Raw genomic sequence first — 56,457 nt, forward strand, 5'->3', positions numbered from 1 at the left:
GGTGGTCTCTGGGACTGGTCCTTAGCCTGTGGCTGCTTCTGGCCACCGTGTGGGGGGTGCTCCATTTCTGGATTGTGCCGCGAATCGAACAGTGGCGCCCCGAGCTGGAATCCCTGGCCTCACGCACCCTGGGTGTACCGGTTTCCATAGGCCGGCTGCATGCGTACCGATCGGGTCTGGTGCCGACTTTCGAGCTGGGCGACGTAGTCCTGCATGACCCCGCGAACAAGAGTGAGGCCTTGCTGCTGCCCAAGGTGGTGGTGGCGGTCTCCGCCCATTCGCTGATGACCCTGGGCGTCGAGCAGATATATCTGGAGGGGCCGGATCTGACGGTCCGCCGCGATGCCGACGGCCAGATCTTTGTCGCCGGTATTGCCGTGTCATCCGATCCGGGGCAGGGAACCGACTCTGACTGGATCTTCTCCCAGCCCGAAATCGCCATCCGCAGCGGCAAGCTGCAGTGGGTGGACGAGCTGCGCAATGCTGCGCCCTTGCAGCTGCAGGATGTGGATCTGGTGCTGCGCAACAAGCGCTGGCATCACTCCCTGCGGCTGGATGCCACGCCGCCGCAGGACTGGGGCCAGCGCTTTACGGTCATGGGCAACTTCAAGGAGCCTTTGCTGTCGGTGCATGAAGGGCGTCTGGAGCGCTGGAGCGGACAGGCTTATCTGGACTTCACGCATATCGACCTGTCCCATCTTGGCCAGTATCTGGGTCCGCAGGACTGGAAGCTGCAGCAGGGCAAGGGCTCGGTCAGGGCCTGGCTGGATGTGGAGCACGGACAGCCCGTGGGCGGGGTGGCCGATGTCGCCGTGCAGGCGCTGCAACTTCAATGGCGGGACAGACCTGAGCCCCTGGCCCTGCAGGCCTTGCGGGGGCGTCTGCGGGCCAAGAACCAGAACGGTTACCAGTTTTCCGTCCAGGGTTTGCAGTTCACGGCCGATGACGGCCTGAACTGGCCCAGAGGCGATTTCAGCCTGCGCTATGTGCCGACCGGCGCTTCCGAGCAGGGCAGCCAGGGCGAGCATGGCGACGTTCAGGCCGATGGCATCGACCTGGCCATTGCGGCGCAGATGCTGCAGCGTCTGCCCCTGCCGCAGGCTGTGCAGACCCAGCTCAAGGCGCTTGCGCCGGCAGGACTGCTGAGTGATCTCAAGCTGTCATGGCGCGGACCTCTGCAGCAGCTGGCGCAATACAAGGCTTCGGGGCGCTTCGAGCAGCTGGGCTTGCGTTCCCAGGCTTCGCAGGATGGCCCGCACAGCATAGGTATTCCAGGCGTGCGGGGCTTGAGCGGCAAGTTCAGCCTGGACCAGGACAGCGGCGAGGCAACGCTGACCAAGACAGCGGCCGCCAATCAGGCCATGCTGAGCTTCCCCGGAGTGTTTGAAGACCCCGATATTCCGTTCGACCAGTTCGACAGCCTGGTGCGCTGGCAGGTGCTGGACAAGGGCCAGTCCATCAAGGTGCAGGTGCCCCGGCTGCGTTTCGCCAATGAGGACACGGCAGGCCAGGCCCAGGCCAGCTGGCAGTCCGGTGCCGGGACCAAGGAGCAGCCGCGCTTTCCGGGGCTGCTGGATCTGCAGGGGCAGCTCAGCCGCGCCAAGGGGGAGCGCATTTATCGCTATCTGCCCCAGGATCTGGGCAGCGATGCGCTGCGCTATGTGCGCGAGGCCATCACCACGGGGCAGGCCAGCGCGGTGAACTTCCGCGTCAAGGGCGAGCTCGAGCATGTGCCGTTTGAAAAACCGGGCAAGGGCGAATTCCACATCAGTGCCCAGGTACATGACGTGAACTACCAGTTCGTGCCCGGCTATCTGCTTGGCCCCGGCGAAAAGCCCTGGCCGCCGCTGACCAGGCTTTCGGGCGAGCTGGTGTTCGACCGCAACTCCATGCAGGTGCGCAAAGCCAAGGGCTTTCTGGGGCATACCGCCATCGTGGTTGATGAAGCACAGGCCGGCGTGGCCGACTGGAACCTGACCGAGGTGGAGGTCAACGCCAAGGCTCATGGAGCCCTGGGCGATATGCTGAACCTGGTTCAAGGCTCTGCCCTGTCTGCGCTGACTGCCCATGCTCTGGATAGCAGCAAGGCCACGGGCAATGCCAAGCTCAGCCTCCGGTTGCATCTGCCCACCATGCATATGGAGCGCAGCAAGGTACAGGGTGAAGTGGCGCTGGCGGGCAATACGCTGCAGCTGATGCCCGATGTGCCCACACTCAGCCAACTTCGCGGCAATGTGCAGTTTTCGGAGACCGGCTTTCAGCTCTCGGGCGTGCAGGCCAAAGCGCTGGGCGGTGATGTGCGCATAGAGGGCGGCATGAAGCCTGCCGCCGATGCCGCCACGCCTCCGGTGCAAGTGCGTGTGGACGGTGTTGCCACGGCCCAGGGCCTGCGAGATGCCAAGGAGATGAGCGAACTGGCGGCTCTGGGCAAGCATCTGCAAGGCCAGGCTCGTTATGGCTTGCAGATCAAGGTGCTGCACAGCGTGCCGGAAATCAGTCTGCAGTCCGACCTGCAAGGCATGGCGGTCATGTTGCCAGCTCCTTTGGGCAAGGCGGCCGACAGCTCCCTGGCCTTGCGTGTCAACCGCACAGTGCCAGCCGTGGCCAAGCCGCTGACCGATCAGTTCGGCGTGCAATGGGGCAATCAGGTAGCAGCCTTGCTGGAGCGCGATATCAGCGGGGCGCAGGCTCGCATCACACGCGGCAGCCTGGAGCTGGTGGAGGCGGGCAAGGCGGAAGCCGCTTTGCCGCTTGCGGGCCTGCAGGCCAGGGTGCGGCTGCCGGTGCTTGATCTGGATGCCTGGAGTCGTTTGTGGCCCGATGGCACAGGGGGCGCTGCCGATGGTCCTGGTACCGGGGAAGAGAGCTGGCGCCAGTTTGTGCCGCAGCAGCTGGCGCTCAAGGCGCGCGAGGTCAAGCTCCATGGCCGCTCGCTCAATGATGTGTCGCTGCAGCTCAGCCACGCCAACAAGGTCTGGACCAGTCAGATCCAGTCACGCGAGCTGGCGGGGCGTGTGGAGTATCGCGAGTCATCTGCTCAGGAGCCGGGCGGCCTTGTCATCGCCAAGCTCTCGCGTCTGAGCATTCCCGATGGCCCGGACGAAGGGCTGGATGCTGCTGCGGAACAGACCGGCAATGTGCGCGAGCTACCGGCCTTGCAGGTCAGCGTGGACGACTTCCAACTGGGCAAGCGTTCGCTGGGCAAGCTGGATGTGGTGGCGCGCAATCACGGGCTGTCCGTCGGCGCGGGGCAGCGCGAATGGCAGCTGTCGCGCTTCAATATCAGCACGCCCGAGGCGACATTGACGGCCCAGGGTTCCTGGGGGCTGCGCTCCAGTGACAAAAAGCACCCGGGTCAGACCCAGCTGCAGTTCCAGCTCAATCTGCGCGATGTGGGCAAGCTGCTCAATCGCTTTGACATGCCTGGCGTGGTTGCCAATGGACAGGGTCAGCTGCAGGGTGAAATCAGCTGGACAGGAGCGCCCGTGACGCCGGAGTTCAAGACCATGTCCGGCGCCGTGCATCTGGAGGTGCAAAAGGGCCAGTTCCTCAAGGCAGATCCGGGACTGGCCAAGCTGCTGGGCGTGCTCAGCCTTCAGTCCTTGCCCAGGCGGCTGACGCTGGACTTCCGCGACGTGTTCCGCAACGGCTTCTCGTTCGACTTCATGCGGGGCGATGTCACCATAGAGCGCGGCATAGCCAAGACGAATAACATGCAGATGAAGGGTGTGAACGCGGCCGTGCTGATGGAGGGCTCTGCCGATATCGACAAGGAAACCCAGGACCTGCATGTGGTGGTGGTGCCGGAGATCAACGCCCTGTCCGCCTCCCTGGTCGCCACGGCCATCAACCCCGTGGTGGGACTGAGCAGCTTTCTGGCCCAGATGATTTTGCGTGGCCCGCTGATTGCGGCCACGACCAAGGAGTTCCATATCCACGGCAGCTGGGAAGACCCGCAGGTGACCGAGCTGCCCAGGCGCAGCGTGCCCAAGGCCGGTGCCGACGGTGTCGGCAAGCAGCCCGCTGCCGCCCCAGGCTCAGAGGAGAAGCCATGAAGATTGCCGCTCTACAAATGGTCTCGGGTCAGGATGTCGCCGCCAATCTGGCACAGGCGCGCAGCCTGATGCAGCAGGCCGCTGCCCTGGGCGCGGAGCTGGTGGTGCTGCCCGAGTATTTCTGTGCCATGGGAGCCAGGGACACCGACAAGCTGGCCTACCGCGAGGTGTTTGGTCAGGGGCCGATCCAGGACTTCATGGCCGCTGCCGCCAGGCAGCTGCAGCTATGGGTGGTGGCCGGCACGCTGCCGCTGCAGGCCGCTGACGACAACCATGTGCTCAACACCAGTCTGGTCTCTTCACCCGACGGCGAATGCGTGGCCCGCTACGACAAGATCCACCTGTTTCAGTTCGACAACGGGCGCGAGAGCTATACCGAGGCCGTCGTGGTGCAGGCGGGCAGTCAGCCCGTGGTCTGCGACGTACAGGCCAGGAATGGCGTGAGCTGGCGTCTGGGCCTGAGTGTCTGTTATGACCTTCGCTTTCCCGAGCTGTACCGCGCGCTCAGCGCACAGGGGGCCGATCTGCTGCTGGTGCCAAGTGCCTTTACCTACACCACGGGCCAGGCGCACTGGGAGGTGTTGCTGCGGGCGCGGGCAATAGAGAACCTGGCCTATGTGCTGGCACCGGGCCAGGGCGGCGTGCATGAAAACGGTCGTCGCACCTGGGGCCACAGTCTGCTGATCGATCCCTGGGGCGAGGTGCAGGGCCTGCAGGCCAGCGGCACCGGCGTGGTGGCGGGAGAGCTCAATCGTGACCGCTTGCTGCAAGTGCGCCAGCAATTGCCGGCCTTGAGCCATCGTGTGCTGTGACTGATCCGCTGAATACCGCTCTTGACGAGCTGCCCGAGGACCATCCTGCCCATTGGCCCTGGCGGCGCTGGCGCATGGCCTGGAAGCGCTGGTCGCTATGGACCTTGCTGGTGGCACTGGTGGTGAGCATGCTGGTCACCATGGTCTGGCTGGCCGGGCGCTATGAAGCATCGCAGGTGCAGGAAAAGCTGGAGCGCGATACCGCCAATGCCGTTGGCGATATCCGTGCAGCGCTGGGGCGCAATCTGCAGGACCTGCTGGCACTGAGCGCCTACAGCGGCAAGCACTCGGCCTGGCGTGAGCATGCGACCGAGTTGCTGCAGCAGCGCCGTGACCTGATGCGCATCGAGTGGCGGGGCGAAAACATGCGCCTCATCGAGCATGCAGAGACGCCTTATCGCACCCTGCTGGTCGAAGACGAAAGCCATTTGCCCGAGCTGCATTCGGGCGAGACACTGACCTGTACCCAGGCCAGACGCGTCAACGGGCCATCGTATTCCCCCAGCCGCTTCCAGCTGCTGGGCGAGGGCCTGGGCACGGAGACCATGCAGGTCTGCATGCCGCTGACGGAGAACGGCCATGTGGTGGGCTATGTGCTGGGCACCTACAGCCTGCAAGGCATTCTCATGGCCCAGGTGGGCAAGTCCCTGCCTCGCACCCAGGAGGTTTCGTTCACCGAGCCGGACGGCACGCGTCTGGCCATGGTGGGGGCGGCCTGGCGCGGCTCGCGCATGTTCACGGCCCAGCAACTGCTTGATTTGCCCGGCAACACCCTGGTGCTGCGCATGGACAGCTGGCATCACGCGCCCAGCGTCTTTCCGAATGTGATGACGGCGCTGGTGACCGGCATGTCGATCGCGCTGGTGTCCGTGGTGGTGGTGCTGGTGCGCGACAACCGCCGCCGCCTGCGGGCGGAGCGCGATCTGGGCGACGCGCTGGCCTTTCGCAAGGCCATGGAGGACTCCCTGGTCACGGGCATGCGTGCCCGCGATCTCCAGGGCCGCATCACCTATGTGAACCCGGCCTTTTGCAATATGGTGGGCTTCAGCGCACAGGAGCTGCTGGGCCTCAATGTGGCGCCTTACTGGCCGCCCGAGCTGGCCCAGGAATACGTGAGCCGGCGCGATCAGCGCCTTGCCGGCTTGCTGCCCACACCGCGCCAGGGTCACGAGAGCGTTTTCATGCGCAAGGACGGCTCGCGCTTTCCGGTGCTGATTTTCGAGGCGCCGCTGATCACCGCCCAGGGCCAGCACACGGGCTGGATGAGCGCCTTCATCGACATCAGCGAGCAGCGCCGCATGGAGGAGCTGTCGCGTGCCTCCCAGGAGCGCCTGCAGGCTACGGCACGCCTGGCGACGGTGGGCGAGATGGCCTCCATGCTCAGCCATGAGCTGACCCAGCCGCTGGCCGCCATTTCCAGCTATGCCACAGGCTCGCTCAATCTGCTGGAGCATGAGTCGACTGACCCTCAAGCTCCGCATCTCAAGGACTTGCGCATGGCTCTGGAGCGCATCAGTTTTCAGGCCGACCGCGCAGGCAAGGTCATCAAGAGCGTGCGCGATTTCGTGCGCCGGCGCGACAAGTCCAGAGAGACGGTGCAGCCCGTGGAGCTGATCGATGCCGTCATGCCTTTGGTCTATCTGCAGGCACACAAGCTCAATGCACATGTGCAGCTGGAGCTGGAGCCCGATCTGCCGGGGGTGCTGTGCGATGTCACCATGGTCGAGCAGGTGCTGCTCAATCTGGCGCGCAACGGCATGCAGGCCATGGACCTGCCCGAGCTCAAGGAAAGGGTGTTGACCATGGCTGTCAGGCGCAGTTCTGACGGTAATAACGCGCGTTGGGTAGAATTTTCCATCATGGACTGCGGCGCAGGCATTTCTGCGGAAGTCGCCGAGCAGCTGTTCACCCCCTTCTTCACCACGCGCACCGAAGGCATGGGCCTGGGCCTGAGCCTGTGCCGCACGGTGGTGGAGCAACATGGTGGTCATCTTGATTACCGCCCGCACCTCCCGCAGGGCACGGAGTTTGTCTTCACGCTGCCGGCCCACTGGGAACCCAGAGAGAACTAGGCTTCATGGAACCTGTAACCGACGCTACCGTCTACGTGGTGGACGACGATGCCGATGTCCGAGAGGCATTGGCATGGCTGCTGCGTTCGCGCCGATTGCTGAGCGAGTGCTATCGCAACGCCGAAGAATTCGAGCAGGCCGTGCTGCAGACCAGCCCCGTGACGCGCCGGCCCTGTTGCCTGCTGCTCGATATGCGCATGACGGGCATGAGCGGCCTGTCGCTGTTCAACCGCATGCTGGAGCGCGGCCAGATCGAGGCCATGCCCGTGATCTTTCTGACCGGACATGCCGATGTTCCGACGGCCGTGGATACGGTCAAGCGCGGTGCCTTCGATTTCTGCGAGAAGCCGTTTTCCGACAACGCGCTGGTGGACCGGGTGGAGCAGGCGCTGGCGCTGTCTGCCGAGCATCTGGCCGCCTTGCAGGCGCGCGAAGAGGTGCGCAGCCGCTTGGACGAGCTGACCGATCGGGAAAAGGACGTGATGAAACTGGTTGTCGAGGGTGTGCCGAACAAGTTGATTGCCGATCAGCTCGATATCAGCGTGCGCACCGTGGAAGTGCACCGGGCGCGTGTCTTCGACAAGATGCAGGTCAAGTCGGCGGTCGAGCTGGCCAATCTGCTGCGCAACGCCTGAGCGCAAACCTTCGCGGCATGAAAAAAGCCCCGCTTTGCGGGGCTTTTTGCTGGCTGGTGCCTGTCTTACTGAGGAGCGCGCTCACCCACGAAAATTTCCACGCGGCGGTTGCGCGCACGGCCTTCGTTGGTGGCATTGGACGCCACGGGCTGGTGCGAGCCCATGCCCTGCACCTGGATGCGGGCGCCATTGACGCCGCGCGATGTCAGATAGTTGCGGGTGCTCTCGGCGCGCTGCAGCGACAGAGGGTTGTTGATGGCATCGGAGCCTGTGCTGTCGGTGTGACCGATGATGCGCACTTCTGCGTTGGGGTTGTTGCGCAGACCTTCGGCAAAGCGATCGAGGATGGGAGCGAAGTTGCCCTTGATGTCGGCGCGGCCGGTGTCAAAGGAAATATCGCTGGGGATGTCCAGCTTGAGCTGGTTGTCCGCGGTCTGTGTCACGCCCACGCCTGTGCCCTGGGTCGCGGCTTCCATTTCGCGCTTTTGCTTCTCGAGGTTCTGCGACCAGATATAGGAGCCCAGGGCGCCGACACCGGCACCGATCAGTGCACCCTTGCCGGCATGGCCACCAGCAATGGCGCCGATGGCAGCGCCGCCCAGTGCGCCCACGCCTGCACCGGTGGCAGTACGACGCGTGGTGTCCGACATGCCGCCGGTATTGGCGCAGCCGGTGATCAACAATGCAGAGGCCAGAGCGGCCGTCACAGCCATTTGCTTGCGCATAGAAAACTCCTTAGTTTGATAAACGACCCGGAGGGTCTTGCAAACCAGCTTCGCGTAAAAGCTGCAAGGCCACGAGCGTACTGCCAAGAGAAGGCAAAAAAAGTAGGACGTGGGCCAGCGAGCGGTTTCTGATGCAAAAGATTGTCACATCCGGCCCGCGCTGCAGTGGCTGCAGCGCCATGGGCTAAGCTCGATTAGAGCGATCTTGTTCGGGGTCTGCAAGCACTTCTTTGTGCGGCGCCGGCTCGACCGGGGCCGGCAACTCACCCTTTTTTCGACCCGAGAACATGGTCCACCACACAATAGCGACCAAAATGGCCAACGCCAGCAGTGCTTCAAGCAAAATCAGACCCATGAATTTCCATCTCCTGCGCCGAGCTTCACTGGCGCTGATTGTAGGAACCCTGGTGGCATGCACCACCACCAAGCAGCAAAACGACCCGGCACCGGTGCCAGAGATGGCTCCGCATGGCGGGCCGGCTTCCGCAGCCAAGCCGCCGTTCACCGCCAATGTACCGACTAAAAGCCGCTGGGTGGCGGTGGACTGGGGCGAGTTGCCCGGCGTGCCCCAGGATTCTCTGAATGAGGCCTGGAATGCCTGGATCAAGAACTGCGAGCGTCCCAGCACCGTGTTTGCCAATCTGTGCGGCGAGGTGCGCCGCCTGAGCATTGCCTCGGAAGACGAGCAGCGCAGCTGGATGATGAACACGCTGCAGCCCTATCGCATCGAAGCGACCACGGGCAGCCCCGACGGCATGCTGACCGCTTATTACGAGCCCTTGTACGAGGCGCGCCGGGTGCAGGGCAACGGCTTCAATGTGCCCATCTATCAGGTCCCGCAGGGCTTTGGCAAGCGCAAGCCCTGGTTCACGCGCCAGCAGATCGACACCATCCCCGAGGCGCAGGCCGCCCTGGCCGGCCGCGCCATTGCCTGGCTGCGCGACCCGGTGGACATGCTGGTGCTGCATATCCAGGGCTCGGGCCGGCTGATGCTGACCGAGGCCGACGGTCGCCAGCGCATGATCCGCGTGGCCTATGCCGGCACCAACGATCAGCCCTACAAGAGCGTGGGCCGCTGGCTGCTCGACCAGAACCTGGTGCGCGATGCCACCTGGCCCGGCATCAGCGCCTGGATTGCTGCCAATCCCTCGCGTGTCAACGAGATGCTCTGGAGCAATCCGCGCTATGTGTTCTTCCGCGAGGAGGCGCTCAATGACTTCGATGCCCAGTTCGGCCCCAAGGGCGCGCAGGGCGTGGCGCTGACGCCGGGCCGCTCCATTGCCGTGGACCGCAACAGCATCCCTTACGGCACGCCGGTCTGGCTGTCCACGCCCGGCCCTACGGTCTCGCTCAACCGCCTGGTGTTTGCGCAGGATACGGGCAGTGCGATTCTGGGCGCCGTGCGCGCCGACTATTTCATGGGCTGGGGGGCCGAGGCCGGCGATGTGGCTGGCCGCATCAAGCAGCCGCTCAAGCTCTGGGCCTTCTGGCCCAAGGCCTTGGCCGGATCGGCTCCGCATCTGCGCTGAAACAAAAACAGGAGCTATCAGCGCTTGTCAGACAATGCATTTCAATGGATAACTATCTGAAATTGTTGTATTGATAGCGCTGACAGCTCTCTTTTAGAGAGCATCGGTGAAGTAGCGCTGCACCACGGGCGGCTCCTTGCCCTTGTGAAAGCTCAGCTTGCGGTCGCGCAGCGCCACATCGGCGGTCGTCACCCGCTCGAAGCGGCGCAGATGCTCGGTCCAGGACTCGTCGGTGATCTGCTCCACAAAGCGCTCGGGCTGGCTCATGCTGTGCAGCAGGCTCCAGGACAGCGCGCCCTGGCGCAGGCGGCTGCGCCGGCTCAGCTGCATCAGATCGCGGAAGGCGCCGGCCCTGGCCGGATCGATCAGGTACTCGATGGTCACCACCACGCGGCCGGCTTCGGGCGGCAGCGCGGCCGTCGGCGGCGTGAAGGCGCGCGAAGGGCTGAGGTCTTCCTCGATGTCGCGGTCCGGGTTCAGGCGCTGCACGATCAGCAGGGCCGTCAGCCCGCTGACGGCGGCCACGGCCATGCTGATCTGCACCGAGCTCAGGCTGGCGACCTTGCCCCAGATGGCGGCGCCAATGGCCGTGCTGCCCATGATGGACATCTGGTAGATGGACATGCCGCGTGCCCGCACCCAGTTGGGCAGGGCCATCTGCGCAGCCACGCCCAGCGTGTTGGCCGTGGCCAGCAGGGCCAGGCCCGAGAGCATCATGCCCGGCACGGCCACGGCGATATGGGGGGCGAAGGCCACGGTCAGCGTGGCCAGGCTTTGCGCGGCCACGCCGGCCAGCACCGTGCGCTCGCCCGACAGCATCTGGCGTATGCGCGGCAGCAGCATGGCGCCCAGGATGGCACCCGCGCCCATGGACGCCAGCAGCAGCGTGAAGGTGCCGGCGCTGCCGCTGCTGGCCGTGCCGTGGTCCAGGCGCTGGGCCGTCAGCGGCAGCAGCGCCATGATGGCGGCGGCCTGCAGAAAGTAGCAGACGGTGCGCAGCAGCACGGCATGCATGCGCGGCGACTCCTGGATGAACTGCAGGCCCACCCGCATGGCCGAGCCCAGGCGCTCGCGGCCCAGCGGGTTGGCGGGCTGCTGGCGCTTCCAGCGCAGCAGCACAAAGCCCGAGACGATGGACAGAGCTGCGTTGAGCACAAACACCCAGGCACTGCCCAGGCTGGCGATCAGGGCGCCCGCCACCAGCGGGCCGATGATGCGCGAGGCATTCATGGCCACGCCGTTGAGCGCCATGGCAAAGGGCAGGTGGTGCTTGGGCACCAGCTCGGGGATCAGCGCGGAGAACACCGGCCAGCGCATGGCCAGGCCGATGCCGTTGGCAAACACCAGGGCCAGCAGCAGATAGGGCGTCAGCTGGCCCGAGAGCACGGCCAGGCACAGCAGCAGCGCCACGGCAGCCACCCAGAACTGGGTGACGATGAAGTAGCGGCGCCGGTCCAGGATATCGGCCAGTGCCCCGCTGGGCAGGGCCAGCAGCAGCACCGGCAAGGTGGAGGCCGACTGCACCAGCGCCACCAGCACGGGCGAGGTGGTCAGCGATGTCATCAGCCAGGCGGCCGCCACATCGTTCATCCACATGCAGATATTGGCCGTCATCCAGATCATCCACAGCATGCGGAAGGTGGGTGTGGCCAGCGGCGTCCAGACGCCCGGGGCCGCGGCAGGCGGCGCGCCGCCGTCATGCATGGCCGAGGGATCTTCCAGCAGCTTGCCTGCAGGGACCTGGCCGGATTCTGAAATTATTGGATTTTGGGGAGCGCGTGCTGCGGAATCATCGTGGGCCATGGGACACGATTCTGTAGCAGGAAAGTTGTGCTGACAAATACGTAGTTTCTCAAACCTGCCCGGCTCGGCGCCCAGTGCTGCTCATGCGCTGACTGCTATTGATAAGTGAGCTTTCAGCGCTTGATGAACAAGGATTTCAATATGGATTGAGTCTGCATATCTGATGAATCAAGCGGTACATGCTTCACTTTTGAGTGCCGCCGGCCTGGCGCAGGCAACACTCAGGCGGCACTCAGGCGTGCGTCAGCGTGCTGGGCAGCGGCAGCGCGCTGCTGGACTTCACTTCGCCCAGCGAAAAAATCGTGTGCACGTCTTTGACGTTGGGCAGGCGCAGCAGCACATTGCGCACAAAACCGGAAAAGCTCTCCAGATCCCTGGCAACGACCTGCAGCTCGAAGGTACCCGCGCCGCTGATGTAGTGGCAGGTGGTGACCTCGGGCAGCAGGCGAATGGCTTCCTCCATGCGCAGCGTGATGTCGGCCGTGTTCTGTGCGGCATCCACGCGCACAAAGGCCAGCACGCCCAGGCCCAGCTTGTGGCGGTCCAGCGTGGCGTGATAGCCGGTGATGTAGCCCGACTCCTCCAGCGCGCGCACGCGCCGCCAGCAGGGCGCGGCGGACAGGCCCACGCGCTGGGCCAGCTCGGCATTGGTAAGGCGCCCATCCATCTGCAGCTCATTCAGGATGGCCCAGTCGAAGCGATCAAGTTGATTCATGATCCGCAATTTACAGCAAGATTCTTTCAAAAACTAGGTTAATCCCGGCAATAAAAAGAAAGCTCTATTCAGTGCGTTTTCCGTAAACTTTGCTCAAACAACTTGCGTTCCGTGCCTCTGGCGCAGGAATGCCCAAAGCAATATGCTGCTCTGGTAGCCATCAGCTGCCACGGGTGGTCACCCACATGGAGACAAGCCATGAATGCCCCTTTGCCCGATGAAGTCCGTCGTGCCCTGGAGTCTGTGACTCTGGACGACAAATATTCCCTGGCCCGCGGCCGCGCCTTTATGAGCGGCGTGCAGGCCCTGGTCCGGCTGCCCATGCTGCAGCGCCTGCGCGATGCGCAGGCCGGGCTCAATACCGCCGGCTTCATCAGCGGCTATCGCGGCTCGCCCCTGGGCACCTACGACCAGTCTCTGTGGGCCGCCAAAAAGCATATGGAGGCGAATCACATCGTCTTTCAGCCCGGTGTGAACGAAGAGCTGGGCGCCACGGCCGTCTGGGGCACGCAGCAGCTCGATCTCTACCCCGAAACCAAGAAGTTCGACGGTGTCTTCGGCATCTGGTATGGCAAGGGGCCGGGCGTGGACCGCTGCTCCGACGTGTTCAAGCACGCCAATATGGCGGGCACGGCCAGGCATGGCGGCGTGATTGCGATTGCGGGTGACGACCACATCAGCAAGTCCTCCACGGCCGCGCACCAGAGCGACCACATCTTCAAGGCCTGCGGCACGCCGGTGTTCTTCCCCAGCAATGTGCAGGACATCCTGGACATGGGCCTGCATGCCTTTGCCATGAGCCGTTTCTCGGGCCTGTGGTCGGGCATGAAGACGATCCAGGAGGTGGTGGAGTCCTCCTCCTCGGTCCTGGTGGACCCGGATCGCGTCAACATCATCCTGCCCGAAGACTTTCAGATGCCGGACGGCGGCCTGCATATCCGCTGGCCCGATCCGCCGCTGGAGCAGGAAGCGCGGCTGATGAACTACAAGTGGTATGCGGCCCTGGCCTATGTGCGCGCCAACAAGCTCAACCACAACGTGATCGAGGGCCCCAACGACCGCTTCGGCATCATCGCCAGCGGCAAGGCCTATAACGACACGCGCCAGGCCATGGCCGATCTGGGGCTGGACGAGGACACCTGCCGCCAGCTGGGCATCAGGCTGCATAAGGTCAACGTGGTCTGGCCGCTGGAGGCCACGATCACGCGCGATTTCGCACGCGGCCTGCAGGAGATTCTGGTGGTCGAGGAAAAGCGCCAGGTCATCGAATACCAGATCAAGGAAGAGCTCTACAACTGGCGCGACGACGTGCGCCCCAATGTGGTGGGCAAGTTCAGCGACGAGCATGGCGGCGAATGGTCGCTGCCCAACCCCAGCACCGACTGGCTGCTGCGCCCCACGGCCGATCTGACCCCCGCCATCATTGCGCGCGCCATTGCCCAGCGCCTCAAAAAGCTGGGCGTGCCCGAGCATGTGCAAACGCGCATGCAGCAGCGTCTGGCCGTGCTTGACGCCCGCGAAGCGGCGATCAAGGCCGCCAAGGAGGTCTCCACGGGCGACCGCACTCCCTGGTTCTGCAGCGGCTGCCCGCACAACACCTCGACACGCGTGCCCGAAGGCTCGCGCGCCGTGGCCGGCATCGGCTGCCATTACATGACCACCTGGATGCCCGATCGCCGCACCAGCACCTTCACGCAGATGGGCGGCGAGGGCGTGACCTGGGTGGGCCAGGCGCCTTTCACCAAGGAAGCCCATGTCTTCGCCAACCTGGGCGACGGCACCTACTTCCACAGCGGGCTGCTGGCGATACGCCAGAGCATTGCGGCCGGCACCAACATCACCTACAAGGTGCTCTACAACGACGCGGTGGCCATGACGGGCGGCCAGCGCGTGGGAGAGCGGCCTGAAGGCCATTCGGTGCTGCAGATCATGAACAGCCTGCTCTCCGAGGGCGTGGGCAAGCTGGTCATCGTCACCGACGAGCCCGAGAAATACGATGGCGTGAAGCTGGGCGAGGGCGTGACCGTGCACCACCGCGACGAGTTGGATGCGATCCAGCGCCAGTTCCGCGAGCTCAAGGGCTGCACGGCCATCATCTACGACCAGACCTGCGCCACCGAAAAGCGCCGCCGCCGCAAACGCGGCACGCTTTCCACGCCCGACAAGACCGTGGTCATCAACGAGCTGGTCTGCGAGGGCTGTGGCGATTGCTCGGTGCAATCCAACTGCCTGTCGGTGGAGCCCGTGGAAACCGAGTTCGGCCGCAAGCGCCGCATCAACCAGAACAGCTGCAACAAGGACTATTCCTGCGTCAAGGGCTTCTGTCCCAGCTTCGTCACCGTCGAAGGCGGTCAGCTCAAGAAGCCCAAGCAGGAGAAGAAGGGCACCCTGGAAGCCCTGCCCAACATTCCCGAGCCCGTGCTGCCCGTGGCCGAGCAGGCCTGGGGCATCGTGGTGGCCGGTGTCGGCGGCACGGGTGTGATCACCATCGGCTCGCTGCTGGGCATGGCCGCGCACCTGGAAGGCAAGGGCGTGGTCACCCAGGATGCGGCCGGTCTGGCGCAGAAGGGCGGCTCCACCTGGAGCCATATCCAGATCGCCAACCGCGCCGATGCCATCTACACCACCAAGGTGGACATGGCCAAGGCCGATCTGGTCATCGGCTGCGACCCCATCGTGGCGGCCACGCCCACCACCTTGTCCGTGATGCAGCCGGGACGCACCTATGTGGCGCTCAACAGCCATGCCGCGCCCACTGCCACCTTCGTGGGCAACCCCGACTGGCAGTCGCCGGCCGCACGCTGCGCCACGGCGCTGGCCGAGGCCGTGGGTCATGGCGCCCTGGGCAGCTTCGACGCCGAGAAGGCCTCCACGGCCCTGCTGGGCGACAGCATCTACGCCAACCCCATGATGCTGGGCTACGCCTGGCAAAAAGGCAGGGTGCCGCTGAGCCATGCCTCGCTGATGCGCGCCATGGAGCTCAACGGCGTGCAGGTGGCACGCAACCAGGAGGCTTTTGAATGGGGCCGCCGCTGCGCCCATGATCTGGAGGCTGTGCGCGCTCTGTATCAGGCATCGCAGGTGATCCAGTTCGTCAAGAAGCCGTCGCTGGAGGAAATGCTGGACAAGCGTGTGGAGTTCCTCACGGCCTACCAGAACGCGGCCTATGCCCAGCAGTACCGCGACTTCGTGGCCAAGGTGCGCGCGGCGGAAGAGCCGCTGGCCCAGGGCACGCGCCTGTCCCAGGCCGTGGCGCGCTATCTGTTCAAGCTGATGGCGTACAAGGACGAGTACGAGGTGGCGCGTCTGCACACCGAGGCGGCGTTCACTCAGAAGATCAGCGACATGTTCGAGGGCGACTACAAGCTCGTGCATCACCTGGCGCCCCCCGGTTTCGCCAAGAAGGACGAGCAGGGCCATCTGCTCAAAAAGTCCTATGGCCCCTGGATGCGCAAGGCCATGGGCTGGCTGGCCGGCATGAAGGGGTTGCGCGGCACGGCGCTGGATCCCTTCGGCCGCACCGAGGAGCGCCGCACCGAGCGTGCCTTGATCGTCGAATACCGCCAGTGCATCGAAACCCTGCTGAAGGGTTTGACGACCGATAAGCTGGCGCTGGCCGTGGAGATCGCCTCCATCCCCGAAGACATTCGAGGCTACGGCCATGTGAAGGAGCACCATCTGGCGGCCGCGCGCATCAAGTGGCAGACGCTGATGACTCGCTGGAATGGCTCGGCTGCACCCGCTGCGCCAGCGGTCAAGCTGATGGCAGTGAACTAATTGCGCCGAAGTGCATCACAACAAGGCCGGGGCAACCCGGCCTTTGTATTCATGGCCAGAGGCGCGACGCTGGCGGCACTATCTGATTGATAGCTGCAAACGCATGTATTTACTGATATTCAAATATAAAACAGTCAGAAAACAATGCAGGCAATGCGCTGATAGCTATGTTTTTTGTTGGCATTGTTGATGTGGGACGGGAGGTCCGCATCGCATCAGGGAATGCCTGTGCTGCGCGGCTGCCCATGCCAATCTTGGGTACAAGCCAGCCGAATACAATGTCCCGCTGACCTGGCGAGATCGTGCAAGTGCGCGCCTGCCGGGACCTATTCCTGACAAATTCACTCTTTCGGAGTCTTTTTCGTGTTCATTTCTTCTGCTTTCGCCCAGACCGCTCCTGCCGCCGCTGCTGAAGGCGGCTTCATGGGTTCGCTCACCGGCATGCTGCCTCTGGTGCTGATGTTCGTGGTGCTGTACTTCGTGATGATTCGTCCCCAGATGAAACGCCAGAAGGAACACCGCTCCATGATCGACGCGCTGGCCAAGGGTGATGAAGTGGCAACCGCCGGCGGCATCATCGGCACCGTGACCCGCATGGCCGAGCAATTCATCTACATCGAAGTGGCATCCGGCGTGGAAGTCCAGATCCAGCGCTCTGCTGTGGTGCAGGTGCTGCCCAAGGGCACGGCCAAGTAAGCCTGTCTGCTGTGGATTTTGAGGGGTACGGCGCTCGAACAGAGTGCGCGTACCCGTTGTGCGTTGCTGTAAAACAAAGAGCGCGATCATGAACCGATACCCGGTCTGGAAGTACGCGATCATCGTGATCGCGCTGCTGGTGGGGGTGCTCTACACCCTGCCCAATTTCTTTGGTGAAGCGCCTGCCGTGCAGGTGTCCTCGGCCAAGTCCACCGTCAAGGTGGACAACGCTGTGCTGCAAAAGGTGGAGTCCGCCTTGAGCGCGGCCAGCGTCAAAGCTACATCGATGTCGCTGGAAGGCACTTCGGTGCGCGCCCGCTTCGATACGCCCGATGAGCAGCTCAAGGCCAAGGACGTCATCCAGAAGGCCCTGATCTCCGACCCCACCGACCCCTCCTACATCGTGGCGCTGAACCTGGTGTCGCGCTCGCCCGACTGGCTCACGGCCATCGGCGCCAAGCCCATGTATCTGGGCCTGGACCTGCGCGGCGGCGTGCACTTCATGCTGCAGGTGGACATGGCAGCGGCCCTGACCAAGAAGGCCGAGAGCTATGCGGGCGATCTGCGCTCTTCGATGCGTGACAAGAACATCCGTCACGGCGGTGTCAGCCGCGACGGCAACAACGTCACCATCCGCGTGCGCGACGAAGCCACGCTGACGGCGGCGCGCAACCTGATCGCGGACCAGTTCCCCGATCTGGCGGCCACTTCCTCGCCCGATGGCACTGGCTTCAAGCTGGTGGCCTCGATCAAGCCCGAGGCCCTGCGCAAGGTGCAGGAGCAGGCGCTCAAGCAGAACATCGTCACGCTGCATAACCGTATCAACGAACTCGGCGTGGCCGAGCCCGTGATCCAGCAGCAGGGCCTGGACCGCATCGTGGTGCAACTGCCTGGCGTGCAGGACACGGCCAAGGCCAAGGACATTCTGGGCCGTACCGCCACACTGGAAGTGCGCATGGTGGACGAGTCCGCCGAAGCGCGTGCTGCCGAGATGGGCTCCGGCCCCGTGCCTTTCGGCTCCGAGAAATACCTGGACCGCAACGGCCAGAGCATCATCGTGCAAAAGCAGGTGACGCTGACCGGCGAGAACCTGACGGATGCCCAGCCCGGCTTTGACAGCCAGACCCAGGAGCCCACCGTCAACCTGACGCTGGACGCCAAGGGCGCGCGCATCTTCAAGGACGTGACGCGCGAAAACGTGGGCAAGCGCATGGCCATCATCCTGTTCGAAAAGGGCAAGGGCGAAGTGGTGACGGCTCCCGTGATTCGCGGTGAAATCGGCGGCGGCCGCGTGCAGATCTCGGGTCGCATGACTACGGCTGAAGCCAACGACACCTCGCTGCTGCTGCGCGCCGGTTCGCTGGCCGCGCCCATGGAGATCATCGAGGAATACACCATCGGTCCAAGCCTGGGCGCCGACAACATCGACCGCGGTATTCACTCCGTGGTCTGGGGCATGGTGGCTGTTGCTGCCTTCATGTGTGTCTATTACATGCTGTTCGGCGTGATCTCCACGATCTCTCTGGGCATCAACGTATTGCTGCTGCTGGCCATTCTGTCCATGCTGCAGGCCACGCTGACCCTGCCCGGCATTGCCGCCATGGCGCTGGCGCTGGGTGTGGCCATCGACTCGAACGTGCTGATCAACGAGCGCATTCGCGAAGAGCTGCGCGCCGGTGCTTCGCCCCAGGCGGCGATTCATGCCGGTTACGAGCATGCCTGGCACACCATCCTGGACTCGAACGTGACCACCCTGATTGTGGGTCTGGCACTGCTGGCCTTTGGTTCTGGTGTGGTGCGCGGCTTTGCCGTGGTGCACTGCATCGGCATTCTGACCAGCATGTTCTCGGCCGTGTTCTTCTCGCGTGGTCTGGTCAATCTCTGGTACGGCGGTCGCAAGAAGCTCAAGAGCCTCGCCATCGGTCAGGTCTGGAAGCCTGAGGGTGAGGGGCACCGTTCCGTGGCCGGCCGCGGCGGCAACAACTAAGGAGGAAGATCATGGAGTTCTTCCGCATCAAAAAAGACATTCCGTTCATGAAGTACGCGTTGGTCTTCAACGCGATTTCCTTCATCACCTTTGCGCTGGCCGTTTTTTTCCTGTTCTCGCGCGGCCTGCATCTGTCCGTGGAGTTCACGGGCGGTACGGTCATGGAAGTGGCCTACACCCAGCCTGCCGACATCGGCAAGGTGCGTGAAACCGTTTCCAAGCTCGGCTATGCCGATGTGATCGTGCAGAATTTCGGTACATCCAAGGATGTGATGATTCGTCTGCCCGTGCAAAAGGGCGTGACGACTGCTCAGCAAAGTGAGCGGGTGATTACTGCACTGAAGGCCGAGGATGCAGAGGTCACGCTGCGCCGCACCGAGTTTGTCGGCCCGCAGGTGGGCGATGAGCTGATGCACAACGGCCTGATGGCGCTGGGCATGGTGGTGCTGGGCATCATCATCTATCTGGCCTTCCGCTTCGAGTGGAAGTTCGGTGTGGCGGCCATCATTGCCAACTTGCACGACGTGATCATCATCCTGGGCTTCTTTGCCTTCTTCCAGTGGGAGTTCTCGCTCTCCGTGCTGGCAGGCGTGCTGGCCGTGCTGGGTTACTCGGTCAATGAGTCCGTGGTGATTTTTGACCGTATCCGAGAGGCCTTCCGCAAGTTCCGCAAGCTCAGCACCCACGAGGTGATCGATCACGCCATCACGTCGACCATGAGCCGGACCATCATCACTCACGCTTCGACCGAAGCCATGGTGCTGTCCATGTTCTTCTTTGGCGGCCCCAGCCTGCATTACTTTGCGCTGGCGCTGACGATCGGTATCTTGTTCGGTATCTATTCTTCGGTGTTCGTGGCGGCTGCCATTGCCATGTGGCTGGGCGTCAAGCGCGAAGATCTGGTCAAGGCTCCAGCCAAGCCCGGGTCGCAAGATCCCAACGATCCCAACGCGGGAGCCGTGGTCTGACGCTTTGACCATTGCGGCGGGTGCATAACTGCTTCTGCCGCCATTACACTTACGGAATGGCTCTCTCGCAGTCTTCCTCCACCGCGCCTGCGGCCCCGCAACAGCTGGGCTGGCAGGCGCGCTTGCGTTGGGTCCATGGCATTTGTCAGGGCCTGCCCAAGGTCGCTCAGCAACTGGATGAATTCCTCTCCAACCAGAGCAGTGCCGTCTCCACTGCCAAGGAGATGCAGGAGTGGCGCGAGGCCTGGGTTGGCTTTCAGCAGCACAAGGATGCGTGGTCGCAGGCTGGCGCTCAGGCGCTGCAGCAGGCCGCGCGCAAGCCGCCCTCTGGCAGTTCGGAGAGCAACTCGTCGGGCTCGGCTCCGCTGACCTTCGAGCTGCTCAGCGACGAGGTCGTCGAAAACAAGATTCTTGCCTCCCGCATGGCCTTGGCCATGGGAGAGACGCTGCAGCCCGGTTTCGAGGCCATGCGTCTGCGTATCCAGGCACTGGAGGGCCATGAACTGGCCTCCCAGGACATGTTCCGTGCAGAGACCATCTGCCTGCATCTGGTCGAGCAATGGCTGGGCAGCGGCATGGAGCGCAAGCATTTGCTCAGGGCCGTGGAGCCCCTGCAGAATGCGCTGGCACCGCTGATGGAGTCCGAGTACAGCATCCTGCACAAGCTGCTGGATGCCAAGGGCGTCAGCAAGGCCCAGGATGCTCCGTTGCGCGTGCGACGTACCGAGGGCGGCCCGTCCACCGGGGCCATGCATCTGGGCGCCAGCAGTGGCTATGGCAATGCATCCGATGCGGGCTGGGCCAACTCTGCGATGCAGTACATGCCGGCCGGTATGGCTGCCGGCCTGGGCGCCGGGCCTGGGATGGCTCCGGGCATTGCCCTGCCGCCAGGCGCCAGCGCCGGCCTGGGCATGCTGGCGCGGGCGCGACATCGCGCGCTGGATGCCATGAATCAGCTGCGCCAGGTGCTGAGCCAGCCTGCGGTCGGCATGCCAGGTCTGATGCCCGGCGCGCCTGTCGTTCCCATGCCTCCGGCGTCTGCCGCTCTGGCGCAGGCGCTGCAGGAGCAGCAACAGCTGATGGCGGCCGAGCTCCAGGCCCAGTATCCGGCTGCGGCCGGTTCGGCCATGGTCATGGCCATGCCTGCCATGGACTACAGCCCGGCGGCGATCGGCCAGTTGGTCAATCTGGTGCGCGAGCGCTCGGCTGACTGGAAGCAAAAGGCCGAGACCAAGAGCGAGAAGGCGACCATCGAGGTGGTGGCGCTGATGTTCCAGAGCATTCTTTCGGAAGACCGTCTGCCGCCGTCCATTCGCGTGTGGTTCGCGCGCCTGCAGGTCCCGGTTTTGCGCGTGGCCCTGGCCGAGCCGCAGTTCTTCAGCGATCTCAACCACCCGGCGCGCAAGCTGATTGACCGCATGGGCTCCTGCGTCATGGGCTTTGATGCCAGCAGCATCAATGGCAATGCGCTGGAGACCGAGATCCGCCGTGTGGTTCAGGTGATAGAGCAGTACCCTGAAACCGGGCAGAAGGTCTTCGCCCTGGTGCTGCGCGAGTTCGAGGAATTCCTCACCAGGCACTTTGCCCAGAATCGGTCCACGGCCAAGATCACCAGCGTGGCTCAACAGGTGGAGCAAAAGGAGACGCTGGCCATCCAATACACCATAGAGCTGCGCAATATGCTCACCGACATGCCGGTGCGCGAAGAGGTGCGAGACTTTCTCTTCAAATCCTGGGCCGATGTGCTGGCCATGGCCACCGTGCGCTATGGCGCCAAGGATGCGCGGGCCATGCGCCTCAAGCAGGCGGCCAGCGAGCTGGTCTGGTCGGCCAGCGCCAAGCCGTTGCGTCAGGAGCGTGCGCGTGTCATCCAGGGCTTGCCGACCTTGCTGCAGACCTTGCGTGAAGGACTGGAGCTGGTGAGCGTGACGGGCGATGCACAGTCGACCGCGATCAAGGTGTTGACCGATACGCTGGCACAGGCCTTCATGTCCAAGACGGCAGCCATTCCGACCGAGCGTATCGAGGCCATGGCCAAGCGCCTGGCGGAGCTGGAGAAATACATCAGCGAGGACGGCAAGCTCGACGATATGCCGCTGTCCAGCGAGAGCATAGAGCTGATGCTGGGCGTGGATGCGGGCGATCTGAACGTCATTGCCAACACGGACAGCCCGGTGGAGCCCGCCATGCTGGAGTGGGCCCAGTCGCTGGAAAGCGGCCGCTGGTTCACGCTGGACCACAACGGTGCCCGTGTACAGGTGCAATATGTCTGGCATAGCCGTCGCAAGCATCTGCATTTGTTCGCCTCGCTGGATGGACACTGCTATCTGCTGCAGGCGCAGCGCATGGCGACCTATCTGCAGGCCGGCTTGCTCGCGGTGCATGATGCCGAAGCACTGACGGTGCGCGCCACGCGCGATGCACTGCAGAAAATTCAGGCGAATCCGGAAAGACTGGCCTAAGCACCGGAGGTGCTTTGCATCCTTTCCATTTCTCTATTCGCTGCGCCAGGGAAGGGGAGCGAAACCTTCGGCGCCGAGCGGCCCTTGCTTGGTGTCGTTTGTCGGGATATGCCGGTTTTGGGGCGTCTCAGCTTTGAGCAAGTCGCTGGTAAAGGCCGCCAGGCAGGCGCGCGACCAGGCCGTCGAGCTCCAGCTCCATCAGCTGCGCCTGCAAATGGGCGGCATCCCAGCCCGTGCGATCGCTCAGGGACTCCAGTGTCATCGGGTCATGGCCCAGCGCCTGCAGCAACGGGCTCTCAGGTGTCGGCGCTTTATTTTTGATAGCTTCTTGCGCTTGTCCGGCCGTGGTTGGCACGAGCTTCAGTCCTTGAAGCTCTTCGAGCACATTGTCAGCAGTTTCCACCAGCTTGGCCCCCTGGCGTATCAGCGCATGGCAGCCCTTGGCCTGCGGCGCGTGGATGGAGCCGGGAATGGCAAAGACTTCACGCCCCTGCTCGTTGGCCAGACGGGCCGTGATCAGCGAGCCAGACTGCAAGGCGGCTTCCACGACCAGGGTGCCTTGGGACAGGCCGGAGATGATGCGGTTGCGCTGAGGGAAATGCCTGGGCAAGGGCTCGCTGCCCAGCGGGTATTCGCTGATGATCAGCCCATGGAGCGCAATTTGCTGCGCCAGTTTGGCGTGCGCGCGCGGATAGACCTGATCGAGTCCGGTGCCGACGACGGCAATTGTGCAGGGGGCAGGGCCCGAGCGGGCCTGGAGTGCTCCCTCATGGGCGGCTGCATCGATGCCGCGTGCCAGGCCTGAGACTATGCACAGCCCTTGCTCGGCCAGTGCCTGCGCCATGCTGCGTGCATTGATGACGCCCTGGGCGGACGGATTGCGGCTGCCCACCATGGCCAGGGTGGCGGGATAGGGGAACCAGGGGCGGGTAGATGCCAGCAGCGTCGCTGGACCTTGGACAAACAGCAGCAGGGGCGGATCTTCGGTCTGCAGCAGGCAGTCCGGATATTGAGAGTTGCCCAGATGGATAACGGTGTGCAAGGTACCCGGTGCGGGCGAGGCCAGCCATCGAGCCAGTGTGCTGCAATGCTTTTCCCAGTCTTTCGGGAGCTCTGTCAGAGCCTTGATCTGAGCCTGAGTGGCGCATTCAGCCCATGTTGACAGCGGCAGCTGCCAGACCGCGTCTGCACTACCGGCGCTGGCCAGCAGGCGGCGTGCCGTGGTGCGTCCAAGACCCGGTGTCAGCAGCAGGCGCAGCCAGGCCAGAGTTTCGGCATCGGGCAGGGCATGGTGCGCATCTTGCGAAGGGGGCGACACCATGCTCACGCTCCATTCAGGGCAGGGGTGACTGCAGGCCATCGCCCACATTCACTCCGCGCTGGGCCGTGGTGATGAGCGCGTAGGAAACCCGGTCAAACACCTTGAAGACCATGGCATAGCCGTTGGCCTCATCGGGCAGCTTCACCCGGTCACGGCTGGGACTGGTCTTGTCCACGATGACATTGCCCTTGCTGACGAGTTCCAGGACCGCGCCGACGTCCATACCGTCCCTAGCCCCCTTGTTGATGGCAATGACCTGATTCTGAGCCGCGTTATAGCCCACCGAGTCGCCGTAGATGGAGACCACGGCGGCATCCACCGCTTGGCGCGGGGCATGGGGCACATAGCTCAGATACTGCTGCTCGGGCGAGGGCAGCAGACGGTCACCTGGGCGGATTTCGTTCTTGGAGCGGATGATGTCCACAGTTCCTGGCGCGGTCTGTACAGGCTGGCCTGGTGCGGATTCAAGCAATGTTTCACTACGTGCCACGGTGGCACTGCCCAGGTACTTGGCCTCGTAGCCCAGGATTTCCCCGGTGACGGGATCCTTGAGGGGTGTGGCATCGCGGAAGATGCGGTAGCTCGCGGGCTGGCCCTTGCCGGTGGTGACCAGCGCGCCGCCGGAGTTGCGCACATAGGCGCGATCGCCATTGGCCATGAGCACGCGCTTGTCCTGGGTGGCGATGATGCGCGGTGCCTGTGCCAGGGCCTGGCTGTCCACCACCAGCGGCTCGGCCAGGAAGGGCTCGATCAGATGCGGCGGCAGCGTGGGCAGGGCCAGGTCGTTCAGCGACGATTCACGCGTTTGCGGCGACAGACGCACTACCTCGGAATCTCCGTTGGGGGCCGTGGTCGACAGGCGGGCATAGCCGTTGCTGCGCACCAGATACAGCACCTGGCCAGGGTAGATCAGATGAGGGTTGGCGATGCTGGAGAGGTTCATGCCCCAGAGTTCGGGCCAGCGCCAGGGCTGGCGCAGATACATGCCCGAGATGCCCCATAGTGTGTCGCCGCGCTTGACGGTGTATTGCGCGGGAGCGTTGGGCGCCAGTTCGTTCTCGGGGATGCCTTGCTGAGCGACTTGCTGTGCGGTGGAGCGCTGGGTGGCGGTCACAGGATAGCTTTGGGCATGGACCGAAGTCAGGGCTGCAAGCAATGTGGCTCCAATGCTCAAGGCCCGTGCAGTGGCAAATGCGGTCATGAAATTCCTTCTGGCGGGATTCGTTTGCTGCAGCGTCCCTCGCGTCGCCGCACTGTGGCCGATCTTGGCATAGCCAGCCAACAAGTCTTACAAATGTGTCGAAATTCTCGATGCAAGGCCTCGATAGATCAATGTTTATTGAGGGCGTGACAAGCGTTTGGCGTCAAATGTTGGGACAATAACGACAGATTTACCGACACACCATGGCCATTCTTCCCATCCTCTGCTATCCCGATCCCCGTCTTCACAAGGTCGCCAAGCCCGTGGCGCAGGTGGATGAGCGCATCCAGACTCTGGTGAAAGACATGCTCGAGACCATGTATGACGCCCAGGGCATTGGCCTGGCCGCGACGCAGATCGATGTGCATGAGCGCGTCATCGTGATCGACGTGTCCGAGAAGCGCAACGAGCCCATGGCGTTGATCAACCCCGAGATTCTCTGGGCCAGCGAGGAAAAGCAGCTGGGCGAGGAAGGCTGCCTGTCCGTGCCTGGCATCTACGACGGCGTGGAGCGCTCCATTGCCGTCAAGGTCAAGGCCCTGGATGAGAATGGCAACAGCCGAGAGATCGACGCCGAAGGCATGCTGGCCATCTGTATCCAGCACGAGATGGATCACCTGCTGGGCAAGGTGTTTGTCGAATACCTCTCGCCGCTGAAGCGCAATCGCATCAAGACCAAGCTGGTCAAGGCCCAGAAGCAAGCCCTGAGGGCCTGATCGGAGTCCCATGTCACTGCCTCGCCTGCAAACACTGTTGACTGCCAGTCTGCTGACGTTGGGTTTGGTGGGTTGTATGGTGCCCCAGTGGCAAAAGCCCGGCATGCCTCAGGCCGAGGTAGAAAAAGGCATGGGCAAACCCACTTTGGTCGTGCCTCTGCCAGACGGCGGCCAGCGTCTGGTCTATAGCCAGCAGCCGGCCGGTCAGCAGGTCTATCACATGGATTTCGATGCCCGGCACAAGCTGGTGCGTGTGGAGCAGGTGCTGGATACGGCGCATTTTTTCGCGCTGCGCAACGGCGTTGACACCCGCGACGATGTCTATCGCATGTTCGGGCCGCCCGCCATAGTCGAGAGGGTCTACAGCTTCAAAGGTGACGTCTGGACCTACCGTTTTCTGGACAATACCTTTGCTCGGCGTGCCCATGTGCACATAGACCCGCAAGGGGTGGTTCAGAAGGTCATGTTCACCGATGAGAGCATTTACTTCAAAGAACCGCATCTTTGAACATCTGGCAGCCGGCGGCTGCCTTTTTAATTTGTGAGTCCCATGAAAGTCATTTTTGCCGGCACGCCCGAATTTGCGCGCGTGGCCCTGGAGAGTCTGCTGGCTGCAGGTTTTGAAGTTCCGCTGGTGCTGACGCAGCCGGATCGTCCCGCCGGGCGCGGCATGAAGCTGCAAGCCTCTCCCGTCAAGCAGTGCGCCTTGGAGCATGGCATTGCAGTGGCCCAGCCGCTGAGCCTGCGTCTGGACGGCAAATATCCCGAAGACGCCGCTGCCGCCAAGGCCGCTATCGATGCCGCTCAGGCCGATGTGATGGTGGTGGCTGCCTATGGCCTGATCCTGCCCCAATGGGTGCTCGATACGCCGCGCCTGGGTTGCCTGAACATTCATGCCAGCCTGCTGCCGCGCTGGCGCGGTGCAGCGCCGATTCATCGCGCCATCGAGGCCGGTGACGCCGAAACCGGCGTCACCATCATGCAGATGGATGCCGGCCTGGATACCGGCGATATGTGTGTGATCGAGCGCCTGCCGATTGCTGCGCACGACACCACGGCCAGTCTGCACGACAAGCTGGCCACGCTGGGCGGCCGCCTGATCGTGGAAGCGCTGGAAATGGCGGCCTGCGGAGGTCTCAGTCGCACGCCGCAGCCCGCCGATGGAGTGACCTATGCCCACAAGATCGAGAAGGCGGAGAGCCTGATCAACTGGAGCGAAAGCGCCGATGTCATTGCGCGCCGGCTGCGTGCCTTCAATCCCTTCCCCGGCGGCGCCACCAGCCTGGGTGGTGAAGCCATCAAGGTCTGGGAGGCAGAGGCCCAACAAGGCAGCGGCGCGCCCGGCTGCGTGCTGTCAGCCGATGCCCGGGGCGTGCGCGTGGCCTGTGGTAGCGGCGTGCTCAATATGACGCTGCTGCAGCGTGCGGGTGGCAAGCGCCTTGCCGCTGGCGATTTTCTGCGTGGTTTCGAGCTGCCCGCAGGCGCGCAACTGGGCGAGGATGCTGGCGAGATATGACGGATATGGTGCTCACGCTGGGCCAGCGTGCGAAATCGATAGTCAGGGATCCGTTTTTCTGGGTCGGCTCCAAAGAGATGGGCGGCACTGCTCTGGGCATTGCCGCCTGGGGCCTGGTAACCGGCGTGGCCATGGTCAAAAGCGGTCTGTCCGTTCCCCTGGCGCTGCTCATGGGTTTGACTGTCTATGCGGGCAGTGCCCAGCTGGCCGTGCTGCCGCTGATGGCCGTGGGAGCTCCGCTGTGGGTGGTCTGGTTCACCGCCATCTGTGTGAACCTGCGTTTTGTGATCCTGTCCAGCATGTGGCGCAGCTATTTCGCCAACCTGAGTCTGCGTCACCGCCTGGCGGTCGCCTATTTCAGCGGCGATGTGATTTTCGTGAACTTCATGCGCCGCTACCCAGAGGCCAGGCCGCAGCCCGAGCAACTGCCCTATTTCTGGGGGGCGGCGCTGACCAACTGGCTGGCCTGGCAGATCCCGTCCACGCTGGGCATTTTCCTGGCCGACCAGATTCCTCTGTCCTGGGGGCTGGGCTTTGCCGGCGTGCTGGCTCTGTTGGGCGTGCTGCTGTCCATGCTCAAGGACCGCGCAACCTGGGTGGCCTCCATCGTGGCCTGCACGGCAGCCGTGGCGGCTTTTGCGCTGCCGCTCAAGCTCAATATCCTGGTGGCGATCGCCGCCGCCGTGGCTGCAGGCCTGACGGCCGAGCAGCTGCAAAAGCATGCCAGCCGGCTGCCTGCAGTGAAGAATGAGGAGGAGCGGTAATGATGAGCAGTTTCTGGGTCATCGTTGCCTGTGTTGGTCTGGCCCTCATCACGCTGATCACGCGTGCTTTCTTCATGATCCCCGAGCGTGAACTGCCGCTGCCCAACTGGCTCAAGCGCGGGCTCAAATACGCACCGTTGGCGGCCCTGGCGGCGGTGATTGCGCCCGAGATCGTGATGAGCAATGGTCAACTGATAGACAGTCTGGCCGATGCGCGATTGCCTGCGCTGGCTGCTTCGGTGGTGTATTTTTTTTACAAGCGCAGCATTCTTGGCACCATTGCTCTGGGCATGGCGATTTATCTGCCGCTGCATATCGGTCTGGGTTGGTAGCCTCAAGACCAGACAGAACAGGAGCTGCGTGCTCCTGTTTTCATATGAGCCATCGATAAAAAGGCTTGAAACCCAGTTACAGAGCGCGCTAGATGCTCCTGTTTTTGAGTCGAGTAAGCGTGTAAAAGCGATGCCTGAAAGAGGTGATCGCCCTAGAATGCAGGCAGATTTTTTGTTTTCCAACCTTTGTATGGGCGACTTTCGGAGTCGCTTTTTTGCTGCATGAACATCATCCGCTTCTCCGATCTGTGCGCCCAGGGCAAAGCCCAGGGACAACGTGTTTTCATCCGTGCCGACCTGAACGTGCCCTTGAACGACGCCGGTGAAATCACCGAAGACACGCGTGTGCGCGCTTCCGTGCCGGCCATTGAAATGGCTTTGAAGGCCGGCGCTGCCGTGATGGTCACCAGCCACCTGGGTCGCCCCACCGAAGGCGAATTCAAGCCCGAGGACTCGCTGGCCCCCGTGGCCAAGCGCCTGTCCGAGCTGCTGGGCCGCGATGTGCCCCTGGTCGCCAACTGGGTGGATGGCGTACAGGTCGCGCCCGGCCAGGTCGTGCTGCTGGAGAACTGCCGTGTCAACGTGGGCGAAAAGAAAAACAAGCCCGAGCTGGCCCAGAAGCTGGCCAAGCTCTGCGACATCTTTGTGAACGATGCCTTCGGCACCGCTCACCGCGCCGAAGGCACGACCTACGGCATTGCTGAATACGCCCCCATCGCCTGCGCCGGCCCGCTGCTGTCGGCTGAGATCGATGCGCTGAACAAGGCCCTGGCTGCGCCTGCACGCCCTCTGGCCGCCATCGTGGCCGGCTCCAAGGTGTCCACCAAGCTGACCATCCTCAAGAGCCTGGCCGACAAGGTGGACCAGCTCATCGTGGGCGGCGGCATTGCCAACACCTTCATGCTGGCTGCCGGCCTGAAGATCGGCAAGAGTCTGGCCGAGCCCGATCTGGTGGCCGATGCCAAGGCCGTGATCGACGCCATGGCTGCCCGTGGTGCCAATGTGCCCGTGCCCACCGATGTGGTCACCGCCAAGACCTTTGCTGCCGACGCCGTGGCCACCGTCAAGAAAGCCTCCGAAGTGGCAGACGACGACATGATTCTGGACATCGGCCCGGAAACCGCAGCCCTGCTGGCCGAGCAGCTCAAAAAGGCCGGCACCATCGTCTGGAACGGCCCCGTGGGCGTGTTCGAGTTCGATCAGTTTGCCAATGGCACCAAGGTCATCGCTCAGGCGATTGCCGAGTCACCCGCCTTCAGCATTGCCGGCGGCGGTGATACTCTGGCCGCCATTGCCAAGTACGGCATTGAAAAGGATGTGGGCTACATCTCCACCGGCGGCGGCGCCTTCCTGGAAGTGCTGGAGGGCAAGAAGCTGCCCGCCTTCGAGATCCTTGAAAAGCGCGCCAACGGCTGATTTTTTTGAAATAGGTCTCTAACCTATATGGGTAGAGCCATATCAGCTATCAAAAAAGGATCGACTAGTCGATCCTTTTTGCTTTGACGCGGATGAAGATGCAGACACTTTGGGGAAGTAAAAGTAACTCCGCACCGCAAGTGATTGGCGGGACTGTCAGAGTCGCTTAGCATTCAGCCTGCGTTGATGGTGAGCCATGGCGCGCTATGAATTTCTTTTGCCCTGAGCTGCCGGGATGTGTATCCGGATTTGTCCACCCGGATGACATGCGGCGTTCGCGTTCTACCCACTGCTTATGTTCGCTTCAACACCTCAGGATTTGTCGGCGCTGATCCAGGCGATGACGACCTCGGTTGCCACCGATACCGCCCAAAACGTACTCAGTGCCGCTCAATGGGAGCTGTTGGCGCCGTATCTGCAGCCGATCAATCTGGCGGCCAGCGAGGTGTTGTTTGCCGAAGGGGCGCTGGATCGCAATCTGTATCTGGTGGAGTACGGCTCGCTGAGCGTGCATTACCAGGATTCGAAGGAAAGAATCCGCCTGGCATTGGTGGGACCGGGGGCGATTGTGGGGGAGGGAGCCTTCTTCGCCCATCGACCACGCAAGGCCACGGTGCAGGCCGCAGCGCCCAGCCGTCTATGGTGTCTGACGGCGCTGCGTTACTCCGAAATTGCCAATCGCCAGCCTGCTCTGGCCCTGGCGCTGCTGACCATGGCGGGCCAGGTGCTGGCCCGCCGCGCAGGAGACAGTCGCCGCCGGGTGGCCAGCACCTGAGTGAAGATTTTTTGTGTTTCGACCGGGCCGGGCGCTTGATCCACGTCGGACAAAGGCTAATATTTCGGTAAATGTCACGAGCTGCTCCAGACCTGGAGGCAGAATGTGTCTTGTTGTAAATCCTGCTTGTTCGAGTGTGCTCATGTCCCTGTTCCGATGGTTTTCTCGCGGGCCTCGCCGAGAAGGTAGCACGCAAGCACCGCGCCACCAGGATGATCCCGTAGCGCGTCAGTCGCAGCGTCGTGAGCGCTCTGCCAGACGCGAGCAGTTGTACGTCATCGTGCGCGAAGCCATGGTCAGGGTCGGCATTCTCTCTGCCGGCTACAAATTCAAGGTGCTCTCGCTAGACAGCGTTGGTCAGCGCTTTGTCGTGATGGTGGATCTGGCTCCTGCATACGCTGCGGATGCTCAGCAGCAAAGACGTATCGAGGCATTGATTGCCGAGCTCGCCAGAACCCGTATGGATGCAGGGGTTCACGCCGTTTACTGGCGCGTGAACGGGCAGCTTCAAAGCGCTGCCAGCCCTGATTTTGTGCAGACGCAGTTTGACGGGGCTGTACCCCCGATGAAGGCGCCACGTCATGCTCCGATTGCGACACATTCAGGCCGTTCTTTCGAGCCCATTGACGCGCAGGAAATGGACGCGTTCAAGCAGGCTGTGGCCATGGCTGCTGCATCGCCTGCGAGTGTGCGCCCATCACGCCAGGCGCCATTGCTGGGCCCTGGCTCTGGCCATGAGGAAGGCGGCGAATTTGCCGTGTCCGGGCTGGGCTCCCTGGGCACGACGCAGTACGGAGAGCTGCGCTGATTCAGGGCTGTTGCGGGGGCTGCTCAGTGCCCGGCAAAGTCAACCAGAGTGAACAGGGGCAGGCCGCTGTCCTTGAGGTGCTTGGAGCCGCCCAGTTCCGGCAGATCCACAATCGCTGCGCCTTCCACCACGGTAGCCCCCAGCTTTTCCAGCAGTTTCTTGCCGGCCATCATGGTGCCGCCGGTGGCGATCAAATCATCAATCAGCAGCACACGGTCGCCGGACTTGACGGCATCGGTGTGCAGCTCCACGGTAGCGCTGCCGTATTCGAGCTCATAGGTTTCCTCCACCGTGGTGAAGGGCAGTTTTCCTTTTTTGCGAATGGGCACAAAGCCGACGTTGAGCTCGTGAGCGATCACTGCACCCAGAATGAATCCGCGCGCATCCAGGCCGGCCACGACGTCAGGGCGCAGCTTGGGATCCATGTAACGGTGCACAAAGGCGTCGGTCATGATGCGAAAGACCTTGGGATCTTGCAGCAGGGGGGTGATGTCGCGAAATTGCACGCCCGGCGCAGGCCAGTCCGGAACGGTGCGGATATGGTCGCGCAGATAGTCGTTGACGCTGGTGGAAGTTTGCATGGGGCCGCCTGAGTTTTTGAATGCTCGCCAGTGTATGGGCTCGGGCCTGAAATGCGGGTCAAAGGGATGTTGCCCGCTGCCCGGCAAGCATGGGCTGGCTAAAATCCGGGCATGAATTCTGATGCTGCCAATTCGCGTCCGATCGACGCACCGCGAGCTTTGAACCTGGCCCGCGAGGCCCTGGATATAGAGGCCGCTGCCTTGCGTGCGATGTCGGCGCGCCTCAATGGCGCATTCACGGCGGTGGTTCAGCGCATTCTGCAGCTGCCGGGCCGTGTGGTGGTCATGGGCATGGGCAAAAGCGGGCATGTGGGCCGGAAGGTGGCAGCGACGCTCGCGTCAACAGGGACCCCTTCCTTTTTCGTGCACCCCGCAGAAGCCAGTCATGGTGACCTGGGCATGCTGACGCAGGACGATCTGGTGCTGGCCCTGTCCAATAGCGGCGAGACCGATGAGCTGACGGGCGTGTTGCCCGCCATCAAGCGCATGGGCGTGCCCCTGGTGGCCGTGACCGGCGGTCTGCAATCGACACTGGCCAAGCATGCAGACTGGGTGCTGGACACCCATGTCGACAAGGAAGCTTGTCCCTTGAACCTGGCACCCACTGCCAGTACCACGGCTCAGCTGGCCATGGGAGATGCGCTGGCCGTGGCCTTGCTCGATGCCCGAGGCTTTGGTGCCGAGGATTTTGCGCGCTCGCATCCCGGAGGAGCTCTGGGTCGACGCCTGCTGACCCATGTGCGCGATGTGATGCGTCGTGGTGTCGATGTGCCCCAGGTTGTCCAGGACGTGAGCAGCGTGGACCTGATGCGTGAAATGAGTGCCAAGGGCCTGGGCTGCTCTGCTGTGGTCAACGCATCCGGTGAGCTGGTGGGGATCTTTACCGATGGTGATTTGCGCCGCTGTGTGCAAGCCGGCGTGGATCTGCGCAGCCGCACGGCGCAGGAGGTCATGCATGCCAGGCCTTTGACCATCAAGCCTGATCTGCTGGCGGTTGCTGCGGCACGCATGATGGAAGAACATGGCATTACCGCAGTGTTGGTGGCCGATGACAACCAGCGCCTGCAAGGGGTGGTGCATATTCGTGATCTGATGCGTGCCAAGGTGATTTGATGAACCGACCTGCTCTGACACCCCGCCAGCAATGGGACCCACAGCTGTTGCTCAAGGCCCAGGGAATTCGTGTGGCCTTCTTCGATGTCGATGGCGTCCTGACCGATGGCGGCCTTTACTTCTCGGGCGAGGGTGAGGTCCTCAAGCGCTTCCATACGCTGGATGGTCATGGCCTGAAAATGTTGCAAAAGGCCGGCATCACGCCGGCCGTGGTGACAGGGCGAGACTCCGCGCCGCTGCGTCTGCGCTTGAAGCAACTGGGCGTTGAACATGCGCGCTTTGGCACGGAGGATAAAGTGCCGGCTGCCGAGTCCATCCTGGCTGAACTGGGTCTGCAATGGCCGCAGGCCGCCGCCATGGGGGACGACTGGCCCGATCTTCCCGTCATGCGTCGCAGCCACTTTTCCTGCGCACCCGCCAATGCCCATGACGAGGCATTGCATGTGGCGGACTGGGTCAGTGCCAAGAATGGCGGAGAGGGGGCTGTGCGGCAGTTCTGCGATCTGCTCCTGGCCGCCAATGGTGCTTATGTGTCGCTGCTTTCGGGGTATGGCTCATGAGTGGGCAATGGCGCCGTGTGGGCGACAAGGCCTCGATGTACCTCCCCGTGCTCATCATGGGCCTGCTGGCACTGGGCACCTGGTGGCTGGTGCGCAATGCTCCCAAGCCGATTGTCAGTGGCGCGGAGAAGGCCGTGCGGCACGATCCGGACTATTTCCTCAAAGACTTCGTCATCAAGAATTTCGAAGCATCGGGCCGCCTCAAAAATCGACTGAATGGCACGACTGGTGAGCACTTTCCCGATACCGATACGCTGGAAGTCTACGACGCACGCATGCTGAGCTTCACGCCTGATGGACGCAAGACCGTGGGCAGCTCCAACCGGGCGTTGAGCAATGGCGATGGCTCGGAAATCCAGATGTTCGGCCAGGCCGTCATTCAGCGCGAGCCGGTACCTGCAACTGCAACCCAGAAGGCTTTGCCTGTCATGCGGCTGGAGAGCGAATTCCTGCAAATCTGGCCCAATGACGAGCGCGTCAGCACCAACAAGTCTGTGGTCATGACCCGTGGCAATGACAGATTTACAGGTGACAGCATGCAGTACGCGCACCTTGATCAGATTCTGCAGATGCAGGGACGGGTCAAGGGCGTCATCCAGCCCAGCCAGAAGCCATAAGCCATGGCAGGACATGGGGCCGGACTCGTCTACATCACTGGTGCCTCCAGCGGCATAGGTCAGGCCCTGGCCTGGCACTACTACCAGCTGGGCTGGTCGATCGCCCTGGTGGCAAGACGTACCGCAGTCATGGAGCAGTGGGCGCAGTCCATGCGAATGGATGCATCCCGCTACGCCGTTTATGCTGCGGACGTCACGAACATAGCAAGTGCTTGCAGTGCTGCGAATGCATGTCTTGAGCGCCAGGGCCTGCCCGATGTTGTCATTGCCAACGCGGGTGTCAGCTGGGGCGTGGATACCTCCTTGCGCGAGGATCTTGAGGTCATGCAGCAGGTGCTGGCCAGCAACACCATGGGGCTGGCCGCAAGCTTCCAGCCGTTTATTGCACCCATGGTGCGACGCGGCTCCGGGCGTCTGGTGGGTATTTGCAGTGTGGCCGGTATTCGCGGCTTGCCCGGCCATGCTGCATATTCGGCCAGTAAAGCGGCAGCCATTGCTTACTGTGAGAGTCTGCGCGTTGAGTTGCAGAGATCCGGAGTCTCTGTGACCAGTTTATTGCCTGGCTATGTGGACACTCCGTTGACGAAAAATAATCCGTATTCCATGCCTTTTCTGCTCTCGTCCGAGGAGTTCGCAAAGCGTGCTTTTCGGGTTATCGAGCGCAAAGCCAGATATGCGATTATTCCCTGGCAGATGAGGATTGTCGGCAGCGTAATGCGGATGCTGCCCGCTTATCTGTGGGATAGATTGACTCAGGGGAAAACCAGAAAGCCCAGGCACCTAAAAAAGGATTGAGTGGAAGACATTGAGAAAATGACTATGCATTTGAATGTCTTCGAAAATAAATAAAGGCACGCCATCGTGCCTTTATTGCTGAGCTGCTAAAAGAAGCTCATTCGCCGTGGTTATTGCCACCACCGTAGCCGCCGCGACCACCGTGGCGTGGGCCTGAGCCATAGGGACTGCGGAAGCCCCCTTCGCCACGACCACCACCGCCATAGCCGCCGCCGCCATCACCGCGACCATAGCCACCACCTTCACTGCGGCCACCGTAACCGCCATCGCGATTACCGCCGCCAAAACCGCCTTCACTGCGGAAGCCGCCGCCATAACCGCCGGTGCGAGGGGGGCGGGGTTCCATGGGGCGTGCCTCATTCACGACGAGGCTGCGTCCCCCGAGTGGCTGACCATTCATGCCTTGAATGGCAGCTTGTGCTTCTGCTTCGCTGGCCATTTCCACAAAACCAAAGCCTTTGGAGCGGCCGGTGTCTCGTTCCATCATGACGCGTGCACTTGCTACGGCTCCAAACTGGCTGAACGCCTGCTCAAGATCGTTGTCACGCACACCATAAGGAAGGTTGCCGACATACAGCTTATTGCCCATTAATAACTCCTAGCTCCTCAATGCTTCAATGGCGCGATCGAATTCAGGATGTCCACTGCATATCCATGGGAAAACATGCAAAAAGTCCTGAACACTTATTCGCTTGTGAACGGGAAATCCCCGAGAAAGGAATTATGACGGAGAACAATGAAAAAAATAAATGCTCGAAAACCGCATTGCTAACGTTTAGCAACAAAAAAAGGATCCGAAGATCCTTTTTTGTTATTGGCAATAACTGATTAGTAGCTATTGCGACGGCCGTAGCCGCCGTCGCCACGGCCACCGCCGAAGCCGCCGTCACCACGGCCACCGCCGAAACCGCCACCGCCTTCACGGCCGCCGCCGAAACCGCCGCCAAAGCCGCCGGAACGGGGAGGACGGGGTTCCATGGGACGTGCTTCGTTCACGACCAGGTCACGGCCGCCACGGTTTTGGCCGTGCAGGCCTTGGATAGCGGCTTGTGCTTCGGCATCGCTGCCCATTTCCACAAAGCCAAAGCCCTTGGAACGGCCGGTGTCGCGCTCCATCATCACCTTGGCGCTGTTCACAGTGCCGAATTCGCTGAAGCTGTCTTGCAGATCTTGGTCGCGGAAGGAATAAGGCAGATTGCCTACGTAAAGCTTGTTGCCCATGCTGGACTCCTGAAAAAACTTGAAAACGCGATGGAGCCCTAGGGAGTCAGCCTTGGATGACAACATTAGAGACGCTAACGCACTTGCCCCATCCAGAAATTGCTTTCCAGACAAAGACTCAAGCATTATGAGTCACAAGAGAAGCCGTAGTATTACGAAAAGATCAAATTTCGTGCTTGTAACAACATTGTCCTGATGGGAGTTACCCTGAAATACAAAATTTTGAATATCCAAATACGCAGATGCCTTACAAGGTTAAGCATGTAGAATGACGGCTACTTTCTTTGGGGAGTAGGCCGTTCGGCAGCCGTCTGCCGGATGCATGCGTCAACAGACTTGGGTCCTCGTGACCTATGGCGCATGCGGCACAGCGTGCAATGCGCAGTGCGACCGGCCGAGACCATTGATTACGTACCGAGAAAACCTATGAAGAGATAGGCCGGAGTCGGTGCGTGATCAATGCGTTCTGGCAACTCCGGCCGTCTATCCCCATCATGGAAGCCTTTCTCATATCCACCTCCATCGTCGCCCTGGCCGAGATGGGGGACAAGACCCAACTGCTGTCATTGGTACTGGCAGCCAAGTTCCGCAAACCCCTGCCCATCGTGGCCGGCATTTTTGCCGCGACACTGGTCAACCATGCGCTGGCCGGCGCCGTGGGCAACTGGATCACCACGATGCTAGGTCCCGACGTGCTGCGCTGGATCTTGGGGATTTCATTCATCCTCATGGCGGGCTGGATGCTGATTCCCGACAAGTTAGACGATGACGATACCGGCAATGGCGCCGGGCGTTGGGGTGTCTTCGGTACGACGCTGATGCTGTTCTTCCTGGCCGAGATGGGGGACAAGACCCAACTGGCCACGGTGGGCCTGGCCGCCAAGTACCCTCTGTCGTATTACTGGGTGGTGGCTGGCACCACGCTGGGCATGATGCTGGCCAATGCGCCGGTGGTGTGGTTTGGCGAGAAGATCACCAAGAAGCTGCCGATCAAGACGATTCATCGTGTGTGCGCCGTGATCTTCCTGGTGCTGGGTGTGGCGGCGCTCCTGACCAAAGTGTGAAACTACCAAAAGCATAGCTATTCGTACAAGGTTCAAAAGGCTTGGACAGCTTTGACAGGCTCCTTTTGAGTTCGGTGCAATGAATGCAGTACACTGCACTTTCACGCGCCGATTTGCCAAAGCTTGCGGGCGCTTTATAAATCCAGCTAAAGACCCGTCCGCGAAGTGACAGTACACCGACCCGGCCTCGTTTTTAGCGATGCCGGGTTTTTTCATATGTCCTTCATCGCGACGCCTCAGTTCATGCATTTTGATGAGCCGCTGCCCTTGCAAAGTGGTGGCTCCATCGCCGATTACGACCTTGCCTTCGAGACCTATGGCCAGCTCAATGCCGACAAGAGCAATGCCATCGTGGTCTGTCATGCGCTCAATGCCTCCCACCATGTAGCAGGCCGCTACGAGGGCCAGCCCAAGAGCGAAGGCTGGTGGGACAACATGATCGGCCCGGGCAAGCCCGTCGATACCGACAAATTCTTTGTCATCGGCATCAACAATCTGGGCTCCTGCTTCGGCTCTACCGGCCCCATGCACACCAACTCGGCCACGGGCAAGCCCTATGGTGCGGACTTCCCCGTGGTGACGGTGGAGGACTGGGTGGATGCGCAGGCGCGTCTGCTGGACCGCCTGGGCATCGGGAGGCTCGCCGCCGTGCTGGGCGGCAGTCTGGGCGGCATGCAGGCCCTGTCCTGGTCGCTGCGCTATCCCGAGCGCATGCGCCATGCCGTGGTGGTGGCCAGCGCGCCGAATCTGAACGCCGAGAACATTGCCTTCAACGAGGTGGCGCGTCGCGCCATCGTCACCGACCCGGATTTCAACGGCGGCCATTTCTACGAGCATGGCGTGGTGCCCGCGCGCGGCCTGCGCATCGCGCGCATGATCGGTCACATCACCTATCTGAGCGATGACGTGATGAACCAGAAGTTCGGCCGCAGTCTCAGGGCCCCCGCGCTCCTCGCTGAGGGGGCTGACCCGACTCGGGGCGGCCCGGCGCCGGATCGGCGCGATTACCTGTACAGCACCCAGGACGTGGAGTTCCAGATCGAGAGCTATCTGCGCTACCAGGGCGAGAAGTTCAGCGGCTACTTTGACGCCAACACCTATCTGCTCATCACCCGCGCCCTGGACTATTTCGATCCGGCCCGCTCCCATGATGGCGATCTGACCCGGGCGCTGGCCGTGGCCAAGGCCCGGTTTCTGCTGGTGAGCTTCACGACGGACTGGCGCTTTGCCCCGGCGCGCAGCCGAGAGATCGTCAAGTCACTGCTGGAGAACAACCGCGACGTCAGCTATGCCGAGATCGACGCCCCCCATGGTCATGATGCGTTTTTGCTTGATGACCCACGCTATATGGGCGTGATGCGCTCCTATTTTGAAGGCATTGCCAGAGAACTGAACACCACCGAGCGCGCAGGAGACACCGCATGACCGAGTTGACCACCATGAAAGCCATTGCCCAGCTGGTGCCCGAGGGCGCACGCGTGCTGGACCTGGGTTGCGGCGACGGCGCGCTGCTCGAGCATCTGGTGCGCGAGCGCGGATGTACGGGCTATGGCGTAGAGCTGGACGACGCCAATGTGCTGGCCTGCACGCGCCGCGGCGTGAACGTGCTGCAACTCAACCTGGAGGATGGCCTGGCCATCTTCGGCGACAACAGCTTCGATGTGGTGCTGCAGATCGACACGTTGCAGCACTTGCGCAATGCCGAGGTGATGCTGCAGGAGACGGCCCGTATCGGCAAGCAAGGCGTGGTTGCCTTTCCCAACTTTGCACATTGGCAAAATCGCTTCTCCGTGCTGCGCGGGCGCATGCCGGTCACGCGTCGCCTGCCTTACCAGTGGTATGACACGCCCAATATCCGGGTGGGCACCTACAAGGACTTCGAGGTGCTGGCCACCAAGAACCGCTTGCGCATTCGCGACTCTTTCGGTCTGCAAAACGGTCAGGTGGTGAGAAGCTTGCCCAATCTGTTGGCAACAACGGCGGTGTTCCACTTCGAGCATGCCTGATTGCTGCTCTTGAAACAGTAGCTAATGGCGTTTCATTGGCAATGAATTGGGTATTGATTCACATCGAATTTATTGTCTGACAAGAGCTGGTAGCTCTTAAATTTGAGAAGGTTGCACTCCTGCGGCAAAGCGGCGGTGCTGCTGCCGCCGCAATGCAAAAATGTAAGCATTTGATTCATAATCAACTGCTTATTTCTTTTTGATCTGAATCAATGCGCCGAAGCCTCGGCAGGTGCGCGCCTTGCCATGCGTTTTAGTTCCCGTCTCATTTTTTGCTCGGCTGCACCTGCAGCCTTGTTTGTTTTGGCGCTGCTTAGCAGCCAGTGGGGACTGACCCGCACGCAGTCCGATTTCAACGACTACCTGAGGAACAACCAGGCCGTGGTGGCGCAGTTGCAGGAGCTGTATGCCCAGGGTCTGCAATCGGGCCAGGCACTGCGCAATATCGTGATGGATCCGTCGGACGGGCAGGCCGTGCAGAATCTTGGCAACGCCCGTCGGGCCTATGACGCCGCCTATGACGATCTGAGCCGGCGCGTGCAGGGCACGGCCATGGAAGTCGCCGTCAAGAGCTTGCAGGCCTTGCGTCAGGCCCAGTCCGAAGCGCAGGACCAGATCGTGACTCTGGCGGCCGAGGACTATGACACCGCCGCTGCCGCGCTCAAGACCCGGGAAACTCCGGCTTGGCGCAAGCTGCGCGAAGCCGTGCTGCAACAGCTCAAGGCGGCCCGTGATGCGGCCGAAGCATCGCATGCGGCCACGCGTGCCAGCGCCCAGCGCATGCAGCTGTGGTCGGGTCTGCTGGCCCTGCTGGCCGTGGCCATCTCGGCCGTGCTGCTCTGGGTGATGGTGCGCACGCTGCGCAGCGAGCTTGGCGGAGACCCGGCCGATGCGCGCAAGGCGTTGCGCCGTGTGGCCGATGGCGACCTGACCGATGGGAGTTCGGGGGGCATGGCACGGGGCCTGATGGCCGATCTGCAAACCATGCGCGGCGCGCTGCGCGAACTGGTCCAGCGCGTGCACGGCGCATCGGTGCAGATGCAACATGCCTCCAGCGAGATTGCCCAGGGCAATGCCGACCTGTCTGCGCGTACCGAAAGCCAGGCCAGCGCGCTGGAGGAAACGGCGGCCAGCATGGAGCAGCTCAACGCCACCGTGCGCCAGAACGCCGACAGTGCCCAGACGGCCAATCAGTTGGCGCAAAACGCCTCTCAGGTGGCCCAGCAAGGCGGTGCCGTGGTGGCGCGCGTGGTACAGACCATGCAGGACATCAACACCAGCAGCTCACGCATTGCCGACATCATCGGCGTCATAGACGCCATCGCCTTCCAGACCAATATCCTGGCACTGAATGCGGCCGTGGAGGCTGCACGCGCCGGTGAACAGGGCCGAGGCTTTGCCGTGGTGGCCAGCGAGGTGCGCGTCCTGGCGGGGCGCAGCGCCGATGCGGCCAAGGAAATCAAGACGTTGATCACTGCCAGCGTGGAACGCGTGGCAGACGGCAGTGCGCTGGCCGACCAGGCAGGTCACACCATGGGCGAGATCGTCGCTGCCATTCACCGCGTGACGGACATCATGGGCGAGATCAGCGCAGCGAGTAACGAGCAGAGCGCAGGTGTGGCCCAGGTCGGCGAGGCTGTCATGCAGATGGACCAGGCCACGCAGCAAAACGCTGCCCTGGTGGAGGAAAGCGCAGCCGCTGCCGAGGGGCTGCGCCAACAGGCCGAAAGCCTGCTGACAGAGGTTTCCCGCTTTCAGTTGGAGCGCGAGGCACTGGCATTGCACTAAACCCTGATCCGCCATGTCAATGCCTGCGGCGCAGGCACCGGCATTGGCGCACAATCACGGGCATGGCGCGAGCCCGTCATGGCTCGTAGCCCCGTTACTGAAGGAGCCGCCCATGAACGCACGTACTCCCACCAATCTGCTGCAGCCACAGGATGCGCTGCAGCACATCACCGAGCAGTGGGACCAGAGCATCGTCCCCGAGCTGACGAACTACATCACCATCCCTGCCAAGTCGCCCATGTTTGCCCCGGACTGGGAGCAGCAAGGCCATATCGCCACCGTATTGCGCAACGCTGCGGCCTGGGTGGAGGCGCAAAAAGTGGCCGGGCTGAAGCTGGAAGTGATTCAGCAGCCGGGTCGCACGCCGGTCATCTTCTTCGAGGTGGAAGGTACGGCCGAGAAGGCCTCGACCAGCCCCACGGTGCTGATGTACGGCCACCTCGACAAGCAGCCCGAGTTCGAAGGCTGGCGCAGCGACCTGGGTCCCTGGACGCCCAAATACGAGGACGGCAAGCTCTATGGCCGTGGCGGAGCCGACGACGGCTATGCGGTCTATGCCAGCGTGGCGGCGATTCAGGAGCTCAAGCGCCAGAACGTGCCCCATCCGCGCATCGTGGCCATCATCGAGACCTGCGAGGAAAGCGGCTCGGCCGATCTGCTGCCCTATGTGGATGCCTTGCGCCCGCGCCTGGGCGATGTGGGCCTGGTGATCTGTCTGGACAGCGGCGCCGGCAACTACGACCAGCTGTGGCTGACCACCAGCCTGCGCGGCATGGCCAGCGGCACGCTCAAGGTGCAGATCCTCACCGAGGGAGTGCACTCGGGCGATGCCTCGGGCGTGGTGCCCTCGTCCTTTCGCATCATGCGGCAGGTGCTGGATCGTCTCGAGGACAGCAAGAACGGCCGCGTGCTGCCGCAGAGCTTTCACTGCGAGGTGCCGGCCGAGCGCATGGCGCAGATCCGCGCCACGGCGGAGATCCTGGGCGAGGACGCCTATGCGCGCTTTCCCTGGGCGCATTACGACTGTGGCGGCTCGGCCCGTGTGTCCCTGCCCACGACCACCGATCCCGTCCAGGCTCTGGTGCGCCGCACCTGGGAGCCCACGCTGAGCGTGACCGGTGTGGAGGGCATGCCCAATCTGCAAAATGCCGGCAATGTGCTGCGCCCCTACACGGCCTTCAAGCTCAGCCTGCGCCTGCCGCCGCTGGCCGATGCCGCAGCCTGCGTGCAGGAGATGAAGGCCCTGCTGGAGGACAACGCGCCCTATGAGGCCCGGGTGACCTGGGAAGGCCTGTCCAGCTCCAGTGGCTGGAATGCGCCGGGCATGGACGGCTGGTTCGAGAATGCGCTCAATGCCGCCAGCCGGGCCCACTTCGGCGCCAGCTGTGGCTATATCGGGCAGGGCGGCACGATTCCGCTGATGAATATGCTGAGCAAGGGCTTCCCCAAGGCGCAGATGATGGTCTGCGGCGTGCTGGGCCCCAAGAGCAATGCCCACGGCCCCAACGAGTTCCTCCATGTGCCCTATGCCAAGAAGCTCACGGCTTCGGTGGCCGAGGTGATTGCCGCCATGGCCCGCCATCAGACCGAGGTGGCGCAGGCCTGACGGAAGCATCGAGAAGACAGCCGCTGGCGCTTGTATCCAAAGCGTCTGGCGCTATCTTATTTGATAGCGGCATGGCCGGTTTCCGTGGTCGGACAGGGGGCAGCCACTGTTGACGCGCGCTGGCGGCGGCTGCATCCTGCAAACTCTTGCCAGCCTGAAGAGATCGTGCATGACGCCCACCGACTCCAGTACTCATCTGTCCCGGCTGCTGCATATGGCCGCATCGGACGCCACCCAGCTTGCGCTGCGCGACTGGCCGCTGGCGCCGGGCGTCAAGCCCCGAGCCCAGGTGCTGCTGGTGCATGGCCTGGGCGAGCACAGCGGCCGCTATGCCGCGCTGGCGCAGCGGCTCAACAACCTCGGCTTTGCGGTGCGGGCCTATGACCAGTACGGCCACGGCCTGTCGGGCGGGCCGCAGGGCGGCCTGACCAGCGATATGCGCTTGCTCGACGATCTGGCGGTGGTGCTGGACGCCACGCGTGCCGCCATGCCCAAGCATCAGCCCCTGGTGCTGCTGGGGCACAGCCTGGGTGGACTGGTGGCAGCAGATTTTGTCGCTTCGGGCCTGCGTCATGTGGACGGGTTGGTGCTGTCCTCGCCGGCGCTGGCCCTGCATCTTTCGGCGGTGCAAAAGGCGCTGGTGGCGAGCCTGCCCAGACTGCTGCCCAATCTGCGCGTGGCCAATGGCGTGCAGTCCGCCCATCTCTCGCATGATCCCGAAGTGGCGCTCGCCTATGACGCCGATGCGCTGCAGCACCGGCGCATCAGCGCCCGGCTGGCGCGCTATATGGCCGAGGGAGGTCGCCATGTGCTGTCCAAGGCGCCGGCCTGGTGCGTGCCCACGCTGCTGCTGTGGGCGGGCGAGGACAAGCTGGTCAACCCGGCCGGCAGCGCCGCCTTTGCCGCCCAGGCACCACGCGATCTGGTGCAGTCCCAGTGCTTTGAGACGGCCTATCACGAGATCTTCAACGAGAGCCCTGAACTTGCCGCGCCGGTATTTGCGCGGCTCGAGCAGTGGCTGGACCAGCGCTTTCCCACGGCTTGAAGATCACAGCAGGGGCGGCGGCTGCTTGCGGCCTTTTTCCACGGGGTTGGCGCGCAGCTTTTCCGCAGGGTAGGGGCGCAGAAACTCCTTGGCCTTGTTCACCTTGGCATTGAGCCAGGCGTCGTATGCGCCTTCGTTGAGGATGGCTGGCATGGCCTTGTCGTTGCCGGGCTGGCCGTAGCGGTTCATCAGCGCATGGGCATTGGCATTGATGGTGATGAGGGCGTAGCTGACGATGACCTCGCCGTCCTCGCCCACCCAGCGTGCCCAGACACCGGCGGCGCCCATGGGCTGGTTGTCCACACGGGTGATGCGGGTGGGCAGGGGCTTGCCGGGGCGCAGGTCGTCGACCTGAAAGGCCTGCATGGGCACGATGCAGCGCTGGCCAGCCAGCCAGGCATCGCGAAACGCCGTTCCCGTGGTCAGATTGTCTATCTTCGCATTCACCAGCTTGAGTGCGCGCAGGCGGCCGTCAGACGCGGATTTGACCCAGTGCGGCACCAGGCCGAAGCTGGCGGGCACCAGCACACGTTCCACCGGCAGTGCAGGCGCTCCTTCTTCGGGAGCTGTAAACGTTCGGCCGTGCAGTGCTGCGGAGGATTCTGCGGCTGCATTGACGATGATGAGACCCATGCGCCGCGGGGTCAGTACGGCCTCGGGCAGAGACTCGGGAGCCTCCACGCGAAAGTTCTGCAGATAAAACTCGGGCTTGGCCAGAGAGAGGTGACAGCTGCTCATTGATTTACTCCAGGGCCAGCAGGGACAGGGTGGCAACAGATGCCGTTTCGGCGCGCAGCACGCGGGAGCCGAGGCTGGCAGGTTTCCAGCCCTGCTCCAGGGCCCAGTCTTCTTCCTGGGCGGTCAGGCCCCCTTCGGGGCCATGCAACACCCAGACTGCCTGGGCATCGCCGGCGGCGGCGCGCAGCGGCTGATTGCCCTCGCGCAGCGACAGCACCAGACGCGCTGCGTCGGCCGCAGGCGCTTGCTTGCTGCGCAGCCAGTCGGCCAGCGACAGTGGGGCATGAATCACGGGCACCTGGTTGCGCCCGCATTGCTCGCAGGCCGAGACGGCAATCGATTGCCAGCGCTCGATCTTCTTGTCGGCGCGATCGCCCTTGAGCTTGAGTACGCTGCGAGCCGCCATCACGGGCTGAATGCTGGCAACGCCCAGCTCGGTGGCTTTTTCCACCAGCCAGTCCATGCGCTCGTTGGCGGGCATGCCCACGACGAGGTGAATGGCACGGGCGGCTTCACGCTCGACCGGACTGTGGCTGTCCACGCGCACGCCGACATCGCTGCGGCCCATATGGGTGATAGTGGCTTGAAACTCGCCACCGGTAAAACCGTTGCCGGTCTGGCCCTCAAACAGGGTGATGACATCGCCGGGCTGGTGGCGCAGCACCTGCACATGGCGGGCAGCACCTGCAGGCAGGTCCAGCTCATTGCCGATGTGCAGTGGAATAGGGCAGTGATAGCGCGGCATAGGGAAAAATTCAGGGTTCGTGATTCATGGTGCCACGCAGAGTCCGTAGCTCGCAAAACTGGCGCTGAATCACCTCAGGGACGCCAAGCAAGGGCCTAGGCGGCCCCACCGCCCCGCAGCGAGGGCGTCGTCCCCCTCCCGCATTGCGAAGCAAGGCGAGAGAGGGGGAAGCGGCAAAGCCGCTCAGGGGGTATTTACATTCTTCCGTAGGCATAGCCCACCTGCGTCTGGATACCCTCGATCTCGTCGATCAATTTGAGGAACGGGCCCAGCGCGCGGTAGCGGTTGCAGGTGGAGCGGATGTAGTGGATGAAACGAGGCGTATCGGCCAGATACTTGGGCTTGCCGTCGCGCAGCGTCAGGCGCGCAAAGATACCCGCAACCTTGAGGTGGCGCTGCAGACCCATCCATTCGACCCCACGGTAGAACTCGCCGAAGTCATCACCCCAGCCGCTGGCGCTGTTGGCGCCCACCAGGCCGGCCTTGCGGGCCTTTTCCCAGTAACGGATGGTGATGTCGATGATGAAATCCTCTTCCCAGCTGATGAAGGCATCGCGCAGCAGGCTGGCGATGTCATAGGTGACGGGGCCGTAGACGGCATCCTGGAAGTCCAGCACGCCCAGCGGCGCGCCGCTTGCCACAGGCTGCATCAGGTTGCGCATCATGAAATCGCGGTGCACATAGACGCTGGGGGCTTGCAGATTATGGGTGACGATCTGATCGAAGGCCTTGCCGAGCAGGGCCTGCTGCTTGTCGTCCAGCGTGAACTGACGGTGCTTGGCGATGTACCAGTCGGGAAACAGCTGCAGCTCGCGGCGCAGCAGCGCTTCGTCATAGAGAGGCAAGCTGCCAGTATTGCCGGCCTTGGAGGCCAGTTGCCAGTCCAGCAGGACCTCGATGGCGGAGCGGTACCAGGCTTCGGCATCCTGGGGCTTTTCGGGGTTCAGAGCCTCGATGACGGTCTGACCTCCCAGGTCGCTCAGCAGCATGAAGCCGTGGCCGGCATCCCAGTCCAGAATCTGCGGCACGCACAGGCCGGCCTGGTTCATCAGGCCCTGAACCTTGGCAAAAGGCGCGCAGTCTTCCTTGTCGGGCGGCGCGTCCATGACGATCAGGCTGCTGCCATCGCTGCGATCCAGACGCAGATAGCGGCGAAAGCTCGCATCGGCCGAAGCGGGGCGCAGGGTTGCGGGAAGCAGCTGGTGCTTTTGAGCCAGCGGTGCCAGCCAGGCGTCGAATGCGGCGTGGCGGGCAGAATCTGCCCAGGCAACGCCAACTGTGGGGGTGATAGGAGCGGTCATGGATAATCGGATTTTACAAACCGATGCCGCCGCATCTGTGGACAGTGGTGCTAGGCTCTCGGTTTTCTGTTGACGTGTGCCTGGGCACGCGCGCTTTTGACGTTCAAGATCATCGTGCAATCCCCATCCCATCCGCGAGATTTCCTACCTGCCTGCCCTGCCCGTTCGACGCGTGCGGGGGCTGCTCGGCCGGTGATTCGTCCTCTGGCATGGGCTGTGGCACTGGCATGGGCGGGTGCTGGCATGCAGGCCTATGCCCAGTCGACTGAAACGACAGCATCGTCCTCCGCCAACGTTGCGGGCGAGTTGCCCGCGCTGCAACTCAAGTCCAGCAGCCTGTTGCAGGAGAGCTATCCTCAGGAAGTGCGCGACCAGCAGCCCACCTATATCAAGGGTGATAGCCTGTCCGGCCAGCCCGATCTCAAGGCCTCGGTCCATGGCGAGGCCGAGCTGCGCCGCGGTGACACCATGATCCGAGCGGACAAGCTCGACTATGCGGTGCCGGACGACAGGATCAACGCCGTGGGCGCGGTCCACATCAACCAGGCCGGCAATGTCTATGAGGGAACAGCGCTGGACCTGCAGATGGATGCCTTCAAGGGCCAGTTCGACAATGCCAACTATCGCTTTCTGGCCACGGGCGGCCATGGCGAGTCCTCGCGCGTGGACTTTATCGACAAGGATCGTTCGGTCGTCCATGACGCCACCTACACCACCTGCCAGCGTGATGACGAGGCCAGCTGGGAGCCGAGCTGGGTGCTCAAGGCCAAGACCATTCACCTGGATATGGACGAAGACGTGGGCGTGGCCGAAGGCGCCAGACTGCAGTTCAAGGGCGTGACCGTTCTTCCCGTGCCGCGCATGAGCTTTCCGCTCTCGGACAAGCGCAAATCGGGCCTGCTGCCGCCCATGATCGGCATGGACAAGCTCGGCGGCATCGAGTATTCGCAGCCCTATTACTGGAATATCGCTCCCAATCGCGATATGACCATCACGCCCACTCTGATGACCAAGCGCGGCGTGAACCTGACGGGGCAGTTTCGCTATCTGGAGCCCAGCTATTCGGGCGAGACCTATGCCAGCTACATGCCGGGCGACAATCTGCGCAACCGTGATCGCTGGGGCTATTCCTGGCAGCATCGCACGACCATTGATACACCGGTCGGCGGCCTGGGGCTGAGCCTCAATCTGAACCGCGTCAGCGACGGTGATTACTGGCGCGACTTCCGTCTGGCTCCTATGGCGCTGCGTCAGCGTCTGCTGCCCAGCACGGCCAATCTGAGCTGGGCCAAGGGCGATGGGGTGCTGAGCCTGAATGTGCTGCGCTATCAGGTGCAGCAGGATGTGACTTCGCCGATTGCGCCGCCCTACAGCATGATGCCGCAACTGCTGTACCGCTATACGCCGCTGGACCTGCCCCATGGGCTGGATTTCTCCGTGGTGGCAGACACCACGCGTTTCGAGCTGATACGCCCCATCACGGGGCAGGTCGGCAACAACGGCCAGCGCAGCTATGTGCAGGCGCAGCTGAGCCGGCCATTCCTGTCTCCCGGCGCCTTCATCACGCCCAAGCTGATGCTGCATACCTCCATGTATCAGACCGATCAGCTGATGAGCAACGGCAGCAAGAGCGCCAACCGGACCTTGCCCACCTTCAGCCTGGACAGCGGCCTGATCTTCGAGCGCGACACCTCCTGGTTCGGCAAGAATCTGCTGCAGACCTTCGAACCCCGCGCCTTCTACACCTATACGCCCTATCGCGACCAGAGCATGCTGCCGCTCTACGATACGGGTCGCAGCGATTTCAACTTCGCGAGCATTTTTTCCGAGAATGACTATATCGGTCAGGACCGCATTGCCGACAACCACCTGATGACGCTGGGCGCAACCTCGCGTTTCATCGACCCTGAGAGCGGCGCCGAGAAGCTCAAGTTCGCCGTGGCCCAGCGCGTTCGCCTGTCAGATCAGCGCGTGCTGCTGCCCGGTGAGGTGGCTGCTACCAGCAAGTTGTCCGATATCCTGCTGGGTGCAGCCTTCAACTGGACCGACAAGTGGTCGCTGGAAGGCACGACCCAGTACAACAAGGACTTGAACCGCACGGTGCGTACCACGGCCACGGCGCGTTACAGCCCGGGCAACTATCGCACCTTCAACATCGGCTATCGCACGCAGCTGGATACGGTCACCAAGAAACCCTCCAGCGAGCTGGTGGATGTGGGCTGGCAATGGCCCATCAACGACCTCTGGGGTGACAAGGGCAAGGATCTTGGCGCCGGTCGCGGTCAGGGCGGCGGCCGCTGGTACGCCGTGGGCCGCCTCAACTACTCCATCAAGGACAACAAGCTGGTGGATACCGTGGTCGGCCTGGAGTACGACGGTTGCTGCTGGATTGGCCGTGTGGTGCTGGAGCGCCTGCAAAGTTCGGTCGTCCAGTCCAATCTGCGTCTGCTGTTCCAGATGGAGTTCGTGGGCTTCTCGCGCCTGAGCTTTGGTGCCGACCCCACCTCCAGTCTCAAGCAGAATGTGCCGCGCTACCAATATTTGCGTGAGGCGGTGACTCCGCCCAGCCGCTTTACCAATTACGATTAATCAAGGCTTTTTTCATGCGTTTTTTCTCCAAGACATCCAATGCATGTGCTGTTGCCGTGGCACTGGCTGTAATGGCTGCCGGTGTGCAGGCCCAGGGCCTGAAGAGCCCCGGCAGCAAGGCCAAGGCTGTCAATGACCCCTCCATCTCGCGCGCATTGGAGGCTACGGCCCAGCCCTCGGGGCGTCAGGCTCCGGCAGCCGCACAGGGTGTTCGCTCGGCCGACTACATCGTGGCCGTGGTCAATTCCGAGCCCATCACCAACAACGAAGTGCGTGCGCGCATGGAGCGCGTGGCGCAGAACGTGACCGAGCAGGGCGGGCAGCTACCCTCCCAGAGCGAGCTGGCCCGCCAGGTTCTGGAGCGCCTGATTGTCGAGCGCGTGCAGTTGCAGGAAGCCAAGGACACGGGCATCAACATTGACAACATGACGGTCGATCAGGCCGTGACCAATGTGGCACGTCAGAACAATACCGACAAGGCCGGCCTGGTGTCGCGCCTGAAGGCCGAAGGGATTTCCGAAGCGCAGTTCCGTTCGGAGATCCGCAACCAGATGCTGATGCAGCGCGTGCGCGAGCGTGATGTGGACGGCCGCGTCAAGGTCACGGAAGCCGACATCGATCGCTATCTCAAGGAGCAAAAGCGCCCCGGCGATGCGGCGGCGGGTGCCGCAGCCAATCTGGGCCATATCCTGATCACCGTGCCGGAAAACGCCAGCCCTGCCGTGGTGGCGGAGCGCGAAGCCAAGGCCAGGCAGGCTGCAGAAGCGGCGCGCAAGAACCCCGACTTCATCGCTGCCGTGCGTGAGTTCTCGGATGTGCCCAATGGCCAGGGCGGCGGCGCCATGGGTATGCGCCCTATGAGCGATTATCCCGAGCTGTTTTCTCAGCAGGTGGGTAACGCGGCAGTAGGCGCCATCGTCGGTCCGTTTCGTTCGGGCGCTGGTTTCCACGTGCTCAAGGTGCTGGAGAAATCTCAGGCCGGAGCACCTGTATACATCACGCAGAACCACGCACGCCATATTCTGCTGACCGTAGGCAATGGCATGACCGAAGCCCAGGCTGCCAAGCGTCTGGAGGACTACAAGCGTCGTGTTGAATCCGGTCAGGCCACCTTCCAGCAACTGGCCCAGGAGTTCTCCAAGGACGGCAGCGCGCGCAATGGCGGTGATCTGGGCTGGTCCTCGCCCGGCCAGTTCGTGCCCGAGTTCGAACGCGTGCTCGACAACCTGCAGCCGGGCCAGATCAGCAACCCCGTGGTATCGCGTTTCGGCGTGCACCTGATCCAGCTGATCGAGCGCCGCCAGGAAAAGCTCACCGAGCGCGAGCAGCGCGAAATGGTGCGCAACGTGGTGCGCGAGCGCAAGGCCGAGCAGGACTACGAAACCTGGCTCAAGGAACTGCGCGGCAAGGCCTTTGTGGAATACCGCGAGCCACCTCAATAAGCCCATTCAATCCGCTTGAAGTGCCCGGTAATGTCATCATTGCGCACCGGGCATCGGAGCTCCCCCCATTCCAAGCGGTGCCCAGGCACCGCTTTCGCATTCATGAAACATATTCCCCGCAAGCGCTTTGGCCAGAACTTTCTGACCGACGGCGCCATCATCGACAACATCGTCCAGGCCATCGATCCCAAGGCGGGCGAACCCATGGTCGAGATCGGCCCTGGTCTGATGGCGCTGTCGCAGCCCCTGGTCGAGCGCCTGGGCAAGCTCACCGTGATCGAGCTGGACCGCGACCTGGCGGCCCGTCTGCGTCTGCGCGACGATCTCGACGTGGTCGAGTCCGATGTGCTCAAGGTGGACTTCCGCGCGCTGGCCGCACGTCTGGGCGTGGCCAAGCTGCGCGTGGTCGGCAACCTGCCCTACAACATCTCCAGCCCCATTCTTTTCCATCTGCTGGAGCAGGTGGATGTGGTGCAGGACCAGCATTTCATGCTGCAAAAGGAAGTCATCGACCGCATGGTGGCCGACGCTGGCACCTCGGCCTATGGCCGTCTGTCGGTGATGCTGCAGTGGCGCTACGCCATGGAGGATGTGCTGTTCGTGCCGCCTGGCAGCTTCAATCCGCCTCCCAAGGTCGATAGTGCCGTGGTGCGCATGATTCCGCGCGAGCAGCCTGCGGATCTCGATCCCAAGCTGCTGGAAGAGCTGGTGCAGGTCGCTTTCAGCCAGCGCCGCAAGATCCTGCGCAACACCCTGGGCAAGTGGCTGGAAGCCAAGGGCTTTGCCGGCGAGTTCGACCTGCAGCGCCGTGCGGAAGAAGTGCCGGTCGCCGAATTCGAAGCTCTGGCGGCACAGCTTTCCTGAATTTAAATAAAAATATATCAATCGCTAGCTGAGTAAGCGATTGATGCTACTGATTTAATAGTTCAGTCAGTGGCCTGCAGCGCATCGCCCAGTGCATTGATCAGCCGCTCGATCTCGGCCTGCTCGCTGATGAAGGGCGGTGCCAGCTGAATCGTGTCGCCGCCATAACGCACGTAAAAGCCGGCCTCCCAGCATTTCATGGCGATCTCGTAAGGGCGCCTGGCGGGCTCGCCAGGCAGTGATGCAATCGTGAGGCCTGCCGCCAGGCCGATATTGCGGATGTCCAGCACATGCCTGGCGCCTTTGAGGCTGTGCACGGCCTGCTCGAAAAAGGGGGCCAGCGCGCGCACGCGGCCCGGGCCGTCTTCGCGCTCCAGCAGATCCAGTGCTGCAATGGCTGCCGCACAGGCCACGGGATGGGCCGAATAGGTATAGCCGTGGGCAAATTCCAGCATGTACTGAGGCCCTCCGGCCGCCATGAACTGCTCATAGATGGTGGGGGTGACCACGCAGGCTCCCAGCGGCTGGGCGCCGTTGCTGACCTGCTTGGCGATATTCATGATGTCCGGCGTCACGCCAAAGGCCTCGGCCGCCGTCATCGCGCCGAGGCGGCCAAAGCCCGTGATGACCTCGTCGAAGATCAGCAGGATGTCGTGCTGAGTGCAGATTTCGCGCAAACGCTGCAGATAGCCAGCGGGCGGAATCACCACCCCGCCCGAGCCTGACATGGGCTCCACGATCACGGCGGCGATATTGCTGGCGTCATGCAGGGCGATCAGATCGAGCAGCCGGTCTGCCAGGGCACGGCCATCGGTCTTGGGCTGACCCTTGAAGAACGAACCCGGTGGCGGCTGAGTGTGCGGCAGATGGTCGGCTTCGACCCCTTGGCCGAACATCTTGCGGTTGCCCCCCATGCCGCCTACCGAGATACCGCCGAAGTTCACGCCGTGATAGCCCTTCTCGCGCCCGATCAGCCGGGTCTTGCTGCCCTGGCCCCTGGCGCGCCAGTAGGCGCGCGCCATCTTCAGCGAGGTGTCGGCCGCTTCCGATCCCGAGCCGGTGAAGAACACATGTTCAAGCCCCTGGGGCATCAGCGCCACGATGCGGTTGGCAAGCTCGAACGAGGCAGGGTGGCCGAACTGGAAGGCGGGAGAGTAGTCGAGCTGCAGCGCGGCTTGGCCAATGGCCTCGGCGATCTCGCGGCGGCCATGGCCCAGCCCCGAGCACCACAGGCCCGAGAGGCCGTCGAAAATGCGCCGGCCATCGGCATCGCTGTAGTAGGCGCCTTGGGCGCCCGTGATGATGCGGGGCCTGGCCTTGAAGTTGCGATTGCCGGTGAACGGCATCCAGTGGGCGCTCAGCCATTGCTCGTCGTGGCGATTGAGGTCTGCGGATGTCTGGCGGTCTGCAAGCTGCATGGGAACTCCTTGGATTCCCGGCCATTGTTGGCCTTGAGGCCGGTTTGGCAAATAGCCGCAAACCCATGGGCGAGAGTCCGAACGGGCATGTTCTGCATGACTTATCCACAGACGCCGCTGGTTTTGTAGAGCTGATCCCCTATGACTTCCAGTCGTGAGTTGTCAAAAAAACCAGAAAAATCCTGGGATGCGCAATATTTATTAATGGCTTATGCAAAGGCTTGTGCACATGATTTCTACAGATCATGAAGATGGCCGTTGCAGTCGCCCAGCGTGGCCAGGGAGCGCAACAGCCATTGCGCAAAAGTGGCGGGGTGGTCGGTGTTCATAGGCGGCTCTCAGGCGCTCAGCGCTTGTCCATCAAGCACCTGTTGCTCACGCTTTTTCAGGCGGCGCTCCCAGACTTTTTCATGGAAGAAGAAGGCAAAGGCCTGTACCGTGGGCTCCAGCAGGCTCAGCGTCAGCGAGGCAATCAGATTGCCGGTCACGGCATAGGCGACGCAGGCGGCCACGGTGATGTGGATCACGTAGTAACTGGCAGTCTTGGTCAGCGTGAGCTGGTTCTGGCGCAATGTCTTTATCAAGCGTGTCATCTGTTTCTCCCTGAGCGATGAATGAATGGTAAGGAGGAGGGCGATGAATCTCCAATTGAGAATCATTACCATTGCGATAGTGCCTACAGGCTGCTGCGAGATGAGCGGCTTGCTAAGCTGTGTGCTGGAATTTGATTGAAATTGGCTGTCAGCCATTGACTGATAAGCGTTGACAGCTATTGATTTGAGAGTTTTTGATGCCGGAGTCGATGCCAATCCAGCTGCGCGCGCTGGGCGTGGATGATGTGGATGCCCTGCTGCGCATACAGGAGCATTGCTATGGCGCGGACTTTGCCGAGCCGCGCGAGGTGTTTGTGCGCCGTTTGCGCACCGCCGGGCATTGTTCCTGGGCGGCCGAGCAAGGGGGCGAGCTGGTGGCCTATCTGGCCGCCTACTGGTCGCGCCCCGGGGCCATCACGCCACTCAATGGCGACTTTGCCGAATATGACGACGCCAGCGTGCTCTATCTGCACGATATGGCCGTGTCCGAGGCCGGTGCCGGCCAGGGCCTGGCGCGGCGCATGGTGCAGGCCCTGAAGGCGCAGGCCAGAGCACGCGGCGTGCAGCGCACGGCACTGGTTTCGGTGCAGGGCTCACGGCTTTACTGGGAGCGTCAAGGCTATGTGGTCGAATCCGTGACAAATGCTGCGCAGCAACAACATTTGGACAGTTACGGCGAAGGAGCGCTCTATATGGTGGGATTTATCTGACACATCGTCGGGTTGGGACAAGGATAATGCCCGCCATGCCCAATCGCTGGAAACCCAATGTGACTGTCTCGGCCATCATCGAACGCGATGGCCGTTTTTTGCTGGTGGAAGAACAAACGGCGGATGGACTGCGTCTGAACACGCCGGCCGGTCATCTGGACCCTTCCGAAAGCCCTGTCGATGCCTGTGTGCGCGAAGTCATGGAAGAGACGGCCTACAGCTTCACGCCCACGGCTCTGGTCGGCATCTACATGAACCGTTTTGTGCGCACGCGCACGGGATCGGACATCACCTATCTGCGCTTTGCCTTCACGGGCGATCTGGGCATGCACCATGCCCAGCGCCATCTGGACGACGGCATCGTGCGCAGCGTCTGGCTCTCGCTCGACGAGCTCAAGGCCACCGAGCATCTGCACCGAAGCCCCATCGTGCTGGAGTCGGTGGGCGATTATCTGGCCGGCCAGCGCTATGACATAGGTCTGATCCATGCCGATGCCAGCATCTACAAGGTGCCGCAGCTCACGCGCCCGGTACCTGAAGAGGCCGGTGCGACACTGGACGATGTGCTGGTGCAGGTTCACTGATTTCTGCGACGACTTACGCAAAATGGGCTCAGGCAAGACGACTGCCTCATGAGGCAGGCCGTCATTGCATTTTCGCTTGCGTAAGTCCTATCTGCATGCAGCAGTTGTGACTGGCGTGCAGGCCGGGGCTGTGCACAATGCCCTGTATGTCTGTAGCCAGCCTGATCCGACTCATGGCACTGGCCGCCCTCTGGGGCGGCAGTTTTTTATTCATGCGCGTGGCCGTACCCCATCTGGGGGCTGTGCCCACGGCCGTGGGGCGCGGCCTGTTTTCGGCGCTGGGCCTTGGCGCGGCGCTGTTTGCCATGGGCTACCGGCCCAGGCCGGGGCGCTATCTGTGGCCCTTGCTGGGGCTGGGCGTCATCAATTCCGGCATCCCCTTTCTCATGTACGCGCTGGCGGCCCAGGTGCTGCCATCGGGCTATAGCGCCATCTTCAATGCCACCACGCCGCTGGTTGCCACCGTGGTGGGAGCGCTGGTGTTTGCCGAGGCGATCACGCCCGCGCGTGTGGCTGCCGTGCTGCTGGGGATTGGCGGCGTGGCGGTGCTGGCCCAGGCCGGGCCGCTGGATCTCAGCACAGCCGTGCTGGGCGGTATGGCGGCCTGTTTTGTGGCCACGGTCTGCTATGCGTTTTCCAGCTATCTGACGCTCAGGCTGGCCGGTGCCAATGCGTCTGTGGACACGCGCGCTGCCGTTTTCATCAGCCAGCTGGGCGCGTTGATGGTGCTGACGCCGGCGCTGCTCATCGACATCGCGCTGGAGCCCGGCATGCTGGCCAGGCTGCAGGCCGCGCCGCTGCTGGCATGGGGCAATGTGGCATTGCTGGGCCTGTTGAGCACGGCTCTGGCCTATGTGCTGTATTTCCGGCTGATTGCCGACGAAGGTCCGCAAAAGGCGCTGACCGTGACCTTCATCGTGCCCGTGTTTGCCGTGCTCTGGGGCTGGGCCCTGCTCGATGAGTCCTTGACCGCAGCTCATGCCATGGGGGGCGGGCTGATTGCGCTGTCGCTCTGGCTGGTGCTGCGCCCCAAGGCGGATTGAGTCGGCGCTAGCGGTTGCTGTATCACCAGGCCGCGGGCAGGCGAAGCTGCAAAAGCTCCAGAAAGGACTGCGCTGCATGCGGCAGCGTGCGGCCGGCCAGGGTCTGCACCTCGATATCGCGCAGATCCATGCCGCGGTCGCTGAGCGCAACGGCCACGAGTGCTCCTGTGGCCACCATGTCGCGGGCGGCGATTTCGCTGGCCACGGCAACCGCCATGCCCTGGGCCGCAAAGTTCAGCAGCGTCTTGCCGTGGTTGCTCTCCAGGGCCGGCGCCAGCATCAGTCCCTGGCGGCTGCAGGCTGCGTCCAGCAGTTGGCGCACGGCCGTGCTGGGCGGCGTCAGTGCCAGCGGATAGCGCACCAGCCTGGCCAGTGCCACGCTGCGCTCCTGCGCCAGTTCATGGCCGGATGCCACCAGCGCCAGCACGGGCGCGGCCACGCGGCAGGCGACGGCGATGCCGGGCTCGGGGGCCCGGCTGAAACACAGGCCTATGTCGGCGATGCCGGTGCGCACGGCGCCGGAAACCTCGTGTGTGGGAAGCACTGTCACCTCGAAGACGATGCCGCTGTGCTGGCGCTGGAAGGCCGCGCACAGGCGCGGCAGGAATTCGCTGGCGAAGGCATCGGAGCTGGCAATGCGCACCTTGCCGCTGCGCAGGCCCTGCAAGGCCTTGATCTCGTCCAGCGCGCGCTCGGCGTCCAGCCCTGCACGGCGCGCATGATCGGCCAGGATCTCGCCGGCGGCGTTGAGCACCATGCCGCGCGGGTGGCGCTCGAACAGCGGCGTGCCCAGGCGCGCTTCCAGCGCCGCGATCTGGCGGCTGATGGCCGAGGCCGCCACATGCAGTCTGGCCGAGGCCTCGCTCAGCGAGCCGCATTGCGCGACTTCGTGGAAGTAGCGCAGCGCGGTGTCTTGCAGCAGCAGATGGCGGGACTCGGGCATGGCAGT

At 62.8% G+C, this 56,457-nt stretch carries 49 protein-coding genes (1 of these 49 only partly in view); 34 read left to right on the top strand and 15 right to left on the bottom strand.

Annotated features, from left to right (window positions below):
• The 4 genes in view from CTATCC11996_RS01485 to CTATCC11996_RS01500 are tightly spaced (at most 5 nt apart) and all read left to right on the top strand, a layout consistent with a single transcriptional unit that may run on beyond the window.
• Positions 1 to 4,055, top strand: the 3' portion of a protein-coding gene (locus CTATCC11996_RS01485) for a YhdP family protein (protein WP_003072227.1). The gene continues 7 nt to the left of window position 1, outside the view; 4,055 of the gene's 4,062 nt are visible here — the last part of the coding sequence; the start codon falls outside the window, past its left edge; it ends in the stop codon at positions 4,053 to 4,055.
• Complete coding sequence (locus tag CTATCC11996_RS01490) at positions 4,052 to 4,867, top strand: carbon-nitrogen hydrolase family protein (protein WP_003072229.1); 816 nt, start codon at positions 4,052 to 4,054, stop codon at positions 4,865 to 4,867. The genes CTATCC11996_RS01485 and CTATCC11996_RS01490 overlap by 4 nt, the downstream gene beginning before the upstream one ends.
• Positions 4,864 to 6,939: a two-component system sensor histidine kinase NtrB gene (locus CTATCC11996_RS01495; protein ID WP_003072231.1), complete on the top strand. Its 2,076-nt coding sequence runs from the start codon at positions 4,864 to 4,866 to the stop codon at positions 6,937 to 6,939. The genes CTATCC11996_RS01490 and CTATCC11996_RS01495 overlap by 4 nt, the downstream gene beginning before the upstream one ends.
• Before the next feature lie 5 nt (positions 6,940 to 6,944).
• Positions 6,945 to 7,574 carry a response regulator transcription factor gene (locus tag CTATCC11996_RS01500; protein ID WP_003066795.1) on the top strand — a complete coding sequence of 210 codons (630 nt, stop codon included), beginning with the start codon at positions 6,945 to 6,947 and terminating at the stop codon, positions 7,572 to 7,574.
• A gap of 65 nt (positions 7,575 to 7,639) precedes the next feature.
• On the opposite strand, the gene CTATCC11996_RS01505 is transcribed toward CTATCC11996_RS01500, so the two are convergent.
• Both CTATCC11996_RS01505 and CTATCC11996_RS25845 read right to left on the bottom strand, forming a co-directional pair.
• Positions 7,640 to 8,299: a YiaD family glycine zipper/OmpA-like lipoprotein gene (locus tag CTATCC11996_RS01505; RefSeq protein WP_003066797.1), complete on the bottom strand. Its 660-nt coding sequence runs from the start codon at positions 8,297 to 8,299 to the stop codon at positions 7,640 to 7,642.
• A gap of 184 nt (positions 8,300 to 8,483) precedes the next feature.
• A complete protein-coding gene (locus CTATCC11996_RS25845) occupies positions 8,484 to 8,654 on the bottom strand; it encodes a hypothetical protein (RefSeq protein WP_003072234.1) in 171 nt (56 codons plus the stop codon).
• Between CTATCC11996_RS25845 and mltA the strand changes: the two genes are divergently transcribed.
• Positions 8,653 to 9,828 (top strand): murein transglycosylase A, encoded by a 1,176-nt coding sequence (gene mltA / locus CTATCC11996_RS01510; protein WP_003072236.1) that lies wholly within the window; start codon positions 8,653 to 8,655, stop codon positions 9,826 to 9,828. The two genes, CTATCC11996_RS25845 and mltA, sit on opposite strands and share 2 nt — an antisense overlap.
• Before the next feature lie 93 nt (positions 9,829 to 9,921).
• On the opposite strand, the gene CTATCC11996_RS01515 is transcribed toward mltA, so the two are convergent.
• Positions 9,922 to 11,631 (bottom strand): MFS transporter, encoded by a 1,710-nt coding sequence (locus CTATCC11996_RS01515; protein WP_003072238.1) that lies wholly within the window; start codon positions 11,629 to 11,631, stop codon positions 9,922 to 9,924.
• A gap of 232 nt (positions 11,632 to 11,863) precedes the next feature.
• Complete coding sequence (locus tag CTATCC11996_RS01520) at positions 11,864 to 12,346, bottom strand: Lrp/AsnC family transcriptional regulator (RefSeq protein ID WP_003072240.1); 483 nt, start codon at positions 12,344 to 12,346, stop codon at positions 11,864 to 11,866.
• A gap of 198 nt (positions 12,347 to 12,544) precedes the next feature.
• On the opposite strand from CTATCC11996_RS01520, the gene CTATCC11996_RS01525 reads away from it, so the two are divergent.
• The 5 genes from CTATCC11996_RS01525 (at position 12,545) to CTATCC11996_RS01545 (ending at position 22,236) form a co-directional block, all read left to right on the top strand.
• Positions 12,545 to 16,123: an indolepyruvate ferredoxin oxidoreductase family protein gene (locus CTATCC11996_RS01525; protein WP_003072242.1), complete on the top strand. Its 3,579-nt coding sequence runs from the start codon at positions 12,545 to 12,547 to the stop codon at positions 16,121 to 16,123.
• Positions 16,124 to 16,486: 363 nt separating this feature from the next.
• Entirely contained in the window at positions 16,487 to 16,819 is a 333-nt protein-coding gene (yajC, locus tag CTATCC11996_RS01530; protein WP_003066810.1) for a preprotein translocase subunit YajC, read from the top strand.
• Positions 16,820 to 16,907: 88 nt separating this feature from the next.
• On the top strand, positions 16,908 to 18,806 hold the full coding sequence (secD, locus tag CTATCC11996_RS01535; protein WP_003072245.1) for a protein translocase subunit SecD: 1,899 nt from the start codon (positions 16,908 to 16,910) through the stop codon (positions 18,804 to 18,806).
• An 11-nt stretch (positions 18,807 to 18,817) separates the two neighbouring features.
• Positions 18,818 to 19,774 (top strand): protein translocase subunit SecF, encoded by a 957-nt coding sequence (secF, locus tag CTATCC11996_RS01540; protein WP_003072247.1) that lies wholly within the window; start codon positions 18,818 to 18,820, stop codon positions 19,772 to 19,774.
• 56 nt (positions 19,775 to 19,830) lie between these two features.
• Positions 19,831 to 22,236 (top strand): DUF1631 domain-containing protein, encoded by a 2,406-nt coding sequence (locus CTATCC11996_RS01545; protein ID WP_003072250.1) that lies wholly within the window; start codon positions 19,831 to 19,833, stop codon positions 22,234 to 22,236.
• Between the two features lie 127 nt (positions 22,237 to 22,363).
• Here the strand turns inward: CTATCC11996_RS01545 and dprA are convergent, their stop codons facing one another.
• The gene (gene dprA, locus CTATCC11996_RS01550; protein WP_003072252.1) at positions 22,364 to 23,557 is read right to left on the bottom strand and encodes a DNA-processing protein DprA; all 1,194 of its coding nucleotides are present in this window, start codon (positions 23,555 to 23,557) and stop codon (positions 22,364 to 22,366) included.
• 13 nt (positions 23,558 to 23,570) lie between these two features.
• The gene (locus CTATCC11996_RS01555) at positions 23,571 to 24,758 is read right to left on the bottom strand and encodes a LysM peptidoglycan-binding domain-containing protein (RefSeq protein WP_003072253.1); all 1,188 of its coding nucleotides are present in this window, start codon (positions 24,756 to 24,758) and stop codon (positions 23,571 to 23,573) included.
• 203 nt (positions 24,759 to 24,961) lie between these two features.
• Here CTATCC11996_RS01555 and def point away from each other — a divergent pair, with 203 nt between their 5' ends.
• From def to CTATCC11996_RS01595, 8 genes are all read left to right on the top strand, one after another.
• Positions 24,962 to 25,474 (top strand): peptide deformylase, encoded by a 513-nt coding sequence (def, locus tag CTATCC11996_RS01560; protein ID WP_003072256.1) that lies wholly within the window; start codon positions 24,962 to 24,964, stop codon positions 25,472 to 25,474.
• Positions 25,475 to 25,484: 10 nt separating this feature from the next.
• Positions 25,485 to 25,982 carry a protein kinase family protein gene (locus CTATCC11996_RS01565; RefSeq protein ID WP_003072257.1) on the top strand — a complete coding sequence of 166 codons (498 nt, stop codon included), beginning with the start codon at positions 25,485 to 25,487 and terminating at the stop codon, positions 25,980 to 25,982.
• Between the two features lie 42 nt (positions 25,983 to 26,024).
• On the top strand, positions 26,025 to 26,990 hold the full coding sequence (gene fmt / locus CTATCC11996_RS01570) for a methionyl-tRNA formyltransferase (RefSeq protein ID WP_003072260.1): 966 nt from the start codon (positions 26,025 to 26,027) through the stop codon (positions 26,988 to 26,990).
• The gene (locus CTATCC11996_RS01575; protein ID WP_003072262.1) at positions 26,987 to 27,754 is read left to right on the top strand and encodes an AzlC family ABC transporter permease; all 768 of its coding nucleotides are present in this window, start codon (positions 26,987 to 26,989) and stop codon (positions 27,752 to 27,754) included. The genes fmt and CTATCC11996_RS01575 overlap by 4 nt, the downstream gene beginning before the upstream one ends.
• Positions 27,754 to 28,086, top strand: coding sequence for an AzlD domain-containing protein (locus CTATCC11996_RS01580; protein WP_003072265.1), 333 nt, complete (start codon positions 27,754 to 27,756; stop codon positions 28,084 to 28,086). Before CTATCC11996_RS01575 ends, CTATCC11996_RS01580 begins: the two co-directional genes overlap by 1 nt.
• 222 nt (positions 28,087 to 28,308) lie before the next feature.
• Complete coding sequence (locus CTATCC11996_RS01585; RefSeq protein ID WP_003072267.1) at positions 28,309 to 29,502, top strand: phosphoglycerate kinase; 1,194 nt, start codon at positions 28,309 to 28,311, stop codon at positions 29,500 to 29,502.
• A gap of 295 nt (positions 29,503 to 29,797) precedes the next feature.
• On the top strand, positions 29,798 to 30,277 hold the full coding sequence (locus CTATCC11996_RS01590; protein ID WP_034347941.1) for a Crp/Fnr family transcriptional regulator: 480 nt from the start codon (positions 29,798 to 29,800) through the stop codon (positions 30,275 to 30,277).
• Between the two features lie 142 nt (positions 30,278 to 30,419).
• Positions 30,420 to 31,085: a hypothetical protein gene (locus CTATCC11996_RS01595; protein WP_034347942.1), complete on the top strand. Its 666-nt coding sequence runs from the start codon at positions 30,420 to 30,422 to the stop codon at positions 31,083 to 31,085.
• 23 nt (positions 31,086 to 31,108) lie between these two features.
• Here CTATCC11996_RS01595 and CTATCC11996_RS01600 read toward each other — a convergent pair whose 3' ends face one another.
• Complete coding sequence (locus CTATCC11996_RS01600; protein ID WP_003066840.1) at positions 31,109 to 31,666, bottom strand: adenine phosphoribosyltransferase; 558 nt, start codon at positions 31,664 to 31,666, stop codon at positions 31,109 to 31,111.
• A 111-nt stretch (positions 31,667 to 31,777) separates the two neighbouring features.
• On the opposite strand from CTATCC11996_RS01600, the gene CTATCC11996_RS01605 reads away from it, so the two are divergent.
• The 4 genes from CTATCC11996_RS01605 to CTATCC11996_RS01620 are packed head-to-tail and all read left to right on the top strand — an operon-like array spanning position 31,778 to position 34,751.
• Positions 31,778 to 32,779 (top strand): KpsF/GutQ family sugar-phosphate isomerase, encoded by a 1,002-nt coding sequence (locus tag CTATCC11996_RS01605; RefSeq protein WP_003072271.1) that lies wholly within the window; start codon positions 31,778 to 31,780, stop codon positions 32,777 to 32,779.
• Positions 32,779 to 33,339, top strand: coding sequence for a KdsC family phosphatase (locus CTATCC11996_RS01610; protein ID WP_003072273.1), 561 nt, complete (start codon positions 32,779 to 32,781; stop codon positions 33,337 to 33,339). Before CTATCC11996_RS01605 ends, CTATCC11996_RS01610 begins: the two co-directional genes overlap by 1 nt.
• Positions 33,336 to 33,956 (top strand): LPS export ABC transporter periplasmic protein LptC, encoded by a 621-nt coding sequence (gene lptC / locus CTATCC11996_RS01615; RefSeq protein ID WP_003072275.1) that lies wholly within the window; start codon positions 33,336 to 33,338, stop codon positions 33,954 to 33,956. Before CTATCC11996_RS01610 ends, lptC begins: the two co-directional genes overlap by 4 nt.
• Before the next feature lie 3 nt (positions 33,957 to 33,959).
• On the top strand, positions 33,960 to 34,751 hold the full coding sequence (locus CTATCC11996_RS01620) for an SDR family oxidoreductase (RefSeq protein WP_003072276.1): 792 nt from the start codon (positions 33,960 to 33,962) through the stop codon (positions 34,749 to 34,751).
• 97 nt (positions 34,752 to 34,848) lie between these two features.
• On the opposite strand, the gene CTATCC11996_RS01625 is transcribed toward CTATCC11996_RS01620, so the two are convergent.
• Both CTATCC11996_RS01625 and CTATCC11996_RS01630 read right to left on the bottom strand, forming a co-directional pair.
• Positions 34,849 to 35,340, bottom strand: coding sequence for an RNA recognition motif domain-containing protein (locus CTATCC11996_RS01625; RefSeq protein WP_003072277.1), 492 nt, complete (start codon positions 35,338 to 35,340; stop codon positions 34,849 to 34,851).
• A 239-nt stretch (positions 35,341 to 35,579) separates the two neighbouring features.
• On the bottom strand, positions 35,580 to 35,972 hold the full coding sequence (locus CTATCC11996_RS01630; protein ID WP_003072279.1) for an RNA recognition motif domain-containing protein: 393 nt from the start codon (positions 35,970 to 35,972) through the stop codon (positions 35,580 to 35,582).
• A 494-nt stretch (positions 35,973 to 36,466) separates the two neighbouring features.
• Between CTATCC11996_RS01630 and CTATCC11996_RS01635 the strand changes: the two genes are divergently transcribed.
• The 6 genes from CTATCC11996_RS01635 (at position 36,467) to CTATCC11996_RS01660 (ending at position 43,481) form a co-directional block, all read left to right on the top strand.
• A complete protein-coding gene (locus CTATCC11996_RS01635; protein ID WP_003072281.1) occupies positions 36,467 to 37,036 on the top strand; it encodes a TMEM165/GDT1 family protein in 570 nt (189 codons plus the stop codon).
• Between the two features lie 216 nt (positions 37,037 to 37,252).
• On the top strand, positions 37,253 to 38,461 hold the full coding sequence (gene metX / locus CTATCC11996_RS01640; RefSeq protein WP_003072283.1) for a homoserine O-succinyltransferase MetX: 1,209 nt from the start codon (positions 37,253 to 37,255) through the stop codon (positions 38,459 to 38,461).
• On the top strand, positions 38,458 to 39,042 hold the full coding sequence (gene metW, locus CTATCC11996_RS01645; RefSeq protein WP_003066861.1) for a methionine biosynthesis protein MetW: 585 nt from the start codon (positions 38,458 to 38,460) through the stop codon (positions 39,040 to 39,042). The genes metX and metW overlap by 4 nt, the downstream gene beginning before the upstream one ends.
• A gap of 303 nt (positions 39,043 to 39,345) precedes the next feature.
• Positions 39,346 to 40,830, top strand: a complete 1,485-nt coding sequence (locus CTATCC11996_RS01650) for a methyl-accepting chemotaxis protein (RefSeq protein ID WP_003072287.1) — start codon at positions 39,346 to 39,348, stop codon at positions 40,828 to 40,830.
• A 112-nt stretch (positions 40,831 to 40,942) separates the two neighbouring features.
• On the top strand, positions 40,943 to 42,436 hold the full coding sequence (locus CTATCC11996_RS01655; RefSeq protein WP_003072289.1) for a M20 family metallopeptidase: 1,494 nt from the start codon (positions 40,943 to 40,945) through the stop codon (positions 42,434 to 42,436).
• Positions 42,437 to 42,605: 169 nt separating this feature from the next.
• The gene (locus CTATCC11996_RS01660) at positions 42,606 to 43,481 is read left to right on the top strand and encodes an alpha/beta hydrolase (RefSeq protein WP_003072291.1); all 876 of its coding nucleotides are present in this window, start codon (positions 42,606 to 42,608) and stop codon (positions 43,479 to 43,481) included.
• A gap of 3 nt (positions 43,482 to 43,484) precedes the next feature.
• Here the strand turns inward: CTATCC11996_RS01660 and CTATCC11996_RS01665 are convergent, their stop codons facing one another.
• The 3 genes from CTATCC11996_RS01665 to CTATCC11996_RS01675 all read right to left on the bottom strand — a co-directional run bounded on the left by CTATCC11996_RS01665 (position 43,485) and on the right by CTATCC11996_RS01675 (position 46,265).
• A complete protein-coding gene (locus CTATCC11996_RS01665) occupies positions 43,485 to 44,219 on the bottom strand; it encodes an SOS response-associated peptidase (RefSeq protein WP_003072293.1) in 735 nt (244 codons plus the stop codon).
• 4 nt (positions 44,220 to 44,223) lie between these two features.
• Entirely contained in the window at positions 44,224 to 44,964 is a 741-nt protein-coding gene (locus CTATCC11996_RS01670) for a 16S rRNA (uracil(1498)-N(3))-methyltransferase (RefSeq protein WP_003072295.1), read from the bottom strand.
• 194 nt (positions 44,965 to 45,158) lie between these two features.
• A complete protein-coding gene (locus tag CTATCC11996_RS01675; protein WP_003072298.1) occupies positions 45,159 to 46,265 on the bottom strand; it encodes an aminoglycoside phosphotransferase family protein in 1,107 nt (368 codons plus the stop codon).
• Positions 46,266 to 46,508: 243 nt separating this feature from the next.
• Here CTATCC11996_RS01675 and CTATCC11996_RS01680 point away from each other — a divergent pair, with 243 nt between their 5' ends.
• The 3 genes from CTATCC11996_RS01680 to rsmA all read left to right on the top strand — a co-directional run bounded on the left by CTATCC11996_RS01680 (position 46,509) and on the right by rsmA (position 51,160).
• A complete protein-coding gene (locus tag CTATCC11996_RS01680) occupies positions 46,509 to 48,854 on the top strand; it encodes an LPS-assembly protein LptD (protein ID WP_236597917.1) in 2,346 nt (781 codons plus the stop codon).
• Positions 48,855 to 48,868: 14 nt separating this feature from the next.
• Positions 48,869 to 50,296, top strand: coding sequence for a peptidylprolyl isomerase (locus CTATCC11996_RS01685; protein ID WP_003072303.1), 1,428 nt, complete (start codon positions 48,869 to 48,871; stop codon positions 50,294 to 50,296).
• Positions 50,297 to 50,398: 102 nt separating this feature from the next.
• Complete coding sequence (rsmA, locus tag CTATCC11996_RS01690) at positions 50,399 to 51,160, top strand: 16S rRNA (adenine(1518)-N(6)/adenine(1519)-N(6))-dimethyltransferase RsmA (RefSeq protein WP_003072305.1); 762 nt, start codon at positions 50,399 to 50,401, stop codon at positions 51,158 to 51,160.
• Between the two features lie 62 nt (positions 51,161 to 51,222).
• Here the strand turns inward: rsmA and aptA are convergent, their stop codons facing one another.
• The gene (gene aptA, locus CTATCC11996_RS01695; RefSeq protein WP_003072307.1) at positions 51,223 to 52,578 is read right to left on the bottom strand and encodes an omega-aminotransferase AptA; all 1,356 of its coding nucleotides are present in this window, start codon (positions 52,576 to 52,578) and stop codon (positions 51,223 to 51,225) included.
• A gap of 338 nt (positions 52,579 to 52,916) precedes the next feature.
• Positions 52,917 to 53,171, bottom strand: a complete 255-nt coding sequence (locus tag CTATCC11996_RS01700) for a DUF2061 domain-containing protein (protein ID WP_003072311.1) — start codon at positions 53,169 to 53,171, stop codon at positions 52,917 to 52,919.
• A 197-nt stretch (positions 53,172 to 53,368) separates the two neighbouring features.
• Between CTATCC11996_RS01700 and CTATCC11996_RS01705 the strand changes: the two genes are divergently transcribed.
• The 3 genes from CTATCC11996_RS01705 (at position 53,369) to CTATCC11996_RS01715 (ending at position 55,508) form a co-directional block, all read left to right on the top strand.
• The gene (locus tag CTATCC11996_RS01705) at positions 53,369 to 53,881 is read left to right on the top strand and encodes a GNAT family N-acetyltransferase (RefSeq protein ID WP_003072315.1); all 513 of its coding nucleotides are present in this window, start codon (positions 53,369 to 53,371) and stop codon (positions 53,879 to 53,881) included.
• A 26-nt stretch (positions 53,882 to 53,907) separates the two neighbouring features.
• Positions 53,908 to 54,465, top strand: a complete 558-nt coding sequence (locus CTATCC11996_RS01710) for an NUDIX hydrolase (RefSeq protein ID WP_003072317.1) — start codon at positions 53,908 to 53,910, stop codon at positions 54,463 to 54,465.
• Between the two features lie 146 nt (positions 54,466 to 54,611).
• The gene (locus CTATCC11996_RS01715) at positions 54,612 to 55,508 is read left to right on the top strand and encodes a DMT family transporter (protein ID WP_034347943.1); all 897 of its coding nucleotides are present in this window, start codon (positions 54,612 to 54,614) and stop codon (positions 55,506 to 55,508) included.
• 22 nt (positions 55,509 to 55,530) lie between these two features.
• On the opposite strand, the gene CTATCC11996_RS01720 is transcribed toward CTATCC11996_RS01715, so the two are convergent.
• Positions 55,531 to 56,451 carry a LysR family transcriptional regulator gene (locus CTATCC11996_RS01720; protein ID WP_003072320.1) on the bottom strand — a complete coding sequence of 307 codons (921 nt, stop codon included), beginning with the start codon at positions 56,449 to 56,451 and terminating at the stop codon, positions 55,531 to 55,533.
• Positions 56,452 to 56,457: the final 6 nt, after the last annotated feature.

It is taken from the genome of Comamonas testosteroni ATCC 11996, from assembly GCF_000241525.1.
Lineage (GTDB): Bacteria > Pseudomonadota > Gammaproteobacteria > Burkholderiales > Burkholderiaceae_C > Comamonas > Comamonas testosteroni.

Coding starts and splice junctions, on each gene's coding strand:
- metX (WP_003072283.1), top strand. CDS start 37,253: ATGTCCTTCATCGCGACGCCTCAGTTCATGCATTTTGATGAGCCGCTG.
- CTATCC11996_RS01565 (WP_003072257.1), top strand. CDS start 25,485: ATGTCACTGCCTCGCCTGCAAACACTGTTGACTGCCAGTCTGCTGACG.
- CTATCC11996_RS01575 (WP_003072262.1), top strand. CDS start 26,987: ATGACGGATATGGTGCTCACGCTGGGCCAGCGTGCGAAATCGATAGTC.
- CTATCC11996_RS01505 (WP_003066797.1), bottom strand. CDS start 8,299: ATGCGCAAGCAAATGGCTGTGACGGCCGCTCTGGCCTCTGCATTGTTG.
- CTATCC11996_RS25845 (WP_003072234.1), bottom strand. CDS start 8,654: ATGGGTCTGATTTTGCTTGAAGCACTGCTGGCGTTGGCCATTTTGGTC.
- CTATCC11996_RS01555 (WP_003072253.1), bottom strand. CDS start 24,758: ATGACCGCATTTGCCACTGCACGGGCCTTGAGCATTGGAGCCACATTG.
- CTATCC11996_RS01620 (WP_003072276.1), top strand. CDS start 33,960: ATGGCAGGACATGGGGCCGGACTCGTCTACATCACTGGTGCCTCCAGC.
- secF (WP_003072247.1), top strand. CDS start 18,818: ATGGAGTTCTTCCGCATCAAAAAAGACATTCCGTTCATGAAGTACGCG.
- CTATCC11996_RS01490 (WP_003072229.1), top strand. CDS start 4,052: ATGAAGATTGCCGCTCTACAAATGGTCTCGGGTCAGGATGTCGCCGCC.
- CTATCC11996_RS01710 (WP_003072317.1), top strand. CDS start 53,908: ATGCCCGCCATGCCCAATCGCTGGAAACCCAATGTGACTGTCTCGGCC.
- CTATCC11996_RS01590 (WP_034347941.1), top strand. CDS start 29,798: ATGTTCGCTTCAACACCTCAGGATTTGTCGGCGCTGATCCAGGCGATG.
- CTATCC11996_RS01585 (WP_003072267.1), top strand. CDS start 28,309: ATGAACATCATCCGCTTCTCCGATCTGTGCGCCCAGGGCAAAGCCCAG.
- CTATCC11996_RS01515 (WP_003072238.1), bottom strand. CDS start 11,631: ATGGCCCACGATGATTCCGCAGCACGCGCTCCCCAAAATCCAATAATT.
- CTATCC11996_RS01660 (WP_003072291.1), top strand. CDS start 42,606: ATGACGCCCACCGACTCCAGTACTCATCTGTCCCGGCTGCTGCATATG.
- CTATCC11996_RS01720 (WP_003072320.1), bottom strand. CDS start 56,451: ATGCCCGAGTCCCGCCATCTGCTGCTGCAAGACACCGCGCTGCGCTAC.
- CTATCC11996_RS01595 (WP_034347942.1), top strand. CDS start 30,420: ATGTCCCTGTTCCGATGGTTTTCTCGCGGGCCTCGCCGAGAAGGTAGC.
- CTATCC11996_RS01680 (WP_236597917.1), top strand. CDS start 46,509: ATGCAGGCCTATGCCCAGTCGACTGAAACGACAGCATCGTCCTCCGCC.
- dprA (WP_003072252.1), bottom strand. CDS start 23,557: ATGGTGTCGCCCCCTTCGCAAGATGCGCACCATGCCCTGCCCGATGCC.
- CTATCC11996_RS01685 (WP_003072303.1), top strand. CDS start 48,869: ATGCGTTTTTTCTCCAAGACATCCAATGCATGTGCTGTTGCCGTGGCA.
- CTATCC11996_RS01520 (WP_003072240.1), bottom strand. CDS start 12,346: ATGAATCAACTTGATCGCTTCGACTGGGCCATCCTGAATGAGCTGCAG.
- CTATCC11996_RS01500 (WP_003066795.1), top strand. CDS start 6,945: ATGGAACCTGTAACCGACGCTACCGTCTACGTGGTGGACGACGATGCC.
- fmt (WP_003072260.1), top strand. CDS start 26,025: ATGAAAGTCATTTTTGCCGGCACGCCCGAATTTGCGCGCGTGGCCCTG.
- metW (WP_003066861.1), top strand. CDS start 38,458: ATGACCGAGTTGACCACCATGAAAGCCATTGCCCAGCTGGTGCCCGAG.
- CTATCC11996_RS01625 (WP_003072277.1), bottom strand. CDS start 35,340: ATGGGCAATAAGCTGTATGTCGGCAACCTTCCTTATGGTGTGCGTGAC.
- CTATCC11996_RS01655 (WP_003072289.1), top strand. CDS start 40,943: ATGAACGCACGTACTCCCACCAATCTGCTGCAGCCACAGGATGCGCTG.
- CTATCC11996_RS01670 (WP_003072295.1), bottom strand. CDS start 44,964: ATGCCGCGCTATCACTGCCCTATTCCACTGCACATCGGCAATGAGCTG.
- aptA (WP_003072307.1), bottom strand. CDS start 52,578: ATGCAGCTTGCAGACCGCCAGACATCCGCAGACCTCAATCGCCACGAC.
- lptC (WP_003072275.1), top strand. CDS start 33,336: ATGAGTGGGCAATGGCGCCGTGTGGGCGACAAGGCCTCGATGTACCTC.
- CTATCC11996_RS01580 (WP_003072265.1), top strand. CDS start 27,754: ATGATGAGCAGTTTCTGGGTCATCGTTGCCTGTGTTGGTCTGGCCCTC.
- CTATCC11996_RS01600 (WP_003066840.1), bottom strand. CDS start 31,666: ATGCAAACTTCCACCAGCGTCAACGACTATCTGCGCGACCATATCCGC.
- CTATCC11996_RS01635 (WP_003072281.1), top strand. CDS start 36,467: ATGGAAGCCTTTCTCATATCCACCTCCATCGTCGCCCTGGCCGAGATG.
- secD (WP_003072245.1), top strand. CDS start 16,908: ATGAACCGATACCCGGTCTGGAAGTACGCGATCATCGTGATCGCGCTG.
- CTATCC11996_RS01605 (WP_003072271.1), top strand. CDS start 31,778: ATGAATTCTGATGCTGCCAATTCGCGTCCGATCGACGCACCGCGAGCT.
- def (WP_003072256.1), top strand. CDS start 24,962: ATGGCCATTCTTCCCATCCTCTGCTATCCCGATCCCCGTCTTCACAAG.
- CTATCC11996_RS01700 (WP_003072311.1), bottom strand. CDS start 53,171: ATGACACGCTTGATAAAGACATTGCGCCAGAACCAGCTCACGCTGACC.
- CTATCC11996_RS01545 (WP_003072250.1), top strand. CDS start 19,831: ATGGCTCTCTCGCAGTCTTCCTCCACCGCGCCTGCGGCCCCGCAACAG.
- CTATCC11996_RS01675 (WP_003072298.1), bottom strand. CDS start 46,265: ATGACCGCTCCTATCACCCCCACAGTTGGCGTTGCCTGGGCAGATTCT.
- CTATCC11996_RS01705 (WP_003072315.1), top strand. CDS start 53,369: ATGCCGGAGTCGATGCCAATCCAGCTGCGCGCGCTGGGCGTGGATGAT.
- CTATCC11996_RS01525 (WP_003072242.1), top strand. CDS start 12,545: ATGAATGCCCCTTTGCCCGATGAAGTCCGTCGTGCCCTGGAGTCTGTG.
- CTATCC11996_RS01665 (WP_003072293.1), bottom strand. CDS start 44,219: ATGAGCAGCTGTCACCTCTCTCTGGCCAAGCCCGAGTTTTATCTGCAG.
- CTATCC11996_RS01630 (WP_003072279.1), bottom strand. CDS start 35,972: ATGGGCAACAAGCTTTACGTAGGCAATCTGCCTTATTCCTTCCGCGAC.
- rsmA (WP_003072305.1), top strand. CDS start 50,399: ATGAAACATATTCCCCGCAAGCGCTTTGGCCAGAACTTTCTGACCGAC.
- CTATCC11996_RS01610 (WP_003072273.1), top strand. CDS start 32,779: ATGAACCGACCTGCTCTGACACCCCGCCAGCAATGGGACCCACAGCTG.
- CTATCC11996_RS01715 (WP_034347943.1), top strand. CDS start 54,612: ATGTCTGTAGCCAGCCTGATCCGACTCATGGCACTGGCCGCCCTCTGG.
- mltA (WP_003072236.1), top strand. CDS start 8,653: ATGAATTTCCATCTCCTGCGCCGAGCTTCACTGGCGCTGATTGTAGGA.